Here is a 41,921-nt window from a genome sequence, read left to right as displayed (position 1 = left end):
TGAAGAGGTGTATTTGAAGGCATACGAAACATTAACGCAAGTCCAAGCAGCCATTGGTTGGTATATCAATTTTTATAATCGCAATCGTATCTCAAATGTTGCCTAAGTAACTGAATAAAAATAGTCCAATTTATTGACTTCTGAGCATTTGTATTTGAGTTCTTAAAATCAGATTAGGACGTTATTGATAATAGTAAGACAAAAAAAATCGTAGTAAAAACTACGACCTTAGCAATTATGCAACTTAACTAATCTAATGATTGCAAATTATATCGTTCAACTAAGCTAATCAATGTACTAGCATAGGTTGGTGCAGTCGCATACCCTGCTGCTTGTAAGCCATTAGCCATCGCCACATAATTTTTGGCATTAATCACCCCGTTGGCAGCATAGCGACTATTCGCCAATAAGAAATTCGTGTGGTCTTGAAACGAAGCCATCTGTGAACGATATGATCTAAATGGCGCCAAGACTGTCACCCACTTGCCATTCACATATTCAGATGTGTTCATGTTTACAATTGAACCTTGCCAACCAGTCCCTTGCTTAATGCCAAATAAGTTATAATACGGTGCTGAAGCTAAAGTTGATTGTCCCCAGCCACTTTCAAGAATTGCCTGTGCCACCGTAACCGAGGCTAATACACCTGTCCCAGCTGTGGCAGCTTTTGCATCAGCCACAGCAGTATTTAGCCAAGCAGCTTGGGTAGCACTCAATCCAGTAGTTAAAATACTTCCCCCTGTTGACGTTGCTACATTTGTAGTATTAGGAGTAGTAGTGGTAGCTGCTGTTGCAGCAGTTTTTAATACTTGCCCGACATAAATTGTACTTGACAAATTCAAGCCATTTAAAGACAACAATGTATTAATATTTACCCCTAATTTCGCAGCAATGGCATAAAGTGTATCGCCAGAATTAACCTTATAACTACCGGTTGTTGTTGTCGTTGTACTGGTACTGGTAGTTGTTGTTGCCTTAGAAGTAGTGGTTGATGATTGATTAGCACTCGTAGTAGCTTGGGAAACTTTCAAAACCTGCCCAATACGAATCGCATTGACATTGCTTATTTGATTTAAACTAGCAATTTGCGTAAGGCTCATATTATAGTTTGCAGCTATTTTAGAAAGTGTATCACCCGATTTAACTGTATAGGACGCTGTATTACTAGTACTAGTTGACGCGCTTGTTGCAGACTGAGCTGCGGTAGTTGTTTGCGTCACTTTTAGGACTTGACCGACCTTGATCATGTTCACATTTGTTATGTTGTTTAGCGAAGCCAACTGTGCTACCGTCATTTTATTTGAACTAGCAATTTTGGAGAGTGTATCACCTGATTTAACTGTGTAAGTGCCTTTGTTAACCGACACTTTACTAGTGGTAATATTCGTCGCACTACTTTGGCTGGTCGTTGCACTTGTACCAGCTACTTTTAGAATTTGACCAACACGAATAACATTAACATTACTTATTTGATTTAAAGTAGCAATCTGAGATACGCTCATACCATAGCTTGTGGCAATCTTTGATAATGAATCACCAGATTTAACCGTATATGTATTACTAGATTTTGTCGAAACTGTGGTTGATGCAGTCGTGCTAGATGTGGCTGATTTATCTAATATTAACTTTTGCCCAGAATAAATAGTGTTTGAACTCAAATGATTTGTTAGCTTAATCTCATTAACACTTAAATTATTTTTTAATGCAATGGCATATAAGGTATCACCCGTTTTGACATTATACGTTGTACTAGCAGAAACCTCAATTACCTGTCCACTAACAACTGAGGCCGCAACAGCACTTACTAACAAAGATTTTTTCATACATTCTTTCTCACTTTCAAGATCACTGGATAATTAAATTATAACATATTTGATAAGAATGTTAAGAATTAATTAAGATTATAAACGACATTTTTGCTAACATTATAACTATAACCTGTCAAAAAAAAGCAAATCAGCATTAACTGATTCACTAAATTTGTCACATTCCTGCTATCTATTATGTCAATGATTGATGAATACATTACCATAGTGTGCCTGCCAAACCTAATTCTATTTTAAGATGATTATTTCGTTGTGAACATTTGTTTCTGCGCAGTAAGCGTTTTGTAGATACCCCCAAAGAATAATCCTACCGTAAATTCAGAAATAATACCGTAAAAAATATTAAATTGCATTTGGTTATACAAAGCCGGGTGCATCGCCGTTAAAACATTCAAAAAATATTTTACGAAAAAGTTTGATAGCATGATCGTGATTGGCAATTTACTCCCCGCTTGGACTAACTGCCCATTCTCGACATAAAATTTGCGATTCATATATAATAAATAGCTTAACAAGAATCCTGGAAGCAATGATACAATATAAAATCCCAAAATCACATCGGGATCTGCAAACTTTGTCACTACTGTATTTAATCCCCACACAATGAAAATTAGTGGCATAATAACTGACTTTCCCAAAGAACTAGGACCATCATGCATTAATGCAGTTCCTCGTTTAACAAGTATGATTAGCACCACCCAAACCCAGAAAGGTGTGTTGTGAATTATTTGAAAAATAATTTCTAAAATATTTGCCATGATAAAAACTCCTTTTGATCGTTTCAAGATTTCCAAAAGGGATTTGTTCAATTTTTTGATCGTATACTTTTAGATTGTTTTACTTGAACACTGACTATCATAGTTGAAAAAAGTTTGCTGATGTTCATTTGCTGGTTAAGTGGTTCGAAAGCAACGATGAGCGGTTCGTGACGGAAGATAAGTGACTGTTCTAACTAACTCAATTAAAATAAAAAATCTCTGATGTTAACCAGAAAATTAGTCCATATTTCTGGTTAACATCAGAGAATGTCAAAAAAATAAAATATTTATAAAGATGATTTCCTAGATACTAATTGATCGTATGAAACCAATTTCATACACTTTGTTTCATCCATTTCAAAAATTGATAAAGAAGCATTGTCAGGATTTTGATGGTCAGTGCCCGTAAAACGTGTTGCCAATTTTCTAATGAGGGCACCGTGGGTTATAATCAAAATTTTGTCACCATCATGCGCTTTCGAATAAACATAATTGAATCCCTGATCCACTCTTTTCCAAAATTCTGAAGCATTCTCAGCTTCATGAGTTGGATCAACTAATTTGAATTGATTCATAATGTCATCTTCAGATTTGAATTTAGCTAGTTCACTATCATTGACAACAGATGACAACAGTTTATCATCATCCTCAAAAAGCTGTGATAGCATGTTGAGATTGTCACCTTCAAATGAGCCAAAGAATTGTTCTCTAAAGTTAGGCACTATTTCTAACTCATCCATCATCTTGTCATGCCTAACAGAGAATACTATATCTGCCGTTCCCTTGGCGCGACCTAAATCACTGCTATAAACTTTTGAAAACGGTAAATTTTTTAGACCGTCACCTAAAATAGCTGCTTGATTGACACCAGCTTTAGTAAGTAACGAGTCAGACCAGCCTTGAATTTTTTGACAGGTATTAAAATATGTCTCACCATGTCTAACTAAGTATAATTTAATGTTTTGTGTCATGATTACTAACCACGGCAACTTCTAATCTGCATGGCATGAACAAAATTGTCCGTAAACACGCCTGCCACGCCAAGATCAATTAATTTAGCAAGCTCGCCGTCTTCATTTACAGTCCATACTCGCTGTATAACATCACCGTCTTGCACGCCTTCAAGACCTGGATGTAAAGCATTTAAATAATGCGCTTGCATGAAATGGGAAAAATCATTTACTGGTTGCTCACTTAAATAAGCTAAATTTAAGGTTTGATCAATGGCATACAGTCGATCTAAAGTGTCAATGTTAAAGGACGAAAAAATCACCCGTTGGTCAAAGTGGAAATGAGGGATTGTATTCAAAACAATTTTTTCAATACCTGAATAGTCAAAGTTATCCGTTTTTAATTCAATATTCAACTGTATTTGTGTATCACTAAACACTGCTAAAACATCATCAAGTGTCGGGATACCTTCGTTTTCTTGCACTAATTGCTGTTCACGATTCACATCATTGATTAAGTGAAAGCTTTTTAATTCCTCATAGCTAAAATCTTTGATGTATCCTGATCCATTTGTCGTTCGATCTATTTTTTCATCGTGCATGATAACAGGTATGAGATCTTTGGTTAAATGCACGTCAAACTCCACTGCTTCACCACGGTCTGCCAAATACTTGAATCCTAACATGCTGTTCTCAATGTATTTTTCAGGAATACCACGATGGCCAAAAACTGTCGTCGTCATTCTTTATTCACCTGCTTGCTCATTAGCTTGTTTGATATCAGACGTGGTTTGTTTTTCTGCTTTGCTGAGTTCTGAATCAACATCCTTACCATTAATCACATTTTCCATTGCGTTTTGGGTGTTAACACGCTCCTTTGGCATAGCAGTGATCAATGCGCCTTTACTTGCTGCATTAATTTTTGTATCTTTCAATTGGTTGACCGGTGCCGCTAAAATAGGTGTCTCTTTGAAGGCATCTTTCAATTGTTTTGTGTCATATGATTTAGTGTTAACAGCAAAGTAACCAGTGTCGATAGACCATTGTGCCTGTTCTTTAGCTGATGTCGCAAACTTCAAAAATTCAAAAGCACCTTTTTGAACCTTGGTAGATTTTCCTTTTGACATCCAGATACTTGCCCCACCAATTACAACACCATTAGCTTTTGTGCCTTCTGGTCTTGGTAGATAAGTGACACCAATGTTGAACTTAGCATTCTTTTTGATATTGCCAAGAGAAGCTGATGAATTCATAAACATATCAATTTGTCCAGATGTGAACGCTGATAACTCAGTATCGCCGGCGTTTGCACCTGTACCGTAATCAACTAATGTACCGGCACTTGCATTAGTCTTGATCCAGTTCATAATATTTTTTCCGGCTTTATTATTGAAAGTTGCTTTAGTAGCGGTTTTTTTACGACCGTTGCCATTATTAACAAGTGTCTGGTTTTGATTGGCTAGTAATTCTTCAAAAGTCCACCCATAAGGTAGAATAGACAACTTCGCACTACCGGTCTTCTCTTTCAACTTTTTGGCCGCAGCAGTGACTTGTTCATACGTCGGACTAGTTGGTAGATCATCAATTCCAGCTGCCTTGAAGGCATCTTTGTTGTAATACAATACTGGCGCACTTGAATTAAAAGGCATTGAATATAACTTACCATTGATAGTATAGTAGTTCAAAATATTTTTTCTAAGATTTTTTGTACTATATTTATATTTTTTAATGAGCGTCTGCATTGGCTCAATCATGCCCGAAGTAGAGAGTTGTTTCGTAGAAATTTCGTTCGATTGAAACAAATCAGGTGCTTTACTGGTACCACCCACGGATAAAAACTTTGGAAGGGCTTCAACATATTGCCCCTGAAATTCTGGTGTCACCTGGTATTTTGTCTGTGAAGCGTTAAAATCATTCACAATGCGCTCAATGGCTTGTTGATTCTGACCCGTCATAGAATGCCAAAAGACAATATTTTGACGTTTTGAATCAGCAGCATGCACCTGAACCATTGGAACAACAGCACTCAAACCAATTGTGGTCAACGCAACGTATTTGGCTACATTTTTAAACATTATTTTTCTCCTATTCTCGTTCTCGTTCTCGTTCAACTAAAACCTAAAACAAACTTTATTTAATAACACCATTTGTCAAACCTTTTTTAAAGTATTTTTGCCCTAAAAAGATGATTAACAATGTTGGAATAACAGACACTATTATTGCTGCCATAATTAATCCCCAATTGCTGGCGGTATCTTGTGATCGCAATTGTCTTAATCCAATTTGCACAGTTCTCACATTATCATTAGTTGTGGCGATCAATGGCCACAAATACATGTTCCAATTGGTCAAAAAACTATATAAAGCAAAAGTAATAATGCTAACTTTTGTATAAGGCATGACTACCCGTGTTGCAAATTGAAAATGGCTCAGCCCCTCAATGTCACTTAATTGCTTTAATGCTGTTGGAATTTGTTCAAAGCTCGTCTTCATCATAAAGGTACCAAAAGCTGACGCTAAGAAGGGTAATCCTATTGCAGCGTAAGTATTTAACAAATTCAAATCACGCATTGTTGCAAAATTAGGAATAATTTGAGCCTCAAACGGCAACATCATTGTACTTAAGAATAAAATAAATGCCGCCTTTTTGAATCTAAATTCCAAAAATACAAACGCATACGCAGCCATGATTGATAATATAACTTGACCAATCATAACCGAACCTGAAATGATAAAACTATGCCATAGAAACTTTGTCATCGATGTGCTTGTAAACACTTTGACATAGTTCGCAAATTCTAAGTGATCAGGTAACAAATGTCCTTGTGCAATTGATTGACTAGATGACAAACTTAGAGAAATACCCACAAATAATGGCAACAATAATAATAGTGTTAGCACAATAAGTGTTGCTAAACGAAAACCCTTTTTAACGTTACTCGTTTGCATAATTTGCTCCTTTTCTGTTTTTCACGTAAAACTGAATCATAGTAAAGAGCATGATAATAATTGTCAAAATAACTGACTGTGCGCTGGCACGACCAACGCTATGATTAACAAACGCATCTTGATAAATAGCATATACCAACAAGTTAGTATGATAATCCGGACCGCCAGATGTCAAAATATCAACTTGACCGAATGTCTGAAAAGCATTAATTAAAGTAACTACCGTAACAAAGAAGATAGTTGGGCTGGTCGCCGGAATCGTGATTTTTCGTAATCTCATTAGCCATGATGCACCATCTAAATCAGCTACTTGATACAAATCCTGAGGTATGGCTTGGATTGCACCCAGCAAGATTAGGAATGCAAAACCAAGGTTCATCCAAACTGTTGTGCCGATAATTGCCACTAATGACCATGTAGGATCTGATAAGAAATTGATTTGTGGTAAATGTAAAAATGTCAATATTTTACTGAACATACCAATCTGTGGGTTAAACATAAAGAGCCAAAGTATCGATGCAACTGTTACAGAAACACCCATAGTTGACGAAAACATTGTTCTAAACACAGCAATACCCATAATTTTTTGACTTGCACTCATTGCCATCAAATATGCCATCACTAGCGTCAGTAGTGTTGAAAAGAAGACAAAAATAAGTGTAATCGTAAAGGACGTCATAAAACTATCGGATGTAAACAAATTTGAAAAATTTTTAAATCCAATAAATTTAATTGGATTACCCATTAAATCTGTTAATTGTGTACTTAAGAAAAATGTTTTTAACATTGGATAGAAAACAAAAATACCCAGAATGATAAATGATGGCAGTAACAATAACCATCCTAACGCTGATTCGTTACGAAATTTCAAATTGCTTGCTTTTTTCATAATATAATAATCCAATTTTGTAAAACGAAATATCTAAATTACTGCCGATACTGATTTTCCAGTATGAAGCAGTTGACCACTCGGCGTGAATAGTAGTGCTCTATCTATCAAAACATTGAAAGATACTACATCCCCCAAAGTCAAGTCCAGTTGTTCGCTAACTTTGATTCTCACGGATTGATTTTGCCCAATGTTTACTTCAATGTTGGTCCCATCACCTAACGGTTCTATATGAGTCAGCTCTCCTCGCAAAGCACCATTTTCACTGATGACAATATTTTCAGGCCGAACGCCCAGTATATATTGGCCCTCATCAATATCAACATTGGTTAGCATCTCAAACTGGTCGTTTAAGTGAAAGCTATTGTGTCTCATTTTCACGTCTAATAAATTAATGGAGGGCGATCCGAAAAAATCGGCAACAAAAGTATTAGCTGGCGCATTATAAAGTTCTAACGGCGAACCAATTTGTTCGATTTTACCTTTGTTCAAAACCATTACTTGATCGCCCATTGTCATTGCTTCAGTCTGATCATGCGTAACGTAAATAACAGTGATACCTAGTTGTTGCTGTAAAGCCCTTATTTCTTTTCTCATCTCTGCCCGAAGTTTTGCATCCAAATTTGACAATGGTTCATCCATTAAAATAATTTGTGCATCTGAAACCAGTGCACGAGCTAAAGAAACACGCTGCCGTTGGCCACCGGATAAGTTGCCCGGTTTTTTATTTTTATATTCTTCTAAATGAACTAGATTTAAAACATCATTTAATTTTTGTTGTTGAATATCTTTTGCAGTATGTCTAGCCGCCAAGCCAAAGACAATATTCTCAGCCACCGTAAGATTAGGCATTAACGCATAGTTTTGAAAAACCATTGATAAATTACGGTCTTTTGGCGGTAACTGAGTGACATCTTTTTCATTAATCACAACAGTACCATCGTTTATCGGAATAAACCCTGCAATAGCATTCAAAATAGTGCTTTTCCCCGAACCAGATGCGCCCACCAGTATGTAAAACTGTCCATTTTCGATTGTTGCATTAATATCAGTTAAAACTTCTTCGCCGTTATCGTACTTCTTTTTCAAATGTCTCAATTCAATCGTCATGTATAGCTGTACTCTTTCAAATGCCATCGATGTCATTATTATTATTGTTGTTAACAAAATTATTGTAACAATCTGATGTAAACTCGTCATAACGATGACGTAAAGATTAAAAAAAGCATTATATGAGCGATAATCACCGTCATATAACACTTTTTTTATCCATACATCAATCTCTTAATTAAAAATGATGAATTCATCTTGACACTTTTTACAGTAACAATATATAAAACGCAATAATTTTCCTAAAAAAGTTTTGTTGTGATTTCTACTTTCTTAACATAGCCCCAACGTTTGTCTCTATGCATTGAAAATCTAATCCTTGATATAAATTAAATGCTGCGGCAGCTTTTTGATTTTGAACCAGTGAGAGCCGTTTGACGTGCTTAGCAACCAAATCATTAAAAATGGCTGTTACTAGTTGCTTAGCTCCACCCTGCCGTAAAAATTTTGGCTGTGTACCGAGAAAATCTAGATGTGCCGTCTCACCACTCTGATCAATATCGACAATCGCGTAACTGACAATGTCATTTTGTTCGTGCAGAACACATACAAAATGGTACGGTGACAGGTTTTGCAATAGCGTATCCATCCCTCTCTGGGGATGATGAAAGACACAATTATGAATATCATTCAACTCATTTGCAACATCAGAATTGATTGTCTCTTGATAAAAAGAGACATTTCCAGAAACCACATTTTGCGGTAGATCTATAAGTGATTTGCACCATAAATTTTCTGTCGTAAAATCAGCTCGCCGCAATTTGAGCTGTTCGAATAACCAAGTATCAGTTGGCTTGAAGAAAAAATTGGGCTGTGCAGACGCAACTTTGTTTTCTAAATAACAATCAAACAAATGTTGACGAACCGAATCATCGTACGGCAACGTCAGTGGTCCCCATACCTCGTCAATTAAATTGTCACCGCTACGGTACCTATCGACAATTAATGCGCCAACTATATCCCCATTCTGATTTAATTTGAGGCATGAGTTATCAATATCAATCGTTTTCAGATCTTGCGTAATCTCTTGCGCTTCATCAGCAATCATGACGCACGTTTGTCTCTGATCAAGGTTAGCCGCCACTAAAAACTGACTTAATTTGGAATAGTTGACATCACTTAACACGCTGTTTCTCCTAATTTATAACCCCGTCTGAAACGCCGCAAACCTGATTTGTTCTCAATTGCTAAAGGGTTGCACTTACCGTGCCAATTCACCTTATAAAAATAGTGCAATCAAAGCAAGAAATGCGGGTAATCCTTGCATCACAATAATTTTTCTCGCTGCTGTCAAACTACCATAGATGGCAGCCAGTAGCACAAATACCATTTCTAATTTTAACATCAGTAGTTGTTGTGGCCCAGTCAAAAGCAATAATGTGGCAATAATTAATGCGCCAAACAAACCATTGTATATGCCTTGATTAGCTAATAATGTTTTAACTTCTGGTATTTTGACAAACGATTCATCTAGTTCAAATGCATTCGCTTGCTGCTGTGCTGACCCAAACATTTCTAGCAACATAATGCCGATTGCCTCAATACTGACAAGCACTACTAAAATATATCCAATCATAATTTTCTCCTCTGTTCAATATAAAACATCATCACTAGCCATCTCAATCATCCCTATGATTATGTGTTGCGATCATTTTCTGAAGTGTTTCGTTTAATGCTTGGTTTTCCGTAATCATTTCAGTCACTGATCTTGTGCTATTAGCAATCAATTCATCTCGAATAACAGCAACATCGGATAAGATTTCTTCAAAAATATCTTTTTTTGAATCTGCTATCTTTAAAGATTTCACTCGTCGATCCAACTCACTAGGTATTTTGATTAACCATTCTTTTTGGACTAATCTATCAATAACTGGTGTTAGCGTATTACTCGATAACTCTAATTTATTACCAATGTCCATCAACTTAGCCGATCCATTTTTGTAGATGATCAGCAATGACATATACTGCAAATAGGATAAGTCATATTCTGCTAAAACATCCCCGTAAAGCCGATGAAAATAGCGATTCGTACTATATATCGACAAACATAATTCGTCGTACAATTCGTTTTGATCAACCATACCAGAAATCCTCTTCAACTATTATATCGTGCACGATATAAATTAGCAATTAAATTTTGATCGTTTTACAACTTGACGTTTCGGTTATTAAAGTTAATTTAATCTAGTTATTGTTTACTTATAGTAAGTAAACAGTAAAAGGAGTTATTATGGCAACGATATTTCAACATGGTACGTTAGAACTCATTATGAACGGTCTTTATGATGGTACCACTTCTTTGGCCACTATTTTAGATAACGGCGATTTTGGTATCGGCACTTTGGACCGCCTAAATGGCGAGCTGACAATAATGAATGGCAAAGTATACCAAACTAATGCCGGTGGCATCACACAAGAAATTCGAAAACTGGAGCTCACAACACCGTTCTCATCATCTCATTTTGAAGCAAGTAACAATCGTTTTGTTCAGGAACCAAAGCTGTCTTTCTCCGGACTTGAAACATTAAACCACTATGTCTCCCAAAATGTACCAAACAGCCTGCGATTAAACGGTTTCTTTAAATCATTAAAGGTCAGAGTAGCGCCAAAACAAGCAAGGCCTTATCCAGATTTCCTATCAGTAAGTGCCGAGCAGCCTACTTTCGAATATCAAAACGTTGAAGGCACCTTAATTGGCGATTTTGGTCCAGACATATATACAGGTGTCATGGCAAATGGATGGCATTTACATTTTTTGAGTAACGACTTCACCATAGGCGGTCATGTATTAGACTTCTCTGCTGAGCATTTGAGTGGTACCGTTGATACTTTTGATACAGTTAAAGTATCCATGCCGATTCACAATGATTCGTTTATGTCTCACAAGTCAAATATTTCCGACATTCGACAAGCAATTGCAAAGGCTGAGGGCGAATAAAAAACCTTGCACTTTACAGCAACAAGGTTTTCCAAAATTTTCCTGCTATGCGTCAGTTAAATTATTTTTTCAAATCCGAATAATTGTAAAATCACAATTATCTCACGACTTTGCATAGGCTATAAAAACATTTTGATATGAAATCTACGACAATTTAACAACTATTTTACCGGTTACTTGAGATGCTTTCAAAGCCCTTAACCCATCAACCAAATTGTCAAATGATATTATTTTTCCAATCATAGGGTCAAGCTCGTTATTCGCTATCATTTGAACAAGTTCTTGGGCCATCGTAGCTAAATCCGCTTTTTCAGACAACGTATGAAATCTGTGAGCGCCACCCAAATTCAACGCAGAAATAGTTAAGCCTTTCTCCGCAAGATCCAGCATATTAACATTAAAAGGCGAATTTGTTAAAGAAATAACCTGACCATTATAAGCTAACCGATTAAGAATATCTTGCATAATTTCTTCATTAGAAATTGAATTAATACTAATATCAACCCCTTGACCATTTGTTAATTTTAAGACGTGCTCAGTCACGTTTTCAGTTTGATAGTCAATAATATGGTCTGCACCAGCCATTTTAACGAATTCAATTTTTTTGCTTGAAACCGTTGTTATCACTGTTAAGCCTAGTCTCTTGGCCAATTGAATAGCCACAGAACCCACGCCGCCCGCACCACCGTGGATTAAGATGGTGCTTTTACCCGTTAAATTTGCTTTTCTATATAGGGCTTGAAACGCAGACATACCACCACATAAAATACTTGCAGCTTGTTCAAAAGTTACTGTTTCAGGTATTAAAGCAAGTGAATAATCATGCATTAATACATATTCACCGAAAGTGCCATTCTCTTCAAGGTTCGCATGACCACAAACTCTGTCACCTACACGAAGGCTAGTTTTAGCATTTTTGCCACATGCCACAATTATCCCAGCTACATCTACACCTAATACATGAGGATAATGCCAGTTTTGATTGCCATCATCTGCTAGTTTGTAATCGACGGGATTTAATCCTACTGCTTCAGTTTGAACTAATACCAAGTCATCTGTTGCATTAGGAGTTGGGATGTCCATCAATTTCAAATTATCCGCGCCTAAATTTTGTGGCCCAGAAATAATATATGCTTTCACTTAGATATCTCCTCTATCATCAAATTTTTTTAATGCTTATGCCTAAAAATTTAACTATTTTTTCAAAAATACTCGATTAAACCGATTGTTTTTCAGTCTGTCTAATCTTACGTTCTTCCGCAAACGCCACAAAAATGAGTAAAATAACTGCAATGATAAGAGCAGCATACATGACAACAAAAGTTGAGGACCAACCATGCAATACTGTGCCAAATATCTTTAAGCCATTTGATTTTGGGTCGGCAATATATCCTAATCCTACCTTTCCCAAGGAATCCCCAAACAGATAAGCAAAAGTACCGGTCAAACCATTTGCCACAGATAAAGCCTGTTTTGGCACAAATCCGACAACCGAAACGCCGATTAAAAGTTGCGGACCAAAAACCAGCCATCCCATCACAAACAGGGCCACAAATAGTGCTGTCTCATTGTGAGCCACAGTATAAATATGAAGCACAAAAAACTGAAGAAATACAGAAAATAGTGCCACAACAATACGACGTCCTTTAAGTAGATCTGATATCCAGCCCCAAGATAATGACCCCACTAGTGCACCCATTTCAAAGTAGAAAATAGTCGATACTGCTGCGGTGTTGCTCAAATGTAAAGCTTGTACAGCATATAAGGGTGCCCAATTATCAATACCAATGCGGACAATATACACAAAAACATTGGCGATTGCTAACAACCAGACCCACGGATTTTTCAAAACAAATTCTTTCAATATTTGTTTTTTAGTCATCGTGGCTGCTTGTTGATTTTGAAGTGATTCAGGTTCATTGAATATAATTGGTGCTGAATCCCATCCAAGTTCCTCAGGTTCATCTTGACCCACAAACATGCCAACAACACCAATTATTAATACAATAAAGGCGGGAAAAATGAACATCCCAGCGACATTACCATGAAACAAATGATTGGCACCCCACAAAGCTAGTATTCCTGCCAGCCCACCACCAATATTGTGAGATGTATTCCAAAATCCTAGCCATCTACCACGTTTCGTTTCTGGTGTCCAACGTGAAATTGTAGAATAAGAAGCTGGCCCACCAGGCGATTGGAACAAACCATTTAATCCCCATAAGGCAATCAACACACCAGTCATGGCATTATTAATTAGCAATACAATACCAAATAAAAGTGATAAAAATGCTGAGATTGTTAGAAAAAACGAAATCATGCGCTTAGCGTTGTGCCCATCCACAAACGTTGACATCAAGGTCTTTCCAATCCCATAGGTAATTGAAAATGCCAGACCAATCACCCCCATTTGAGTTGTCGTGATCGTACCATTTTCAACGAGCAATGGTGTGGCAGCTTTAATATTGTTTCTAACCAAATACATACCAAAATACACAAAAAAAACGACAGCAAAAGATTTGATAAATTGCTTAAACCAAAGCTTCCGTTCCTCGTTGACAGAAATATTTATTTTATTTGGATGGTGCAACGCAAAAAATTGATTTAACATTTCATACTCCCCTAATTCTTTTTCTGAAGGGATTGCAGCAGAGCCTTCACCTGCTTTGTATGTAAACGTTTACATTGTTATTATACACGTTTATGGTTAATTTGTGTTTATTTTATGTTTATAAACGATATTAACAAAACAGTATGCCGGATAATCACTTTGCAGCAATTCACCGTATTAGGCAGAATGGTCTTGGATTTCACCTTGATTTTTACTAATCAAAAGTCACTCATTTTGTAGTCAATTTTGATATCATCTTTTTTGACATTCGATAATTTTACAGTTACGGTGAAACGAGTTTACGTTTAATATTGATCTCAATAGCTAGCATAGATGTCCCTTAAAATTTGTAACCCGACCATATTTTACTGTTATGGTGATTATTTAGCTTAATAGAAAAAAATCTTTCAAAAGTAAATACAGTGAAAGATTTTTTTAACTCAATAAGAACATCCAAAAAAGGAAAATAATTTATATAACCTAAAGTACTGCCATGTTTTCAACTATTGGTTACAACATATTTATAAAATAAAGTCTTGCTCGCTAAAATAAAGCCACCCTATTTGAGTCAACGGTGCAATGTTCACCAAGTTTGAGTAGCAAACACTTTTTTGACAAGAAACAAATTAGATCTTATTTAGAGTGTCAAAGTGAATTTTTTAGCTGTTTCAAGTACTTCCAATACAGCTTGCGTATGATTAAGCATCTCTGACATCAGGACATAATCATCTTCACGAATACTCTTTTCAAACGTTTCAAACTCATAGTACATACGATGTTTGGCTGTGTGTAATGTCTCGGTCTGACTTTCAGGACCCACTAATGAAATATCAGCGAGCTCATTAGATGGACTCTCAATTTTAATATACCCTTGCTCACCTTCAATTACGCTGTTAGATTGTTGGATTGAAACAACATCCTTGCCAGCAAACGCAGAACCAATGGCTTCATGATATTTGAGTGTTAGAATACCAGAAGTATCAACCCCTTTTGCCATATTAGGTAAATAGCGTATCGCTTCTGGCTTTCCAAAGAGACCAACTAACAAATGAATATTATAGATATTTAAATCTTGTAATGCGCCCCCGCCACGATTCGGATCAAACGCTGGTAAGATTTCCCCTTGCTTAAAGGCATCGTAACGAGATGAATACTGAGAATAATTCAAAAAACTAAAATGGATCGGTGCTATTTTTGAAATCCAACTCTTGAGCATGTTAAAGTTTGGTGAATACTGATTACTAATCGCTTCATACAAATGGCGATGCTTAACTAAAGCAAGTGCTTTTAAAGTTTCAAATTGATCTAGTGTTTGCACAAAAGGTTTTTCAACGATAACATGTTTTCCAGCCTCTAATCCCCTTTTGGCATATTCAAAATGTAAATCATTTGGCAATGCAATATAAAGCGTATCAATATTCTCATTTTCTAGTAACTGATCATAGTCGGTGAAAACACGATCAATATGATTCGCCAGCTGCATACGCTTCAATTTATCTAGACTTTTTTCTCTACCGTAAATCGCAGTTAAGTGAATTGCGGGTAGATCACCGATAAATTGAAATAAATCATCCACAATTTTACCTGACCCAATAATTGCTAAATTCATAGAAACCACCTTTCTCTGCTTTCAGACTCATCCCAAAATGAAATGGCTATTCATTAAAATACTGCAAAATGCCAACTATTTTCTGGGAGTATTTTTTTAAATATATCTAATCGTTAACCCAAAGTCAATCAAACTGTTTTTAGAGCGCCTTTACAAGCTAAATCTTGGATACTTGAGGTATAGCCATTATAATTTCATATAGATACTTTTAGTGACCTAAGGTATTATAAATACCGAAAATTGATGATAAGGTGATACGATGTCAAAAAAATTACTCGAAGAAAACGGCATTTGCCCGGTAGCAACCACGATTGACTTATTAAGTAGCAAATGGAAAGTTCTAATCATTCGCGATTTACTACCTGGTACAAAACGCTTTACGCAATTAAAAACAATTGTAGCTGGCATCAGTCAAAAAATGTTAACTCAAAGTTTGCGCGAAATGGAGCATGATGGATTAGTTGTTCGACAAATTTTTCCTGTCGTACCGCTTAAAGTCGAATATAGTTTATCAAAACTTGGTCGGAGTATGGAACCAGTCATTAATTCGATGGCAGAATGGGGAAATTTTTATCTTGATCAAAATCCAGATAAACGCAAAGAACTACCTAAATAAAACACTAATTAATCAAAATATTTTGAGATAAACAGAACCCGATAGCATTGAATGTCAAGCTATCGGGTTCTGTTTATTTGACTAGTTGTTTCACTTGATAGTCGCAAAACCACCAGTCCAACCAATTTGCTCATTAGCTGCAAGTGTCATTTGTAAAAATCCAGTTGCTTCAAGTTCACGGGCACGCTTTAAGGCCCCAGCATCTCTTACTTGAAGAGAAGAGCCAGTTAACGCAGTAATCAAAACCTGTTTGGCAGCACTATCTCCAGCTACTAAAACAGTCGTAGCTTCGTTACCTAATTTGCCTGTTGCTAATGTACTAGCAAAATTAGTATTAAACGCTTTCAATACAGTACTTTCGGGTAAAAGAGCCTGCAATTGTTCAGCCGCAGAACTGTCAGCCGGCACGACTAATCCATCCCATGTTTCAAAATTCAGAGGATTTGAAATATCGACTACAACTTTACCTTTCAGTTCTTTTTGATATTTTTCAGCAATTGTTGCCAAAGCAGGATATGGAACTGCCAAAATAACCAGTTCACCCAAATCACTTGTTTCTGAACTTGAGTCTAAAAGTGTGATTTGATGATCGCCATTGGCTAAATTTTTAGCAATGGCCTGTCCCATATTACCTTTCCCAAAAATCGTAATATCCATGATACATACCTCTCTTTTATTTAATTTATCTTACATCGATAACTATAATCTAGTTTGGCACTAAATGGAAGTAGGCAGTTAAAAGTGTTTTAGTATATTTAAGTAACTATATGTAATTACTTATATTATCACTCAAAGTATGATTGACTTTAACCTTTTAAGAGCAGTCGTCAAGTCATTTATTTCTTCAACAGCAGACAACGAAACTCTTAAAAATGAATTGTCTGGTCGTGGCCCTACCAAAAAACGATCGGAATGGAATATTCTAATGCCATTATCTAAACATAATTTTTCAAGCTCATCACCGCGCTGTTTACTTTTTAAGTGTAATGGTCGGAAAAAACTTGTGGCATTGTACGCATTAACTTGTTGTTCAAGTACACGATCAAATATTTGATTTGCGACCAATAGTTTATTTATTTTACGATGCATAATTTTATTTGCTGTGCCATTTTCTAATGCCTCTGCAACAATTGCCGCATCCAGTGCAGAAGTTTTAACAGTACTGTTAAACATTGCTAATTCAATCTGCAATTTGTATCGATCGGGCACACGCATAAATGCTACCCGAAGTCCAGAAGCCAACGGCTTCGACATGCTGCATATATATACACTGTTTTCCGGAACTAATTCACTTAATTTAATCACAGGTACTTCACGAAATAGATTTAGAAAGTTGGCATAGTCATCTTCGATGAAAGTCAAATCATAGTGTTTAATAATCGTAGCAATTTCTTTACGACGTGACAAAGTAATTATCTCTGTTGTGGGATTGTTACAATCAGGCATTAAATAAATACCTTTAATCACATCGTTTTGGCAAGCTTTTAATATTAAGTCAGATCGAATGCCATCATTGTCCGAAGGAATCGGAATTAACTTGACTCCTCGTAATCTGCATAGCTCAATGAAGTTAACATATGTGAATTGGTCAACTATTATCTTATCTCCTGGATTAAAAAGACCCAGTAAAGTTATTGTCAGCGCATTTTGGCCACCGGAAGCAATCAATGTGTTCTGCTGATTAACGTTCATACCTATCTCACGTAAATACCGCGTTGCGATCTTTTTGTGTCGCGGTATACCGGTTGGATGCTCATAATTTAATAGCTCGGCAAATTTTTTCTGCTTTGCGATGTTAATAATCGTGGATTGGAGGGCGCCATTTTCCGACTCAAAGGAGGAGACAAAACCCAGCTCTTGAATATTTTTGTTGTCTTGATGTGTAATTGTTAGATCAGTTTTGACGTTTGGAGAAACGTAAGTGCCTTTACCAACAACCCCATAGGTCAACCCCTCGGCCTGACTTAGTTTATAGGCCCTCGTTATAGTTGTAAAACCTACATCCAAGTAGTCCGCAAGTTCTCTTTGTGGGGGTAGTTTTGTGCCTGGTAAAAGTAGACCATTATTAATATCTGCCCGCATCTGTCTTGCCAGACCCTGATAGTAAGGTCTTGTTAACGTTGCTTTAACCGGTTTCCAACTTAAAGGATAATTAGAAAAAAGATTAATTGACATCATTGTCCTCTCAAAAAACATTGTAATGAATACAATTATATCAATAAATGTATTCAAATAAATGATAATATCATCTTACTATCATTGAAAAGAGATTTTTATGTCTAGACACGAAGTATTTCATTTTGCACTGAAAAAAACAATTCCCATTATGACTGGTTTCATATTTTTAGGAATTGCTTATGGCTTATATATGCACCAGCAAGGATTCAACGTTATTTATCCAACTGTCATGGCAATGACAATTTTTGGCGGTTCAGTTGAATTCATCATTGCCAATCTGTTACGCGAACCATTCAATCCGTGGCCAGTGTTTTGGCTAACACTAATTGTAAACTCGCGGCACCTATTCTACGGCATTTCAATGCTAGAAAAATATCGAAATGCGGGTCGTCAGAAAAAGGTATTAATTTTCGGATTATGCGACGAAACATTTTCAATTAATTATGCTATTAAGTTACCAAGCAATGTCAATGCGATCACATTCTATTTTGATGTCACTTTATTAAACTATTTTTACTGGGTTTTAGGTGCCTTTCTAGGTGGTCTGCTTGGACAAATTGTGGTCGTAAAATTAGAAGGATTATCCTTTGTGCTCACAGCATTGTTTTTAGTTTTGTTTGTGGATCAATTGCAACGTGAACAAAGCCATTTCAGCTCAATTAGCGGCATTATTACTGCGCTCACAGCGTTACTAATATTTGGTCACAACTTATTTTTGCCAATTAGTATGCTGTTAGTTGTTTTCATTTTTAGCATCAGAGAGCATTTTTGGAGTAAGTAAATGACAATTTTAGAACAAATTATAACTATTGGTATCGCCGCGGTCGTCACCATGCTAACACGATTTCTGCCATTCTGGCTTTATCCTAATGATCAAAAAACACCCAAATATATTCATCTGTTAGGTAATTTTTTACCCCCAGCAATTTTAGGGATACTAGTCATTTATTGCTATAGCGACACCTTGACTTCAGTTAATCTAGCAACTTATTTGAGTGTGATTGCTGGAATAATTACAGTTTTCTTACAGTTATGGCGAAAAAATATGTTGCTATCCATTTTTGGCGGCACATTTTGCTATATAATTTTGTTGGCATTGTTTTAATTTACAACAGCCTAGCTCAGGGACGACTTTCGCTGTTATCCCCTCTTTTGGCTAATAATCAAGATGATTAACATTTTAAAAACAAAATTCAAATAAAAACTAAACAATTAGTCCTTATAGTATGAATCATCATCAACACAAGTCGTGCTGATGCAACGCAAATACCACTGATGTCACTATTAAGGAGACTAATTATGTTAACTTTAGAAACAGCTACACCAACCTATCAAGACATTTTTGAATCAAAAAATGGTCAAACTTACCTAGAATTACTACCAACAATCGCAAAAATTACCTCTGGACAATCTTTTCTGTACCGACAAAATGGAACTGCCAGTATGGTTATTGATATACGGCTCACGGAAATGATTGATCCAACAATTTTACAGTCGGCACTGAATTTATCACTTCAGCGCTATCCCTACCTCACAAGTAAATTAGTCGAAAAAAATGCCAACTATTTTTTAAGTTATAATGACAAACCAATCATCATAAGCGAAACTGCTGAATTACGCCCCTTAGGTAGTTTGCTCGTCAACGAACACTTGATTGATGTCACTTACTCAAAAAATACATTGTTTGTTGCTTATCATCATGCCATCGCTGATGGCAGAGGTATTATGCCATTTGTCAACACCTTGTTATACTACTATTTTGGTACGAAAACACAGGTTTGGCCAAAAGTCGATGGTGTTAACTTAATCAGTGATACTATGAAACCAAATGAAATGTCTGAACCGTTTGAAAATCTTAAAAAAGAAATGACAAATCGCCAAGACACACCTAATTTGCAACATGACGGTTATCAATTATTAGAAACACACAATTCGAAAGATTCAGCCACCAGTTATCGTTACGAAATCGTAATTGACCAAGCAAGTTTCATGAAATTTGCTAAAGCTCATAACGCTAGTCCGGCAATTGCTGTTGCAATCATGATTGCCCAAGCCATTCAAAAATCCTACCCTAACTTTAATCTACCGATTATTGCTCATATGGCTAGTGATTTGAGATTAGGCACTACAAATCAGAACACTTTCAGAAACTGTGTCGGCAGTATTGTCTTACCAATCAACCAATCAATCGAATCAGATGCACAATTTGCAGATGTAGCCACAACATTTAGACAAATTATCAAAGAGAGTAAGCAGCCAGAGGCACTACGTAGTAGCATTATGCAAATGATTAATTTGTTTGATAAGTTGGATTCGCTACCTACGCTCAAAGACAAGCAACAAAGGTTAGCTTTTTTTGACAACTTACTCTTAAATACATTTATCATAAGCTATTCAGGACAGACAAAATTAGGTCTCTTTGAACGCTACATCAAAGAAATGCATACGTATATGAGCGGCACAACCGGTCTATCAATCGAAATGTTAGCTGTAAATGGTGAAATATCAGTTGACATGTTGCAAAGTTTTGAAAGTGATGTTTATGCCAATACATTTACTCAGATATTATCTGATCATGCTATTGCGTATCATTTTAATCAACCTACAGTTTTCACAACACCAAAAGATAATATTTAAGTATACATTTTTATCATTAAGACAATCAAAAACACGCGTTGAAACAAAACAACGCGCGTTTTTATTTAAATGTTTTTATTTTAAAACAAACGTGTCAAATAATTTTTGAGCTTCGGGATGCTTCATTAATAGCATTTCAGGATGCCATTGAACAGCATAAATGCGACGTGATTCATCTGAAAAAGCTTCAACAACATTATCGGTACTAACTGCATCAAGTTGTAAACCGTCACCTAATTTTTTGACAGCCTGATGGTGAAATGAGTTAACAAGTGATTGATCATCTAAAAAGTTTTGCAACCAACTCACACGTTTCAAGATTAAACGGTGTGTCGGCGTGTACCACTTGGTAGGATATTGATTGTGTCTAACCTTCAAGCCTTGATATTGGCTGTTTAAATCCTGATAAAGCGTACCACCAAGCGCGACATTGACAATTTGTAATCCACGGCAAATCCCTAAAATTGGTTTTTCTTGTTTGATTGCTTCCAAAACCAAAGCCACTTCAAAGGCATCACGATCGCTATCAGTTTCGTGAAGATTGATTTGAGGATCCTCACCAAAATAGAAAGGTGACACATCTTGACCACCTGCTAACACCAACGCATCGACGCTATCAATATAATTTTTAGCCAACTTTGGGTCACCAATTGGTAAAACAATTGGGAGTGCGTGAGCATTTGTGATACCATCAATATAATTTTTTTGAATGTAATCGACATAATTAGTGCCAAAATGCGAATTTGGATGAAGAAGATTATTACTTGGGATGCCAATTTTTTTCATGGTTGCCTCACTTTGCATATTTATAATTTTGATAACCAATCAATGGATAGTTCAGGTTTTTGATCGACGACTTTAGTAGGTGAACATTGGCGACTTGATAAAGTGGCGTCACACCGTTTAATTCATTATTGCGTTTGGCTGCCAGTTTTTCCAATTGATAACGAGCATCATTTGCTTCATGCTGATCAGATATTTTGTCGATTAATTTTTCATATTCTGGATTTGACCAATTAGTAAAATTAATAGCGCCCTTAGAATAAGCAATATCTAAAAAGTCAATAGGATCATTATAATCAGTTGACCAGGTTAACGTTCCTGCTTGAAAATTATGGCTCTCAAATGCTGAAATCTCAGCATTCAAAGGCAACTGTTTCAAATTAATTGTCACATCTGGCAAAGTAGCCTCGATACTTTGCTTTAAGTATACACCTAACGCTTTGTAAGCGTCGGTGTCGGCAGTATTTAGTGTAATGCTTATCTTTTTTTGATTGAGCTCAGTTTGCGCCTTTTTGAGATATGATTGTGCTAGCTTTTTGTCATAAGGCAACGAAAGACCATCGTTGAAATCTTTACCTTTAATGGTCACTTCACCACTCGGTACAATTGATTTGGCAGGTGTTGAACCATCGCCCAAAGCTGATTTTGTCAATTCTTGACGATTAATAGCCAAACTCAAAGCGCGTTTAAGATTAGTATTGCTAACAGTTTTATCCGAAGCGTTCCAAACAATAAACGCAACACGACCTTTTTGAGTAGATTTAATATCTGAAGCGTGTGTTTTTTTCAAATCTGTAAGAATACTACCTGAAATTTCGGCTTCATCAACTTTTTTTGCTAAATATTGTTTTGCCGCTAAGGTGGCATCCGTCACCTGTGTTGCCTTAATAGTGTCATAGTGAACTTTGTCGGCACCAGCATAATATTTATTCTTCACGAATTCCCACGACGTTGAAGACTGGTTCCACTTCTTAATTGTGTAAGCACCATTAGAAATTGTTGTCTTGGCGGTTTGACCGTATTTACTACCGTATAATTTTAATTTGTCAGCGTTAATCGGATATAACTGATTTGCCAAAATAAAGTTAAAATACGGTACTGGATGAGATAATTCAATTTTAACCGTGTATTTGTCGGGCGCACTAATGCCTAATTTGCTAATATTGGCTTTGTGATTGTACACTGCATCATACCCGGCGATGTCTTTAAAATGGTTGGCACGTGTTGATTTGGTAGTAGGATTAACTTGCCTTCTAACAGAATTAACAAAGTCAGCTGCCGTCACGGTTGAGCCATCAGACCATTTCTGATTTTTCTTCAATTTAATTGTATACACTTTATTGCCTTGTGTTGGCCGAACCACTTTTGTCGCGACACCAGGAATAATTTTACCTTTAGCTGATGTTGTGTACAAGCCTTCTAACGTTTGTACTTCAGCCCAATTGGCGCCTACTTGATCAGCTAAATTTGGATCAAGCGTGGAAATGTTATTTTGAACCGCCACTTTCAATGTATGCTGATCTGATGAATTGGAAGGCTTTGTAATCACGTAAACGCCCGCAATGACAGCTACCGCTACTGCGCCAATCATTATCTTTTTATTCATATTCTCTCACTTCTCATTGTTATAAATAACTATTTTCCCTCAATTAGTTTGTTTTTTCAATCTGTTAAATTATTCAACATAAGTCAATGCTTCCTCTAAGGCAGCAATTAAATCGTCAACATTCTCGATACCAATAGAAATACGAATTAAGTCAGGCGTGATACCGGCTGCAGTCAGTTGCGCATCAGATAATTGCGCATGAGTGGTTGATTTAGGATGAATAATAAGTGATTTTGCATCACCCACATTAGCTAGTAGAGAAAAAATGTCCAAATGATTAATGAGGTCCTCTGCCCCTTTTTCTCCAGCCTTCAATCCAAACGTAAAAATCGAGCCAACACCCTTTTCAAAATATTGATTTGCTAATGCCTTGTACGGCGAATCTTCCAATTCTGGGTAACTCACCCAAGCGACTTTGTCATGCTGGTTTAAATATGACACGATTTGACGTGTGTTCTCAACATGCCGTGCCACACGCAGTGACAATGTTTCTAACCCTTGTAGCAAATAAAAAGCTGACTGAGGTGACAATGTCGCACCTGTGTCACGTAAATGTTCCGCACGAATTTTTGTTACAAACGCGGCACCTTTTAAATCTGACCAAACAATACCATTGTATGATGCTGTTGGCCTTGTAAAATCCGGATATCGACCGGACGCATGGTAATCAAAATCACCTTTTTCAATAATAAGCCCACCTAAGGTCGTCCCGTGACCGCCAATAAATTTTGTTGCAGAATGAACGACAACATCAATACCGTGTGCCAGAGGTTGTACCAAATAAGGCGTTGCAAAAGTGGAATCAACAATTGATATAATACCATGTCGTTTTGCAATCGCCGCGACAGCCTCAAAATCAGTTATATTGATTTTGGGATTACCTAAGCTTTCAAAGAAGATTACTTTAGTATTAGACTGAATTGCAGCTTCAAAATTTTCGGGATTATCAGGGTCAACAAATGTTGTCTCGATGGCTAATTTTTTCAAGGTTTCCGAGAACAACTCAATCGTGCCACCATACAACGTAGAAGCTGCGATAATATGGTCTCCCGCACCAGCAACGTTGAGAATGGCGGCAGTAATCGCTGCAGCCCCAGAAGCAAGTGAAATAGCTGCCGTACCACCTTCTAATGCCGCAATTCTAGTCTCCAAAACTGAGTTTGTCGGGTTAGTCAAACGACCATAAATATTGCCGGCATCTGTTAAAGCAAAACGTCCAGCCGCTTCTTTGGCATCTTTAAAAACAAAAGAAGTTGTTTGATAAATAGGTACTGCTCGTGCACCTGTTGCTAAGTCCGGCTCTTCCTGCCCCGCATGAAGTTGTTGTGTTTCAAAAGCATATTTCTTGTTTAATTTTGTCATATTTGTCTCCAATTTTGAGTTTCTATTCGCTTTTTCGTGTTCATTAACATCAGCAAAAAACACATTCGGCTGTGCACCAGACCACAACCTAAAATTTGACTCAAAATTCTAGTAATATAAATGAACGACTGCTTTATGCTATTATTCATACTCAATTCCTCACAACACTTAGCTAAATACTAGGTAATAAAAAAACCGCAGTCCAAACTATTTGGACTACGGGACGACGCATCGTGTTACCACCCGACATTTTTGTGTTTCATACACTGAAATACAACTCATCTCCAATCATCAAGTGCTACAGAACTATCTAGTATCCAGTAACACTGAGAATTGGTGACGCAATAACGGGCGCACCCGGCTATAGCTCATTATTGATTACAATATAATCAATACACTCACGATAACAATAACTCCAAGACCATTTTCCAAACTGCAACAATACTAAATTTCACCAACCATTAGTTCTCTGTTAAATGCATTCGTAAGTACTTATCTCTTCACTGTTTTATATTAGAATTATTATATGATAATGCAAAACTGATGTCAATACTCTAATTTTATAAAATGTTATTTTGAGATGCCGGTTGACTACCATAATATTTATTCGACAACAAACGCTCTGATATAATTATCTTAACTTCAGAAAGGCGACACAAAATGACAAACAATAGACACAGAGACAGAATCAAGCATTTCACAGCTTTTGGCCAAAATTTACCACACGCTAAGGTCTATTATCGAGAGGATTGGCAAATCATCTATTTTGAATTAGCGGGTAAAATGTTTGGTTTGATGTCACCTACACTATCTGATACAGCAATTATTACACTAAAAGGAAACCCTGATTCAAACGAAGAACTGCGTGATTTATACGCTGACATCAGTGCTGGTTACCATGTCAATAAAAGACACTGGATTTCAGTGAAGCTTAATACGGAAGAACTCTCTGATCAAGAAATTGATGCCATGATTAAGCAATCGTATTTATTGGTTGTTAATAATTTACCAGTAAATATCAGACAAAGAATAACTGAAAATAATTTGTAATGCTAAAAAATAATCTCACAAGGTAAAAATAACGATACTATTCTTGACGTATTCTGTACATGAATTAAAAAAAATTTTGGTAACCTTGTTTTAAGCGGTAAGATATGTCAAAAGTAATACAAAAATTTTCATCAGCAGAAAAAGGTTGGATGCTCTATGATTGGGCTAATTCTGGGTTTAGTCTAATTGTGGTTACTGCGGTATTGCCATTGTGGCTAGAAAGTGTTGGACATAATATCAACCTTTCAACTGCACAAACAACATCATGGTGGTCTTATGCCAATTCATTTTCAACGTTAATCGTGGCATTTTGTTCGCCAATTCTGGGTGCATTAGCAGACTTTAGAGGTTGGAAAAAGCCATCTTGGTTCATTGCCACAGTCCTGGGTATCGTGACAACCCTATCATTAGCGCTTGTCCCCAACGATGGTTTTTGGCTACTGCTGTTTTTATTTTTGTTAGCCAATATTGGTTTCAGCGTAGCTAATATTTATTATGATTCTTTTCTAACAGACATTACAACGCCAAATAAAATGCCAACAGTTTCTAGCTGGGGATTTGCGCTAGGTTACTTGGGTGGCGTTATCCCATTTATTTTGTTTTATTTGGTACGAGGGTTGATGACAACCCACCAATCAATTATATTGGCATTTATACTCTCAGGATTGTGGTGGGCGCTTTTTTCAATACCTATGTTACTAACTGTCAAACAAAGAAACGCTATTCCAGTACCACACAACCCGTTGAAACAAGTCTTTAGGCGCTTGGCGAACACCCTAAAACATTTAGCCCAGTATCCAAAAATCGTCGGTTTCTTGGCGGCGTATTTCTTTTATATAGACGGTGTCAATACAATAATTACTGAAGCTTCTTTATTCGCAGTTTCGCTGGGCATTAAAATGACTGAATTGCTAACAATCTTGTTATTTGTACAGCTAGTTGCCTTTCCTGCCTCTATTATTTTTGGTCGTTTAACTAAATATTTTACTGAACGTTTCATGATTTTAGTCGGCATTAGTATCTATTCAATCATCTGCCTGCTATCGCTTTTTATCACACAAGCTTGGGGATTTTGGATAATGGCATTTCTAATCGGCTCCGCCCAAGGTGGCATTCAAGCAATCAGTCGCTCCTATTTTGGGAAAATTATTCCTCAAGAATATTCAGGCGAATTTTTCGGTTTTTATAATATTTTTGGTAAGTTTTCAGCAGTCCTAGGTCCACTTGTATTTGGTGGCATTGCTGCACTTACCGGTAGTGTCCAGTTAGGATCGGGCTCATTGCTGATTTTCTTTATTCTAGGCGGTTGGATTTTTGTTAAATATGCTTAAACTTAATGCATTAGTCAATGACGCTCGATCAAAAAATTTTTTTATCTAAAAGAAAGAGATGGTCACAGTAGCCATCTCTTTCTTTTCATCTAAGCATCATTTACTAACATGACGCTTTTTTGTCAACTTTTCAGTTACTTTCGTTGTTTGTTGGACAATCTTTTGCATATTTTTATGATTTTTTTCTTTTTTGATCGCTTTCATTTCACGTATTTTGTTAGCTAAAATAACACTTTCTGAAATGGTAGCAGAATCAACATAATAAACTTTCAAAAAAGTTGTAGCTGGTACATTAGATTTTGCTCTAGGGACTAACTTGATAACTTGATTGTCCGTACTGTTTGAAAATTGCGGACTAGCCGTCGCTTTTATTAATGAATGTTGAAACCCGTACTTTTCTAAAACCATTGCGGCTTCTTCAACTGGCAACCCAGTAACATCTGGAATTTTAACATAATCTTGTCTTTTTTCCAGTTCTCTATTCAAGATCTTTGCGCCTTGATTTAAAGCTTCAGGTATTAGTGCACCAGCGGTTAGCTTTCCCAACACTGTAAAAATTTTAGTTTTACCCATTATTTAAATTACCTCTCGTTAGCTAGTCAATCAAATAAAAAGATTATTTTACTTGATTAACCGCTATTGCTTGGTTTTGCCATTTTAACTCATCTTGCGTCGTAATTTTTCTGATCACGCGGCAAGGATTGCCAGCTGCAATAACATTGGCTGGTATGTCCCTAGTGACTACAGATCCTGATCCAATCACAGTATTGCTACCAATGGTTACACCAGGATTAATGATAGTATTCCCACCGACCCATACATCGTCGCCGATAACAATACTTGTCCCGAACTCTAAACCACTATTTCTGACTTTTGAACTAATGGGATGTCCAGCTGTATATATACCAACTCGCGGCCCAAGAAGCACATTGTTACCAATATGAATCTCATTTACATCTAGCATAATACAATCATAATTGGCATAAAAATTGTTTCCTAAATGCACGTGGCAACCATAATCACAATGAAATGGTGGTTCTATATGAATTGAGTGCCCTGCATTAGGAATTATCGTTTGAATTAATCGACTTTGCTCATCCTCGCTCGTTGCGCGATTAAACTGTGCTATTTTCTTCTTATTCTCAGCCATTAATGTAGCCAGTTCTTCATCCACTTTATACAATTTTCCGGCTAACATATTCTCTTTTTGGGTACTCATCGCTAGTTTCTCCTTGTTAGTGATTTTATCATATTATTATTATAATTTAATAAAATATGGCTTATCTTAAAGTCAAAATTTCACTTCACTGTTCCAAAATAGATGCCACTTTAGCACGTAACATAGGTGTAACATCTTTTTCAAACCACGGATGTCGAGAAAGCCAAATATTATTTCTCGGTGATGGATGAACAATTGGGAAAAAAGTTGGTAAATAAGTGTCAAAATGCTGGACTACCTCAGTTGTTTTGATATTACGGGGTAATTTTAAATAATATTTTTGCGCAAAAGAGCCAACCAGTAGCGTCATTTGAATGTTTGGCATTTCTTGCAAAATAACAGGGTGCCACTTATCAGCAATACCTTTTCTTGGCGCCAAATCACCTGACTTACCCTTACCTGGATAATAAAAGTCCATTGGCAAAACACCAAATTGCCCAGAGTGATAAAATTGATTTTCATCTACGCCTAAACAAGATCTTAACCGTTCTCCAGATTGATCATGCCACATAATACCTGACGTTTGTGCTTTCATGCCAGGGGCCTGACCAATAATCAATATTTTTGCCTGATGGGGCGCCGAATAAATTGGATACCATCCCCGATTAGTAAAATGTTTGTTCAAATCATCCGCAAGAATATCATCAAAGATTGACATATGAGCTCCTTTTAAAATTATTGTAATCCTCATCAATGAATAAGTAAAATAATGATGTGATCAAAATTGTTTTATAAATATAACGCGATTAATAAACGTCGAAAATGGTATTATATTTTTAACACATCATCAAGGTTTAGGAGTGAATAATGGAGAATAAACAAGTTGGTATCATTTCAGCCGTGTCAGCCTATATATTGTGGGGCGCCCTCGGTGTTTTTTGGGAACTATTAAATGCGGTCCCTGCAATGGACACACTCGCTTATCGTGTCGTTTTTTCAATCGTTACAATTGCTGTTGTGCTAACAATGCAACGTAATTGGTCATTACTTTGGCAAGAAGTTTTACAGTTAATCCATAATCGAAAAATATATTATATTATTTTAAGTTCCTTTTTAATAGCCATCAACTGGTTTATTTATATTTATATGGTCACACATCATCAAGCCACCGAAGCTAGTTTAGGTTACTATATCATGCCACTAATGAATGTTGCTGTAGCCGTTATCATTTTGCATGAAAAACTATTGAGATACCAAGCCCTTGCTTTGGTACTAGTCATCATTGGTGTGCTATCACTCACATATTTGACAGGCAGTTTACCGATCAACACGTTATTAATGGCAGCTTCTTTTTGCTTTTATGGTTTAATAAAAAAACAAGTGCCGCTTCCAGCAACGATTTCGTTGGCACTTGAAACATTCTGTGTGGCGCCAATTGCTATTATTTATTTATGGGTATCCCCACACACTTTGACCCAAAACGGTCCCTTTGTGACTGTAATGCTTCTAAGCAGTGGCATCATCACTGTAATACCTTTGCTATTATTTGCTATCGCAAATAAAAATACCGACTTCATCACACTTGGATTTATTCAGTACCTTAATCCTACCATTCAACTATTGATGGCCATTTTTGTCCTTCATGAGCGTTTCCAAATAAATCAAGCCATTGTATTTATATTTATCTGGGCCGGTATTCTCGTATTTATCATTGGCAGCGTACGTCAATTCAAACATATTAAGTCATCTTGAGAACTTTAAAGGACCTATTGGAGGTTATAATGTCTGAATCAGTTAATCAAGCATTACTTATCAAGGTTATTGGTAAGAAACTATTTTCATCAACTTGGCATGATTATGCCCATCCCTACCTTGCTTCGTTACTTTTAGGTGGCATTTTTATCATGCTAATTGCTGACGCATTAATTACCTATTTTTGGATCAAAAACACCAAACGCTTCCCCTTTTTAAAAAATATTATACTGGTAGTTGGTAACGTTTTAGTCATAATTTTACTTGGCGTTGTAGGCAATAACATGCCAAGAATTGGTGGAACTAGTTATCAAGGATACATTAAATATCTTAATACACGGACTCATGGTATGGGGGCTGAAGCTGCTCGATAACTGTGGAACGCACATGTCAACAATCATCAATTTATTGACCCAAATCAGTAATCACGTGAATGACTAAATTGAAAAGCATGCTTCCAGTCGCTAATGTATTGTTGTTAAAGAAATCTATTGTCAGTTAATTAATTTGATTAAATCATTGACAAATTAGTTAAACTTATAAGTTGTCGAGTTGCAAGTAAAAAGACTATTCACGTATTGTAAAAATACGATGCATAGCCTTTTTTGTTTGTAAAAGTTTCAAAAAAATCTTTCTTGATCTCTTAATGGCTCGATAACGACTAACATTCTTTTTGTAAAAATCCTGATGATAGTTTTCAGCGGGCCAAAATTTTAATACCTCTCGTATGTCAACAACAATTGGTTTCTTGAACAACTGAGAATTAATCATATCTGTTTTTGATTTTTTGGCTAACGAGAGTTGAACATTGTTTGTAACAAAAATCACGGGTTTATAACTTTCTCCACGATCATCGAACTGACCATATTCGTCTGTCGGGTCAATCAGAGACCAATAAATTGCCAACAATTGTTGATAGGTTATTTGACGCGAATCAAATATTATTTCAACCGATTCTATATGACCAGTTATTTGTGAAAACACTTCATCATAAGATGGATGAACAATCGATCCACCGGTATAACCTGAAATGACGTCAATAATACCTGGCAATTTGTCAAAGGGTTCGACCATACACCAAAAACACCCACCGGCAAAAATAGCACGTTCTTGATAGGGTAAATCAGCTTGGTAATGGCGGCTCATTTTATCACGAGTATCTATTTGTTTTTCACCTGTTATGCTTAAATAAAAATCCATCACATCTGGTGTCAAATTGCGTCGCACTGCCAAAGGCTTTAATTCAGACTTCAGTTGTTCTAACTGGGTGTTGAGTGAAAAACCATTAACGTTATCTTTCGTCTCAACAAGAACTTGTCGTTCCCATTCTCTTGTTCTTGGATTAAGAATTAGATTATAAATTTGCTGCCAAACTAAATCATCTGCTTGTGTCATCATGTCCTTATTCTCCGAGAACATATCATTTTTATCTCACAAAACAATCACGTAAAATATGCTAAATTTGTCCCCAACTCGCTGCGCTGATTGAAGGAAAGAGATGCACGAGTCGATTAATTTCTGACGTCGAAAATTTAAATTCAATTGCCGGCAAAAAAGTATTAACAGAATTTTCTGCTACTTCACTAATTTCTGTCACCCCAACTAAATGATGTTGTTGATCAAAGACAAGCGCGTTTTGAGCCAGTTGATCATTAGCAACTTGACGATACCAGTCATCTTTCAAATCATTTTTCTGAATTTCATAATTTTTGGACTGTTTTGAATCAATTTCAACGCCTGCTTTTGCAATTCTTGGTGATGTAAACACAACAGACGGAATTACCGGGTACTTTATTTCTGAACTAATTTTGTCCGAAAACAGATTAAAGAGATAAGTCGATTCGAAAATAGCCGTTGGCGTCAATTTAGGCTGGACTTTATCAATAACATCTCCGGAAGCATATATATTGTCAACAGTCGTTTGTAAAAAACCATTAACTTCAATACCATTTTCATTATACTTTACGCCTATTTCATCCAAGCCAATATTGTTGACATTAGGCACACGACCACTAGCGTCAAGTATGTAATCGACTTTTAATTCATGGTCATTAGCATAATGAACCACTTGCGATTGACCACTTTGGGTAAATGATGAGACATTAGCATTTTGAATAAAAGAGACCCCTCTTTTTTCTAAATCATTGATCACCTGACGCACATATGGTGAATAAAACTGTCTCAAAGCTCGATTACCATGCATTAAAACAGTTACTTTGGAACCAGCTGCGTTAGCAATTGTGGCAAATTCCATACTAATATAACCAGAACCAATAATAGCGATTTTTTCCGGAAGTTGACCCAAAGACATAAAGTCACGACTATCATGCGCCAGCTCTTTACCAGAAACTGCTAATCGATGTGGATGCAAGCCAGTTGCAATAACAATTTTTTCAGCAGTTTTGATATCATCATTAACTGATATTGTGTGCTTGTCAATAAATTTGCCATAGCCATTTATAATTTCGACTCCGGATTTGACTAATAAATTGCTTATCATGGCTGGTAATGGGTCAATAATACGTGATTTGTTTTTAAAGTTTTGTTGCCAATCAATTTGTAATTCGTTTGCTGTAATTGAACTTAAGTTCTCAAGAGCTCTTTTTAAAACCACAGGTTGATCAAGAGCTATCTTTGCATTACAACCGTAATTTGGACATGTGCCCCCGATCATATCTGTCTCAATAACGCCAACTTTTTTGCCAGTTTGTGCGAGAGGAATAGCCCCATCAAAGGTTCCATGCCCGCTACCAATATAGAGTACATCATAATTATACGTTTTTGCCATTTCAACCTCTTTCATGATACTTCTTTGAGATATCGACTGATAGATATATCGATTGACTTCAGTATATTCTTCCGACAAAACAAATACCAACAATTTGCTTATGCCGCTAGATCAAAACTTTTTTAAATCCCCTTACTTACTATTGCTGCTTTTAGTAATTGGTGTTAACAAAATTGCAACATTTTTATCGACAACATTCATCATTGACACAGTTACTAAACGGTTTTTTGTACTGACAGCAGCCCATTATCATTACCTGAGTCCTTTCCCTGTGCTTCATATAGCGTGACATTAAAATTATCCTCCTGTGTACTTTTTGGAATAACTGTTCCTTCATAAGTTGTCACTGACAGTGATAATACTGATCCTGCCTTAGCTGACGCACTAACTTCTTGACTAATTAAATTACCTCGGTACGTAACTTGATACTCGCCAGCTGGTATCTGAATATCTGGTAAATAATTACCAGGATTTGTAACAACATAACTTTGTCCTTGCCTCTTTAATTTGGCAAATTTAGCAGGTGTAAATTCTATTTTAGTCCCGTCTTCTAAATTTATTGGGTCAGTATTATTTAACAAACGGCCATACTCATCCTTGCTGTTGGATAGACCATTTGATGATAAAAATTGTGTGTTTTTACCAGTTAAATGTACGTCGTAAAACCCTGGCATATAACCCAGGTCTTTCAAACTCTTACCACCATTTATGGGTCCCGTTAATGTAAATGATCGCGCAGGATTTTTTATATTTTTACCATGAATTTTATGTTTATCTTTTTTTGATTGGTGTTCTTGAAGATATTTTCTACTGACATTTTTATTGTTTTTGCTATAAATATAGTTTGCTAATATAGTGCCTAGCAATAAAAGAAGTACACTCACAAATATGCAGAAGGTAGATTTCTTACTGCTTCTCATTAATCACACTCCCTTCTGTCATGACAATAATTTCATCAGCTAAAACGTTCAAATCTTCAGGATTATGACTAGCCAAAATAATACAAGCGCCTCGCCTTTTTTCATTGTCGAATATCTTGCGCATTTCTCTTACGCCTTCCACATCAATGGCATTAGTTGGTTCATCTAATAATATTAAATCTGGTTTTTCGAAAATAGCTTGCGCAATCGCAGCGCGTTGCTTCATACCCAAAGAAAATTGACGTACTTTACGTTTGTCATTCGGATTTAGTCCTACCCTTAAGATTGCGTCGTCAATCATCTCATCGGTCGCAATTTTTTTAATTTTGGCCAATAATTGCAAATTTTTTTTTAAGGTGAAGTCTGGTAAAACATTATTATTTTCAATTAAAATACCCAAACTTTTTGGAAATGAAATCTCCTTCTTAATTTGCTGATTGTTAATCAGAATCCGTCCCGAATCCAATCTAATTAATCCAGCAATTGCTCTAAGTAACATCGTTTTGCCAGCCCCATTTCGACCACGAAGACCATAAATTTTTCCCTCTTGAAAATCCAAATTAACAGCTTTTAACACGATGTTGTTACCAATTTTTTTCGTAGCTTGCTCAACTTTAATCATATCTAAATTCCTTTACCGTAAAAATCTTTTTGATTCAACTTTTTCAAAAAAAATGTCATTATAGTTATTGTCATAAATAATGTGAGAATAGTCTGATAAATACTCGTGTTGCGATGAAATGTAATTGAACCTAATAATGACAGATTATTTTTGCCCAATGCCACAATTAATAGGAGAGCACACAGTGATAATACGGCCGATGTGCTGCTAAACAGTAATTCTAAGACCATATAAACCGATGTATAGAACATATAACTACCAACTAAATTCAAAATGTTTTCTATTGATCCAGTATTACCTGTCAGTAATGCATTGATTAACAAACCAATAAGCACAATACCCAAAACGTGGAATAAGTTTATGAAATAGGTGGATATCACTATTCTGTGTAGTTTATCAGTTCTGAAAAGCTGGTTGAGATACGAACCGTTTTGCCATTTATCAATCGTTCCAACGAGGTACAATAATGGCGCACAAACCAAACCGAACCATGTCACTTTTACTACTAACGAACTCGTAGCATCTTCCACAAAATAGCCTAAGGTATCATTTTTTTGTAAAAGAAAATTCAACATCACAACTACTGTTACAATACAAATAAACGCACTTTTTTTCATTTCTTACACTCCAGCCGCCAAATATTTTGTTCGATAACAAGTCGAAAAAACGTTGAAAGCACAGCCATTAAGACAACGGTGCTGATAAATCTGACTAAACCGGATTGGTAATTATTATTTCTAATCATTGCTGTAACTTGTGTGTCAGAAAATAACGATTGGTTCATTGGCCAAACATGCAGTAAAAGTACAATAGCGATAAGCAGCGATAATCCCGTGAACAATATATTCTTCTGCAAATATGTGTGCACAATCAATATTAGTTGAATCACTACTACTTCCCAAAAAACCGAAATGAGTACTTGGCAACTCCAAAAAAACGAAAATAAGACAAACTGCTTCGACGTTGGCTCATACATCATTATTCTGAAAAAAGGTATTGACCAATATATAAAACCAAATACACCTGAAATGGCAAATATTCTTGTCATCAGCATATGACTAACTTGTTGACATGTTTCTAAGCGTATCATCTGCTGTACCGGAACTTCATAATTGACAACCCAGTAAAGTAAAAAGACAATACTCAATATCACTTGCCAAGACCAATTTTGAAAATAATTACCCCCATTAAGAACTTCCAAGCTCAATCAATCATCATAACTTAGCGCTTCCCAACTCATACTAAAAAGATAAAAAAAAGTGATGAAAATGATCAGAGAAAAAGTAGAAAACCAAAACTTTCTTTCGCCAATCATGCTAACTCACCATGACAACGCCAAAGTAAAATCAAACTATTAACTATCAATAATACTATGATGAGATCTGACCAACTCAATAACCAACTCTGCCACGTCATTAATTGGGCAAAAGATTGCAACATCTTCCCAATGTCGAATACTTGGCTTCCCAATAATATAGTGCCTAAACTCACTAGAGTTAAAATTTGATAAAAATTGCCAAATACTAAACTAATGGCTGCCATAAACATAGTCGTTACAAAAACTGATATCAAAAACACGAACAGATACACCATAAATGTTAATGCTGGGTTTTCTAATTGCCACCACACAAAGTGATATTTTTCTAAATTAGGAATACGTGGCTTGTCAATTAATAAACTCATTTGTCCATCAAATGTTTTCAGAGGAAATAATTGTATGATCCAAATTACAATTAAATTCAATAATAAAGGCACTGAAAAAAGTAGGGTACCTGCTAGTCCCGCTGCAATAAATTGATGGTGTAAATACTTTGAAACCCCTACTCGACTGACAACGTTATATGATTGTCCCGTTTTAAAATCTTTCAACAGCGCGAACCCGCCCCCAAGTAACAACCAAATAGGATATAAACCAAGCAGAAAAGTAGTTAACAGATGCCCATACATACCACCTAGACTACTTGCCATAAAGGTGTTTAACCACATAGATTTGGCTAATGAAAACCCATTCAACATTATGACATGCTGAATGGCATCTAAAATAGTGATAATACACATAATGAACATTACAGTTAAAAATTGTTTCGTTTGTATAATACGATTTAGACTATAACTTAGCATGACTTAATTACCAAGTCTCTTCATCCCAAGCACCGGTGATATAAGGCGCGATTTTATTTGTCCATTCCGGATGGAACATCACCAATCTGACATTCGTTTGATTGGCATTTGACTTTGCAGTTGTATAAACATACGGATAGCCAGGTCCAGTATACACAGCTGCAAATGGTGAGGCTGCTGCACGATTTTTTTGCCCCATCAAATAGGCTCTATAATACGATCCATTTCCTTCCGCTGAAGTATAGACACCTACTTTCCAAGGATTTGCGTTCGACGCTGTTTGACGATAGTGATATCCAGTTGAAGCCTCCTCTTGATACGTACCTAATTTCATCTGAAAGCCGTATAAATCATCAGATGCAAACACTGGCAAAACCAGACTACCTGTTACAGCCCAAGCGATTGCTAATGCAATCAATTTTTTTTGAAGTTCATAATATCTCCCCCTGAGAAAAAATTTTTTATAGCCCCTTCAAGACTATTCAACAATGTTATCATTTATGATTTTAATCATCTATCATTTTTTGTAACATAATATTCTATTTTTGATAAAATTGTAGAAAAATAGTTTAGTTGACAACATAATAGGCTTACAAGAAGGCGTTTTGTAAATATTTTTGCACAAAAAAAAGACCTGCCTTATGGTCTCTTTTTGAGAGTTCATCCCGCCGCTCTAAGCTAAGCCTTCCGATTTATCGATTATTAAAATTTCGCTTTGATCAATTAAATTTTGATTCATCCCAAACGTCACTTTTAAAATATACGGCGTGAACATCTCCAATCGCTTAAAATTTTGATAACCAAAAGTATCATCGTAAAAATTTAGAATCGCACTTAATGCTGCCCCGTGAGTTGAAAATAATATCGTCTGTCCTGTGTACCGCGATAATATGTTAGTCAATGCACTTATGTTGCGTTTTTGTAGACTGTTCATTGATTCACCCTGTGGTTCATGAAAGTCAAAATCCAACCAACGCCGTCGCTGCAGTTCATCCCCTTGATTTCCTAGTTTTCCCCTTACCCTTTCTTTTAATCTTTCATCTGTTCTTAATGTCAACTTTTTTTGGTCACATGTTGGCTTTATTGTTGCTTGCGTACGCACATAAGGACTAGAAATACACATGTCAAAAGAAACATTCTTCAATACTTCTGCCACAATAACAGCGTCTGCTTTGCCTTCAGCTGTCAGTGGCATATTTCTATCATCTTCACAACTATAATCTGGCCGCGCGTGTCGTACAAAATAAACTGTCGTTTTTTCTTCACTCATTGCAATGCAAACCTCTTTAACTAACTTTTTTAAACAAAGCGCTTAAACTAGCACTCATAACAATATTTGAATATCATTATCAATCAAATCATCTACTATTGCAAGTGGTAATGAGTGATCCTATTTTTATCCAACTCATCTAATATCTTAATTTCATTTTTCCATCTATATAAATAGTCAACACCAATATGTCGTTAGTGCAAAAAAAGAACTCTTTGTATAAAAGTAAGATTAAGTGCGTTATAATTTAGATTACAATTATAATAGCATATAGAAAGTGAGACAAACTTTGTTCTTAACAATTTTAGTAAAAGTGATTATTTGCCTGTACGCATTTTTGATGGCTTTTGCGTCAATGAAAGAAATCAACTCTTCAGCACGCATCCCTAATTTGCTCAACATCATTTGTGCCATTATCTTATTGATTGCCTGTTTTCAAACAATTGATTGGTTCAAAAGCACAGCTGTCATTGTGTTAGTCGTATTTCAACTCACTGCTATCACAAATGGTCTCAAAAATAAAAGTTTTCACTTTCAACATCATATTTTCCGTCTCATTTTAACGGCAATTCTCATCTTTTTTGTTTTTCTAACTTAAGCGAAATATTAGCAGGAGACTCATGATGGATATCAATATTTTATTATTTGACGAATTCGAACCCCTAGATGTTTTTGGTCCGGCGGAGGTTTTTCTACATGCGGAACAATTTAACGTTCAATATTTTACTTTGTCGAATAAGCGGGCGATTACCAGTTATCGTTTGCCTATTGTCGACCTATTATCTGATGAAGAAATTGACACGAGCGGTGTTCTTTTAATTCCTGGTGGACCTGGCACGAGACTCTTAGTCAATGACAAAAATTTTATTGAAAAACTTAAAATTTTAATAGATAAGTCAACCTACTGCTTGTCCATTTGCACAGGCTCAGCATTGTTGGCAATGACAACCACGCTTGATCACAAACGCGCAACGTCAAATAAATTAGCGTTTAATTGGGTAACCAGTTTAAATTCTAAAATTTTATGGCAGCGACATGCGCGTTGGACAATGGATGATAAATTTTACACCTCATCTGGCGTTTCAGCTGGTATTGATATGAGCTTTGCTTTTCTAGAGCATGTCACAACACGTGATTTCGCTGACAATGTCGCTCACGACATTGAATATGTTCGAATTAGAGATAGTCAGTCTGATCCTTTTTCATAGTAGAAGGTATCGAATCAATTAAAAAACAACCTGCCAATAATTTCAGTCCCCAAAAGTTACTTTAACTTTCGGAATTGTTAGCAGGTTGTTTTTTATTCAACAAAATCACAAGAAACGCGTCTATTTTTGTTTAATTCATCCCACATCATTTCACCTTTACTTGTAACAGTTAGATGACGATCTTCGCTATTTCTCTTCACTAATCCTTCTGCTAAACATTTGTCCAAAAGCAGCCTTCCCAGTCGACCAGATAAGTGAAAACGGCGTTCTGTCCAATCCAAACATGGTTTAATAAAATTAGCGTCTTTTTTTTCTTTTGAAATATCAATGCCTAATGATTTAAACAATTCTTGCCCTTCACTCGTTAATTGCAATTCGTTTTGATATCCTACCAGAAAACCGGAATTGATTAAGTAGTCATAACAATCAACCCCCACCTTGCCTGCCATATGATTATAACAACTTCTGCAATAAGCAATTTTATTAAGAGCTACCCTTTGATGATATGACTGTGTTGGTTTTTTAGGGCTAATCACCATTAATTGTTCAATTAAATGCGCAATATCTAGACTACTCAACTGGTAATAAACGAACTTACCGCGTTTATAATAATCCAACCACCCCTCATTATAAAATCTTTTTAAATGATAGGAAGCTGTTTGATCCTTTATCGTGGCAACTTTGGCGATTTCATGAACTGTGTGAAATCGGCCATCCATGAGAAATGTTAGAATCGTTAAACTAGATTGATCAGCAAGTAATTTAGTTATATCAATCATATTTGGTAAACCTTGTTCTGTCATAAAATTCCTTTCAAAAACATATCGATGCGCATCGAACAATCTTTCATATAAAATAACTGTATCATATCGAAAAGGATGACATCAAAATGTTCAAACAAATTCACAAAGACAGCCTCTACTATGGTTTCCCAGTCACACTTTTAGCAACACAAAGTATTGACGGCACAGACAATATTTCGCCTATCAGTTCCTCTTGGACACTAAATAATCATGTTGTACTTGGTGTAAGTTTAGAGGGGCAAGCTTATCAAAACATGCTCACAACGAAAGAAGCAACTATCAACATTGCCGATAGTAAAATTTGGTCCAATATCGAGCGTATCGCAAGAACAACTGGAAAATCACATATTGATCGTAATAAAAAAATGATGGGTTATCAATACTGTTCTGACAAATTCCAGCTTGGTGGTTTTTCCAAAATCCCCAGCGCAACTGTCAAAACAGCTGCTATACGTGAATGCCCAATTCGAATTGAAGTAATCATTAAAAATATTGCACCTCAGGATGATTTTGCCATTATTATTTGCAAAATTAAAAGCATTTTCGTTGATACTTCAATTCTACATGACAATAATCACATCGACGTCACAAAATGGCAGCCCCTACTTTATCAATTCCGATCATACACAACAACATCCGCTAGTTTAGGAAAAAATTTTCGATTTGAAGAATACTTGGATGTCACCAAACCAGCCAACTAATCTGTAAAATATATTGATGACACTATCAAACAAGCTTTTGAATGATCTTGTCAAACGCGCGTGTTGGCAAAATAGTGTGTAACGCAACTAATGCCTTGGCACCGTAACCAACTAAATATCTTGTTTTTGTGCGTTTATTGATAACAGACTTCACAATTGTATCTGCTATCACTTCTGGAGCAGTTAACTTATCTGATGAATAAAGTTGTCTCATACGTTCTGATGCCGCTAAAGCATGTTCTTGGTAAGGTGTCCCTTGAGACGTTTTTTTAAGATTATCAGCTGCTATTATACCCCAATTCGTTTTAATACCACCAGGTTCAATGAGCACGACATCAATGCCAAAAGGCTTTACTTCCATTCTCAGCGCATCACTAAATCCTTCTAGTGCATATTTTGTGGCATGATACCAAGCACCCATATAAGTTGTCATTCTACCAGCCATCGAGGATACATTGATAATGCGACCAGATTGTTGCGCTCTCATGTAAGGTAAGACTAGTTGTGTCAATTTGGCTAATCCAAATAAATTAGTGTCAAATTGTTTTTTAGCCTCCGAAATGGGCACGTTTTCAATGGCACCATAGGATCCGTACCCAGCATTGTTGATTAAAACATCAATTCGTCCAGACGCCTCAATAATGTGCGCCACTGCTTTAGTAATCGTCTCATCATCGGTAATATCCATATAAATTGGTGAGACACCTAACTGAACTAATGATGCCAGCCTGTCTACACGTCGAGCCGCACCATAGACTTTGAACTGTTGAGTCGCTAATTTTTTAGCTGTTTGATACCCAATACCACTGCTAGCTCCCGTAATCAAGACCACTTTTTGTGCTACCATCGTTTTTATCCTCCGCTTGCTTGCCTTAGATTTTAGCATGTTTTGGCAGACATAAAAAGCCACGATTCAGCGTTAACCTCATCATGACTAAAAATGAAAAATAATTTAAATTGCGCGTTTCATTACGATTTAATTTTTTCGTGCTACTTGTTTAAAGTATGTTTTTGATGTCTTCAGGTAGATACCAAAATATATTAGCACGACCCCAGCAATTGTAAGACTCATTGTTGTATACACCACTGGTCCTATCGTTACCCCGAATATTTGTAAAATTTTATTGATCATTGGCATTGCAAAACATAAATGTGTAATGGCAACCACAACCGGCAATCCAAATACCCATACAACTTGTGATTTGACCGTACGTTTCACCTCACTATGAGACATACCTACTTTTTGCAAAATGTCAAACTGCTTCTTATCTGAACGTCCCTCGGAAATTTGCTTATAGTAAATAATGAGTCCTGTTGCCATAATAAAGCTGATTGAAAAAATCAAACCAATAAAGAAGAATCCCCCATAGAAAC

The 41,921-nt window shown here is 36.2% G+C and carries 46 protein-coding genes (1 of these 46 only partly in view); 13 read left to right on the top strand and 33 right to left on the bottom strand.

Annotation, left to right across the window (positions count from 1 at the left end; translation table 11 throughout):
* Positions 1–7 precede the first annotated feature (7 nt).
* Positions 8–106: an IS3 family transposase gene (locus tag IEU65_RS10550; RefSeq protein WP_041775301.1), complete on the top strand. Its 99-nt coding sequence runs from the start codon at positions 8–10 to the stop codon at positions 104–106.
* A gap of 142 nt (positions 107–248) precedes the next feature.
* Here the strand turns inward: IEU65_RS10550 and IEU65_RS08205 are convergent, their stop codons facing one another.
* The 11 genes from IEU65_RS08205 to IEU65_RS08155 all read right to left on the bottom strand — a co-directional run bounded on the left by IEU65_RS08205 (position 249) and on the right by IEU65_RS08155 (position 10,563).
* Positions 249–1,823 carry a LysM peptidoglycan-binding domain-containing protein gene (locus IEU65_RS08205; RefSeq protein WP_010280275.1) on the bottom strand — a complete coding sequence of 525 codons (1,575 nt, stop codon included), beginning with the start codon at positions 1,821–1,823 and terminating at the stop codon, positions 249–251.
* A gap of 245 nt (positions 1,824–2,068) precedes the next feature.
* A complete protein-coding gene (locus IEU65_RS08200) occupies positions 2,069–2,584 on the bottom strand; it encodes a DUF6622 family protein (protein ID WP_010280277.1) in 516 nt (171 codons plus the stop codon).
* A gap of 287 nt (positions 2,585–2,871) precedes the next feature.
* Positions 2,872–3,555, bottom strand: a complete 684-nt coding sequence (locus IEU65_RS08195) for a histidine phosphatase family protein (protein WP_010280279.1) — start codon at positions 3,553–3,555, stop codon at positions 2,872–2,874.
* Positions 3,556–3,560: 5 nt separating this feature from the next.
* Entirely contained in the window at positions 3,561–4,277 is a 717-nt protein-coding gene (locus tag IEU65_RS08190; protein ID WP_010280283.1) for a glycerophosphodiester phosphodiesterase family protein, read from the bottom strand.
* 3 nt (positions 4,278–4,280) lie between these two features.
* A complete protein-coding gene (locus tag IEU65_RS08185; RefSeq protein ID WP_010280286.1) occupies positions 4,281–5,609 on the bottom strand; it encodes an ABC transporter substrate-binding protein in 1,329 nt (442 codons plus the stop codon).
* Positions 5,610–5,664: 55 nt separating this feature from the next.
* Positions 5,665–6,483 carry a carbohydrate ABC transporter permease gene (locus tag IEU65_RS08180; protein WP_010280288.1) on the bottom strand — a complete coding sequence of 273 codons (819 nt, stop codon included), beginning with the start codon at positions 6,481–6,483 and terminating at the stop codon, positions 5,665–5,667.
* Positions 6,470–7,372, bottom strand: a complete 903-nt coding sequence (locus IEU65_RS08175; RefSeq protein WP_010280290.1) for a carbohydrate ABC transporter permease — start codon at positions 7,370–7,372, stop codon at positions 6,470–6,472. Before IEU65_RS08175 ends, IEU65_RS08180 begins: the two co-directional genes overlap by 14 nt.
* A gap of 33 nt (positions 7,373–7,405) precedes the next feature.
* Positions 7,406–8,482, bottom strand: a complete 1,077-nt coding sequence (locus tag IEU65_RS08170; RefSeq protein ID WP_031941047.1) for an ABC transporter ATP-binding protein — start codon at positions 8,480–8,482, stop codon at positions 7,406–7,408.
* Between the two features lie 265 nt (positions 8,483–8,747).
* Complete coding sequence (locus tag IEU65_RS08165) at positions 8,748–9,608, bottom strand: GNAT family N-acetyltransferase (RefSeq protein WP_010280296.1); 861 nt, start codon at positions 9,606–9,608, stop codon at positions 8,748–8,750.
* Between the two features lie 93 nt (positions 9,609–9,701).
* Positions 9,702–10,058, bottom strand: a complete 357-nt coding sequence (locus IEU65_RS08160) for a DUF1304 domain-containing protein (RefSeq protein WP_010280298.1) — start codon at positions 10,056–10,058, stop codon at positions 9,702–9,704.
* Positions 10,059–10,101: 43 nt separating this feature from the next.
* Entirely contained in the window at positions 10,102–10,563 is a 462-nt protein-coding gene (locus IEU65_RS08155) for a MarR family winged helix-turn-helix transcriptional regulator (protein WP_010280300.1), read from the bottom strand.
* A 149-nt stretch (positions 10,564–10,712) separates the two neighbouring features.
* On the opposite strand from IEU65_RS08155, the gene budA reads away from it, so the two are divergent.
* Complete coding sequence (budA, locus tag IEU65_RS08150; RefSeq protein WP_010280302.1) at positions 10,713–11,420, top strand: acetolactate decarboxylase; 708 nt, start codon at positions 10,713–10,715, stop codon at positions 11,418–11,420.
* A gap of 144 nt (positions 11,421–11,564) precedes the next feature.
* Here budA and IEU65_RS08145 read toward each other — a convergent pair whose 3' ends face one another.
* The 3 genes from IEU65_RS08145 to IEU65_RS08135 form a co-directional block, all read right to left on the bottom strand.
* Positions 11,565–12,560 (bottom strand): zinc-binding dehydrogenase, encoded by a 996-nt coding sequence (locus tag IEU65_RS08145; RefSeq protein WP_010280305.1) that lies wholly within the window; start codon positions 12,558–12,560, stop codon positions 11,565–11,567.
* Positions 12,561–12,636: 76 nt separating this feature from the next.
* Positions 12,637–14,031: a hexose-6-phosphate:phosphate antiporter UhpT gene (uhpT, locus tag IEU65_RS08140; protein WP_168441521.1), complete on the bottom strand. Its 1,395-nt coding sequence runs from the start codon at positions 14,029–14,031 to the stop codon at positions 12,637–12,639.
* A gap of 637 nt (positions 14,032–14,668) precedes the next feature.
* Complete coding sequence (locus tag IEU65_RS08135) at positions 14,669–15,640, bottom strand: Gfo/Idh/MocA family protein (protein WP_010280309.1); 972 nt, start codon at positions 15,638–15,640, stop codon at positions 14,669–14,671.
* A gap of 259 nt (positions 15,641–15,899) precedes the next feature.
* Between IEU65_RS08135 and IEU65_RS08130 the strand changes: the two genes are divergently transcribed.
* Positions 15,900–16,256: a winged helix-turn-helix transcriptional regulator gene (locus tag IEU65_RS08130; RefSeq protein ID WP_010280311.1), complete on the top strand. Its 357-nt coding sequence runs from the start codon at positions 15,900–15,902 to the stop codon at positions 16,254–16,256.
* Positions 16,257–16,346: 90 nt separating this feature from the next.
* On the opposite strand, the gene IEU65_RS08125 is transcribed toward IEU65_RS08130, so the two are convergent.
* Both IEU65_RS08125 and IEU65_RS08120 read right to left on the bottom strand, forming a co-directional pair.
* Positions 16,347–16,913: an NADPH-dependent F420 reductase gene (locus tag IEU65_RS08125; protein WP_010280313.1), complete on the bottom strand. Its 567-nt coding sequence runs from the start codon at positions 16,911–16,913 to the stop codon at positions 16,347–16,349.
* 132 nt (positions 16,914–17,045) lie between these two features.
* A complete protein-coding gene (locus IEU65_RS08120; RefSeq protein ID WP_010280315.1) occupies positions 17,046–18,431 on the bottom strand; it encodes an aminotransferase-like domain-containing protein in 1,386 nt (461 codons plus the stop codon).
* A 100-nt stretch (positions 18,432–18,531) separates the two neighbouring features.
* On the opposite strand from IEU65_RS08120, the gene IEU65_RS08115 reads away from it, so the two are divergent.
* The 3 genes from IEU65_RS08115 (at position 18,532) to IEU65_RS08105 (ending at position 21,071) form a co-directional block, all read left to right on the top strand.
* A complete protein-coding gene (locus IEU65_RS08115; RefSeq protein WP_010280317.1) occupies positions 18,532–19,215 on the top strand; it encodes an AzlC family ABC transporter permease in 684 nt (227 codons plus the stop codon).
* On the top strand, positions 19,216–19,539 hold the full coding sequence (locus tag IEU65_RS08110) for a branched-chain amino acid transporter permease (RefSeq protein ID WP_010280319.1): 324 nt from the start codon (positions 19,216–19,218) through the stop codon (positions 19,537–19,539).
* A gap of 194 nt (positions 19,540–19,733) precedes the next feature.
* Positions 19,734–21,071 carry a condensation domain-containing protein gene (locus tag IEU65_RS08105; protein ID WP_010280322.1) on the top strand — a complete coding sequence of 446 codons (1,338 nt, stop codon included), beginning with the start codon at positions 19,734–19,736 and terminating at the stop codon, positions 21,069–21,071.
* A gap of 75 nt (positions 21,072–21,146) precedes the next feature.
* Here IEU65_RS08105 and IEU65_RS08100 read toward each other — a convergent pair whose 3' ends face one another.
* From IEU65_RS08100 to IEU65_RS08090, 3 genes are all read right to left on the bottom strand, one after another.
* Entirely contained in the window at positions 21,147–21,857 is a 711-nt protein-coding gene (locus IEU65_RS08100) for a gamma-glutamyl-gamma-aminobutyrate hydrolase family protein (RefSeq protein WP_168441520.1), read from the bottom strand.
* 7 nt (positions 21,858–21,864) lie between these two features.
* Positions 21,865–23,460 carry a peptide ABC transporter substrate-binding protein gene (locus IEU65_RS08095; protein WP_010280327.1) on the bottom strand — a complete coding sequence of 532 codons (1,596 nt, stop codon included), beginning with the start codon at positions 23,458–23,460 and terminating at the stop codon, positions 21,865–21,867.
* Between the two features lie 69 nt (positions 23,461–23,529).
* Positions 23,530–24,822, bottom strand: coding sequence for an O-acetylhomoserine aminocarboxypropyltransferase/cysteine synthase family protein (locus IEU65_RS08090; protein ID WP_031941048.1), 1,293 nt, complete (start codon positions 24,820–24,822; stop codon positions 23,530–23,532).
* Positions 24,823–25,482: 660 nt separating this feature from the next.
* Here IEU65_RS08090 and IEU65_RS08085 point away from each other — a divergent pair.
* Complete coding sequence (locus IEU65_RS08085) at positions 25,483–25,872, top strand: MmcQ/YjbR family DNA-binding protein (RefSeq protein ID WP_010280331.1); 390 nt, start codon at positions 25,483–25,485, stop codon at positions 25,870–25,872.
* 104 nt (positions 25,873–25,976) lie between these two features.
* On the top strand, positions 25,977–27,203 hold the full coding sequence (locus IEU65_RS08080) for an MFS transporter (protein ID WP_010280333.1): 1,227 nt from the start codon (positions 25,977–25,979) through the stop codon (positions 27,201–27,203).
* Between the two features lie 96 nt (positions 27,204–27,299).
* Here IEU65_RS08080 and IEU65_RS08075 read toward each other — a convergent pair whose 3' ends face one another.
* The 3 genes from IEU65_RS08075 to IEU65_RS08065 all read right to left on the bottom strand — a co-directional run bounded on the left by IEU65_RS08075 (position 27,300) and on the right by IEU65_RS08065 (position 29,080).
* Entirely contained in the window at positions 27,300–27,776 is a 477-nt protein-coding gene (locus IEU65_RS08075) for a PASTA domain-containing protein (RefSeq protein WP_010280335.1), read from the bottom strand.
* 43 nt (positions 27,777–27,819) lie between these two features.
* Positions 27,820–28,422: a sugar O-acetyltransferase gene (locus IEU65_RS08070; protein ID WP_010280337.1), complete on the bottom strand. Its 603-nt coding sequence runs from the start codon at positions 28,420–28,422 to the stop codon at positions 27,820–27,822.
* Positions 28,423–28,507: 85 nt separating this feature from the next.
* Positions 28,508–29,080 (bottom strand): uracil-DNA glycosylase family protein, encoded by a 573-nt coding sequence (locus tag IEU65_RS08065; RefSeq protein ID WP_010280338.1) that lies wholly within the window; start codon positions 29,078–29,080, stop codon positions 28,508–28,510.
* Positions 29,081–29,229: 149 nt separating this feature from the next.
* Here IEU65_RS08065 and rarD point away from each other — a divergent pair, with 149 nt between their 5' ends.
* Positions 29,230–30,114 carry an EamA family transporter RarD gene (gene rarD / locus IEU65_RS08060; protein WP_168441519.1) on the top strand — a complete coding sequence of 295 codons (885 nt, stop codon included), beginning with the start codon at positions 29,230–29,232 and terminating at the stop codon, positions 30,112–30,114.
* A gap of 29 nt (positions 30,115–30,143) precedes the next feature.
* Positions 30,144–30,488 carry a hypothetical protein gene (locus IEU65_RS08055; protein WP_010280340.1) on the top strand — a complete coding sequence of 115 codons (345 nt, stop codon included), beginning with the start codon at positions 30,144–30,146 and terminating at the stop codon, positions 30,486–30,488.
* Positions 30,489–30,681: 193 nt separating this feature from the next.
* On the opposite strand, the gene msrA is transcribed toward IEU65_RS08055, so the two are convergent.
* From msrA to IEU65_RS08015, 8 genes are all read right to left on the bottom strand, one after another.
* On the bottom strand, positions 30,682–31,509 hold the full coding sequence (gene msrA, locus IEU65_RS08050) for a peptide-methionine (S)-S-oxide reductase MsrA (protein ID WP_031941049.1): 828 nt from the start codon (positions 31,507–31,509) through the stop codon (positions 30,682–30,684).
* A 61-nt stretch (positions 31,510–31,570) separates the two neighbouring features.
* Positions 31,571–32,902, bottom strand: a complete 1,332-nt coding sequence (locus IEU65_RS08045; RefSeq protein ID WP_031941050.1) for a dihydrolipoyl dehydrogenase family protein — start codon at positions 32,900–32,902, stop codon at positions 31,571–31,573.
* A gap of 215 nt (positions 32,903–33,117) precedes the next feature.
* A complete protein-coding gene (locus IEU65_RS08040; protein ID WP_168441518.1) occupies positions 33,118–33,822 on the bottom strand; it encodes a hypothetical protein in 705 nt (234 codons plus the stop codon).
* On the bottom strand, positions 33,809–34,444 hold the full coding sequence (locus tag IEU65_RS08035) for an ABC transporter ATP-binding protein (protein WP_010280349.1): 636 nt from the start codon (positions 34,442–34,444) through the stop codon (positions 33,809–33,811). Before IEU65_RS08035 ends, IEU65_RS08040 begins: the two co-directional genes overlap by 14 nt.
* 2 nt (positions 34,445–34,446) lie before the next feature.
* Positions 34,447–35,061, bottom strand: a complete 615-nt coding sequence (locus IEU65_RS08030; protein ID WP_010280351.1) for a hypothetical protein — start codon at positions 35,059–35,061, stop codon at positions 34,447–34,449.
* Between the two features lie 694 nt (positions 35,062–35,755).
* Positions 35,756–36,412: a hypothetical protein gene (locus tag IEU65_RS08025; protein ID WP_168441517.1), complete on the bottom strand. Its 657-nt coding sequence runs from the start codon at positions 36,410–36,412 to the stop codon at positions 35,756–35,758.
* Between the two features lie 160 nt (positions 36,413–36,572).
* Entirely contained in the window at positions 36,573–36,983 is a 411-nt protein-coding gene (locus tag IEU65_RS08020; protein WP_010280361.1) for a DUF2712 domain-containing protein, read from the bottom strand.
* Between the two features lie 255 nt (positions 36,984–37,238).
* Positions 37,239–37,835, bottom strand: a complete 597-nt coding sequence (locus IEU65_RS08015; RefSeq protein ID WP_010280363.1) for a histidine phosphatase family protein — start codon at positions 37,833–37,835, stop codon at positions 37,239–37,241.
* A 355-nt stretch (positions 37,836–38,190) separates the two neighbouring features.
* Between IEU65_RS08015 and IEU65_RS08010 the strand changes: the two genes are divergently transcribed.
* Positions 38,191–38,433, top strand: a complete 243-nt coding sequence (locus IEU65_RS08010) for a hypothetical protein (RefSeq protein ID WP_168441516.1) — start codon at positions 38,191–38,193, stop codon at positions 38,431–38,433.
* A 25-nt stretch (positions 38,434–38,458) separates the two neighbouring features.
* Positions 38,459–39,043, top strand: coding sequence for a DJ-1/PfpI family protein (locus IEU65_RS08005; protein ID WP_010280370.1), 585 nt, complete (start codon positions 38,459–38,461; stop codon positions 39,041–39,043).
* 92 nt (positions 39,044–39,135) lie between these two features.
* Here IEU65_RS08005 and IEU65_RS08000 read toward each other — a convergent pair whose 3' ends face one another.
* Entirely contained in the window at positions 39,136–39,846 is a 711-nt protein-coding gene (locus IEU65_RS08000; protein WP_010280371.1) for an ArsR/SmtB family transcription factor, read from the bottom strand.
* A gap of 86 nt (positions 39,847–39,932) precedes the next feature.
* Between IEU65_RS08000 and IEU65_RS07995 the strand changes: the two genes are divergently transcribed.
* Positions 39,933–40,547: a flavin reductase family protein gene (locus IEU65_RS07995; RefSeq protein WP_010280373.1), complete on the top strand. Its 615-nt coding sequence runs from the start codon at positions 39,933–39,935 to the stop codon at positions 40,545–40,547.
* A gap of 25 nt (positions 40,548–40,572) precedes the next feature.
* On the opposite strand, the gene IEU65_RS07990 is transcribed toward IEU65_RS07995, so the two are convergent.
* Both IEU65_RS07990 and IEU65_RS07985 read right to left on the bottom strand, forming a co-directional pair.
* Positions 40,573–41,394: an oxidoreductase gene (locus IEU65_RS07990; RefSeq protein WP_010280376.1), complete on the bottom strand. Its 822-nt coding sequence runs from the start codon at positions 41,392–41,394 to the stop codon at positions 40,573–40,575.
* A 129-nt stretch (positions 41,395–41,523) separates the two neighbouring features.
* Positions 41,524–41,921: the end of an FtsX-like permease family protein gene (locus tag IEU65_RS07985; RefSeq protein ID WP_010280378.1), read on the bottom strand. 1,567 nt of this gene lie beyond the right edge of the window; only the last 398 of its 1,965 coding nucleotides appear in the window; its start codon lies beyond the right edge, outside the window; its stop codon occupies positions 41,524–41,526.

Source organism: Leuconostoc pseudomesenteroides KCTC 3652 (genome assembly GCF_014634745.1).
Taxonomy (GTDB): Bacteria; Bacillota; Bacilli; order Lactobacillales; family Lactobacillaceae; genus Leuconostoc; species Leuconostoc pseudomesenteroides.
The sequence above is the reverse complement of the archived record's forward strand: the minus strand, read 5'-3'. Positions and strand labels throughout refer to the sequence as shown.

Excerpts from the sequence above, each read along its gene's own strand:
- IEU65_RS08205 (WP_010280275.1), bottom strand. The coding sequence starts at position 1,823 with ATGAAAAAATCTTTGTTAGTAAGTGCTGTTGCGGCCTCAGTTGTTAGT.
- IEU65_RS08200 (WP_010280277.1), bottom strand. The coding sequence starts at position 2,584 with ATGGCAAATATTTTAGAAATTATTTTTCAAATAATTCACAACACACCT.
- IEU65_RS08195 (WP_010280279.1), bottom strand. The coding sequence starts at position 3,555 with ATGACACAAAACATTAAATTATACTTAGTTAGACATGGTGAGACATAT.
- IEU65_RS08190 (WP_010280283.1), bottom strand. The coding sequence starts at position 4,277 with ATGACGACGACAGTTTTTGGCCATCGTGGTATTCCTGAAAAATACATT.
- IEU65_RS08185 (WP_010280286.1), bottom strand. The coding sequence starts at position 5,609 with ATGTTTAAAAATGTAGCCAAATACGTTGCGTTGACCACAATTGGTTTG.
- IEU65_RS08180 (WP_010280288.1), bottom strand. The coding sequence starts at position 6,483 with ATGCAAACGAGTAACGTTAAAAAGGGTTTTCGTTTAGCAACACTTATT.
- IEU65_RS08175 (WP_010280290.1), bottom strand. The coding sequence starts at position 7,372 with ATGAAAAAAGCAAGCAATTTGAAATTTCGTAACGAATCAGCGTTAGGA.
- IEU65_RS08170 (WP_031941047.1), bottom strand. The coding sequence starts at position 8,482 with ATGACGATTGAATTGAGACATTTGAAAAAGAAGTACGATAACGGCGAA.
- IEU65_RS08160 (WP_010280298.1), bottom strand. The coding sequence starts at position 10,058 with ATGATTGGATATATTTTAGTAGTGCTTGTCAGTATTGAGGCAATCGGC.
- IEU65_RS08155 (WP_010280300.1), bottom strand. The coding sequence starts at position 10,563 with ATGGTTGATCAAAACGAATTGTACGACGAATTATGTTTGTCGATATAT.
- budA (WP_010280302.1), top strand. The coding sequence starts at position 10,713 with ATGGCAACGATATTTCAACATGGTACGTTAGAACTCATTATGAACGGT.
- uhpT (WP_168441521.1), bottom strand. The coding sequence starts at position 14,031 with ATGTTAAATCAATTTTTTGCGTTGCACCATCCAAATAAAATAAATATT.
- IEU65_RS08135 (WP_010280309.1), bottom strand. The coding sequence starts at position 15,640 with ATGAATTTAGCAATTATTGGGTCAGGTAAAATTGTGGATGATTTATTT.
- IEU65_RS08130 (WP_010280311.1), top strand. The coding sequence starts at position 15,900 with ATGTCAAAAAAATTACTCGAAGAAAACGGCATTTGCCCGGTAGCAACC.
- IEU65_RS08125 (WP_010280313.1), bottom strand. The coding sequence starts at position 16,913 with ATGGATATTACGATTTTTGGGAAAGGTAATATGGGACAGGCCATTGCT.
- IEU65_RS08120 (WP_010280315.1), bottom strand. The coding sequence starts at position 18,431 with ATGTCAATTAATCTTTTTTCTAATTATCCTTTAAGTTGGAAACCGGTT.
- IEU65_RS08115 (WP_010280317.1), top strand. The coding sequence starts at position 18,532 with ATGTCTAGACACGAAGTATTTCATTTTGCACTGAAAAAAACAATTCCC.
- IEU65_RS08110 (WP_010280319.1), top strand. The coding sequence starts at position 19,216 with ATGACAATTTTAGAACAAATTATAACTATTGGTATCGCCGCGGTCGTC.
- IEU65_RS08105 (WP_010280322.1), top strand. The coding sequence starts at position 19,734 with ATGTTAACTTTAGAAACAGCTACACCAACCTATCAAGACATTTTTGAA.
- IEU65_RS08100 (WP_168441520.1), bottom strand. The coding sequence starts at position 21,857 with ATGAAAAAAATTGGCATCCCAAGTAATAATCTTCTTCATCCAAATTCG.
- IEU65_RS08095 (WP_010280327.1), bottom strand. The coding sequence starts at position 23,460 with ATGAATAAAAAGATAATGATTGGCGCAGTAGCGGTAGCTGTCATTGCG.
- IEU65_RS08090 (WP_031941048.1), bottom strand. The coding sequence starts at position 24,822 with ATGACAAAATTAAACAAGAAATATGCTTTTGAAACACAACAACTTCAT.
- IEU65_RS08085 (WP_010280331.1), top strand. The coding sequence starts at position 25,483 with ATGACAAACAATAGACACAGAGACAGAATCAAGCATTTCACAGCTTTT.
- IEU65_RS08080 (WP_010280333.1), top strand. The coding sequence starts at position 25,977 with ATGTCAAAAGTAATACAAAAATTTTCATCAGCAGAAAAAGGTTGGATG.
- IEU65_RS08075 (WP_010280335.1), bottom strand. The coding sequence starts at position 27,776 with ATGGGTAAAACTAAAATTTTTACAGTGTTGGGAAAGCTAACCGCTGGT.
- IEU65_RS08070 (WP_010280337.1), bottom strand. The coding sequence starts at position 28,422 with ATGAGTACCCAAAAAGAGAATATGTTAGCCGGAAAATTGTATAAAGTG.
- IEU65_RS08065 (WP_010280338.1), bottom strand. The coding sequence starts at position 29,080 with ATGTCAATCTTTGATGATATTCTTGCGGATGATTTGAACAAACATTTT.
- rarD (WP_168441519.1), top strand. The coding sequence starts at position 29,230 with ATGGAGAATAAACAAGTTGGTATCATTTCAGCCGTGTCAGCCTATATA.
- IEU65_RS08055 (WP_010280340.1), top strand. The coding sequence starts at position 30,144 with ATGTCTGAATCAGTTAATCAAGCATTACTTATCAAGGTTATTGGTAAG.
- msrA (WP_031941049.1), bottom strand. The coding sequence starts at position 31,509 with ATGACACAAGCAGATGATTTAGTTTGGCAGCAAATTTATAATCTAATT.
- IEU65_RS08045 (WP_031941050.1), bottom strand. The coding sequence starts at position 32,902 with ATGGCAAAAACGTATAATTATGATGTACTCTATATTGGTAGCGGGCAT.
- IEU65_RS08040 (WP_168441518.1), bottom strand. The coding sequence starts at position 33,822 with ATGAGAAGCAGTAAGAAATCTACCTTCTGCATATTTGTGAGTGTACTT.
- IEU65_RS08035 (WP_010280349.1), bottom strand. The coding sequence starts at position 34,444 with ATGATTAAAGTTGAGCAAGCTACGAAAAAAATTGGTAACAACATCGTG.
- IEU65_RS08030 (WP_010280351.1), bottom strand. The coding sequence starts at position 35,061 with ATGAAAAAAAGTGCGTTTATTTGTATTGTAACAGTAGTTGTGATGTTG.
- IEU65_RS08025 (WP_168441517.1), bottom strand. The coding sequence starts at position 36,412 with ATGGCAAGTAGTCTAGGTGGTATGTATGGGCATCTGTTAACTACTTTT.
- IEU65_RS08015 (WP_010280363.1), bottom strand. The coding sequence starts at position 37,835 with ATGAGTGAAGAAAAAACGACAGTTTATTTTGTACGACACGCGCGGCCA.
- IEU65_RS08010 (WP_168441516.1), top strand. The coding sequence starts at position 38,191 with ATGAAAGAAATCAACTCTTCAGCACGCATCCCTAATTTGCTCAACATC.
- IEU65_RS08005 (WP_010280370.1), top strand. The coding sequence starts at position 38,459 with ATGGATATCAATATTTTATTATTTGACGAATTCGAACCCCTAGATGTT.
- IEU65_RS08000 (WP_010280371.1), bottom strand. The coding sequence starts at position 39,846 with ATGACAGAACAAGGTTTACCAAATATGATTGATATAACTAAATTACTT.
- IEU65_RS07995 (WP_010280373.1), top strand. The coding sequence starts at position 39,933 with ATGTTCAAACAAATTCACAAAGACAGCCTCTACTATGGTTTCCCAGTC.
- IEU65_RS07990 (WP_010280376.1), bottom strand. The coding sequence starts at position 41,394 with ATGGTAGCACAAAAAGTGGTCTTGATTACGGGAGCTAGCAGTGGTATT.